48 protein-coding genes and 1 pseudogene (2 of these 49 only partly in view) are annotated in these 56635 nt (G+C 63.9%); 27 read left to right on the forward strand and 22 right to left on the reverse strand.

Translation table 11 applies throughout. The features are described from left to right. On the forward strand, nucleotides 1–66 hold the 3' portion of the coding sequence (locus WMW70_RS03775; RefSeq protein WP_445942094.1) for a GIDE domain-containing protein. 831 nt of this gene lie to the left of the window's left edge; 66 of the gene's 897 nt are visible here — the last part of the coding sequence; the start codon falls outside the window, past its left edge; it ends in the stop codon at nucleotides 64–66. Nucleotides 67–129: 63 nt separating this feature from the next. Here WMW70_RS03775 and WMW70_RS03780 read toward each other — a convergent pair whose 3' ends face one another. The 3 genes from WMW70_RS03780 to WMW70_RS03790 all read right to left on the reverse strand — a co-directional run bounded on the left by WMW70_RS03780 (nucleotide 130) and on the right by WMW70_RS03790 (nucleotide 3858). Next, nucleotides 130–2193, reverse strand: coding sequence for a putative bifunctional diguanylate cyclase/phosphodiesterase (locus tag WMW70_RS03780; protein WP_341436155.1), 2064 nt, complete (start codon nucleotides 2191–2193; stop codon nucleotides 130–132). A 295-nt stretch (nucleotides 2194–2488) separates the two neighbouring features. Beyond that, complete coding sequence (gene sodB / locus WMW70_RS03785; RefSeq protein ID WP_341436156.1) at nucleotides 2489–3070, reverse strand: superoxide dismutase [Fe]; 582 nt, start codon at nucleotides 3068–3070, stop codon at nucleotides 2489–2491. Between the two features lie 176 nt (nucleotides 3071–3246). Continuing rightward, nucleotides 3247–3858: a LysE/ArgO family amino acid transporter gene (locus WMW70_RS03790; protein WP_341436157.1), complete on the reverse strand. Its 612-nt coding sequence runs from the start codon at nucleotides 3856–3858 to the stop codon at nucleotides 3247–3249. A gap of 91 nt (nucleotides 3859–3949) precedes the next feature. Between WMW70_RS03790 and WMW70_RS03795 the strand changes: the two genes are divergently transcribed. Next, nucleotides 3950–4843: a LysR family transcriptional regulator ArgP gene (locus WMW70_RS03795; RefSeq protein ID WP_341436158.1), complete on the forward strand. Its 894-nt coding sequence runs from the start codon at nucleotides 3950–3952 to the stop codon at nucleotides 4841–4843. On the opposite strand, the gene WMW70_RS03800 is transcribed toward WMW70_RS03795, so the two are convergent. Continuing rightward, complete coding sequence (locus WMW70_RS03800) at nucleotides 4836–5891, reverse strand: saccharopine dehydrogenase family protein (protein ID WP_341436159.1); 1056 nt, start codon at nucleotides 5889–5891, stop codon at nucleotides 4836–4838. The genes WMW70_RS03795 and WMW70_RS03800 overlap by 8 nt on opposite strands. A gap of 163 nt (nucleotides 5892–6054) precedes the next feature. Here WMW70_RS03800 and WMW70_RS03805 point away from each other — a divergent pair, with 163 nt between their 5' ends. After that, nucleotides 6055–7047 carry an NAD-dependent epimerase/dehydratase family protein gene (locus WMW70_RS03805; protein WP_341436160.1) on the forward strand — a complete coding sequence of 331 codons (993 nt, stop codon included), beginning with the start codon at nucleotides 6055–6057 and terminating at the stop codon, nucleotides 7045–7047. Nucleotides 7048–7056: 9 nt separating this feature from the next. Here WMW70_RS03805 and WMW70_RS03810 read toward each other — a convergent pair whose 3' ends face one another. Beyond that, nucleotides 7057–7362, reverse strand: coding sequence for a hypothetical protein (locus WMW70_RS03810; protein ID WP_341436161.1), 306 nt, complete (start codon nucleotides 7360–7362; stop codon nucleotides 7057–7059). 249 nt (nucleotides 7363–7611) lie between these two features. Between WMW70_RS03810 and WMW70_RS03815 the strand changes: the two genes are divergently transcribed. Beyond that, nucleotides 7612–8454, forward strand: coding sequence for an ATPase (locus WMW70_RS03815; RefSeq protein ID WP_341436162.1), 843 nt, complete (start codon nucleotides 7612–7614; stop codon nucleotides 8452–8454). Nucleotides 8455–8621: 167 nt separating this feature from the next. Here WMW70_RS03815 and WMW70_RS03820 read toward each other — a convergent pair whose 3' ends face one another. Together WMW70_RS03820 and WMW70_RS03825 are read right to left on the reverse strand one after the other, a co-directional pair. Continuing rightward, nucleotides 8622–9671 (reverse strand): alkene reductase, encoded by a 1050-nt coding sequence (locus WMW70_RS03820; protein WP_341436163.1) that lies wholly within the window; start codon nucleotides 9669–9671, stop codon nucleotides 8622–8624. A 38-nt stretch (nucleotides 9672–9709) separates the two neighbouring features. Beyond that, the gene (locus WMW70_RS03825) at nucleotides 9710–10012 is read right to left on the reverse strand and encodes an ArsR/SmtB family transcription factor (protein WP_341436164.1); all 303 of its coding nucleotides are present in this window, start codon (nucleotides 10010–10012) and stop codon (nucleotides 9710–9712) included. 125 nt (nucleotides 10013–10137) lie between these two features. Between WMW70_RS03825 and WMW70_RS03830 the strand changes: the two genes are divergently transcribed. Beyond that, on the forward strand, nucleotides 10138–10722 hold the full coding sequence (locus tag WMW70_RS03830; protein ID WP_341436165.1) for an acyl carrier protein phosphodiesterase: 585 nt from the start codon (nucleotides 10138–10140) through the stop codon (nucleotides 10720–10722). Here the strand turns inward: WMW70_RS03830 and WMW70_RS03835 are convergent. Together WMW70_RS03835 and olsB are read right to left on the reverse strand one after the other, a co-directional pair. Then, complete coding sequence (locus WMW70_RS03835; protein WP_341436166.1) at nucleotides 10719–11513, reverse strand: lysophospholipid acyltransferase family protein; 795 nt, start codon at nucleotides 11511–11513, stop codon at nucleotides 10719–10721. The genes WMW70_RS03830 and WMW70_RS03835 overlap by 4 nt on opposite strands. A gap of 167 nt (nucleotides 11514–11680) precedes the next feature. Continuing rightward, a complete protein-coding gene (gene olsB / locus WMW70_RS03840) occupies nucleotides 11681–12439 on the reverse strand; it encodes an L-ornithine N(alpha)-acyltransferase (RefSeq protein WP_341436167.1) in 759 nt (252 codons plus the stop codon). A 138-nt stretch (nucleotides 12440–12577) separates the two neighbouring features. On the opposite strand from olsB, the gene WMW70_RS03845 reads away from it, so the two are divergent. The 10 genes from WMW70_RS03845 (at nucleotide 12578) to WMW70_RS03890 (ending at nucleotide 26226) form a co-directional block, all read left to right on the forward strand. Continuing rightward, complete coding sequence (locus WMW70_RS03845; protein ID WP_341436168.1) at nucleotides 12578–13465, forward strand: acyl-CoA dehydrogenase; 888 nt, start codon at nucleotides 12578–12580, stop codon at nucleotides 13463–13465. Between the two features lie 101 nt (nucleotides 13466–13566). After that, the gene (locus WMW70_RS03850) at nucleotides 13567–14352 is read left to right on the forward strand and encodes an MBL fold metallo-hydrolase (protein ID WP_341436169.1); all 786 of its coding nucleotides are present in this window, start codon (nucleotides 13567–13569) and stop codon (nucleotides 14350–14352) included. A gap of 141 nt (nucleotides 14353–14493) precedes the next feature. Next, on the forward strand, nucleotides 14494–15552 hold the full coding sequence (locus WMW70_RS03855) for a serine hydrolase domain-containing protein (RefSeq protein WP_341436549.1): 1059 nt from the start codon (nucleotides 14494–14496) through the stop codon (nucleotides 15550–15552). Beyond that, nucleotides 15549–15881: an amidase gene (locus WMW70_RS03860; RefSeq protein WP_341436170.1), complete on the forward strand. Its 333-nt coding sequence runs from the start codon at nucleotides 15549–15551 to the stop codon at nucleotides 15879–15881. Before WMW70_RS03855 ends, WMW70_RS03860 begins: the two co-directional genes overlap by 4 nt. A gap of 114 nt (nucleotides 15882–15995) precedes the next feature. Continuing rightward, nucleotides 15996–17156, forward strand: coding sequence for a phospholipase D-like domain-containing protein (locus tag WMW70_RS03865; RefSeq protein ID WP_341436171.1), 1161 nt, complete (start codon nucleotides 15996–15998; stop codon nucleotides 17154–17156). 75 nt (nucleotides 17157–17231) lie between these two features. Further along, entirely contained in the window at nucleotides 17232–17843 is a 612-nt protein-coding gene (locus tag WMW70_RS03870) for a DUF2846 domain-containing protein (protein ID WP_341436172.1), read from the forward strand. 152 nt (nucleotides 17844–17995) lie between these two features. Then, entirely contained in the window at nucleotides 17996–19678 is a 1683-nt protein-coding gene (locus WMW70_RS03875; protein ID WP_341436173.1) for a fatty acid--CoA ligase, read from the forward strand. A gap of 360 nt (nucleotides 19679–20038) precedes the next feature. Next, nucleotides 20039–21829 (forward strand): DUF1302 domain-containing protein, encoded by a 1791-nt coding sequence (locus WMW70_RS03880; protein WP_341436174.1) that lies wholly within the window; start codon nucleotides 20039–20041, stop codon nucleotides 21827–21829. A gap of 31 nt (nucleotides 21830–21860) precedes the next feature. Next, nucleotides 21861–23228 carry a DUF1329 domain-containing protein gene (locus WMW70_RS03885; RefSeq protein WP_341436175.1) on the forward strand — a complete coding sequence of 456 codons (1368 nt, stop codon included), beginning with the start codon at nucleotides 21861–21863 and terminating at the stop codon, nucleotides 23226–23228. Nucleotides 23229–23490: 262 nt separating this feature from the next. After that, the gene (locus WMW70_RS03890) at nucleotides 23491–26226 is read left to right on the forward strand and encodes a LuxR C-terminal-related transcriptional regulator (RefSeq protein WP_341436176.1); all 2736 of its coding nucleotides are present in this window, start codon (nucleotides 23491–23493) and stop codon (nucleotides 26224–26226) included. On the opposite strand, the gene WMW70_RS03895 is transcribed toward WMW70_RS03890, so the two are convergent. Beyond that, nucleotides 26215–27087 carry a hypothetical protein gene (locus tag WMW70_RS03895; RefSeq protein WP_341436550.1) on the reverse strand — a complete coding sequence of 291 codons (873 nt, stop codon included), beginning with the start codon at nucleotides 27085–27087 and terminating at the stop codon, nucleotides 26215–26217. The genes WMW70_RS03890 and WMW70_RS03895 overlap by 12 nt on opposite strands. Before the next feature lie 87 nt (nucleotides 27088–27174). Between WMW70_RS03895 and WMW70_RS03900 the strand changes: the two genes are divergently transcribed. Next, a complete protein-coding gene (locus tag WMW70_RS03900) occupies nucleotides 27175–27855 on the forward strand; it encodes a TetR/AcrR family transcriptional regulator (protein ID WP_341436177.1) in 681 nt (226 codons plus the stop codon). Between the two features lie 77 nt (nucleotides 27856–27932). Next, nucleotides 27933–28874 (forward strand): alpha/beta fold hydrolase, encoded by a 942-nt coding sequence (locus WMW70_RS03905; protein WP_341436178.1) that lies wholly within the window; start codon nucleotides 27933–27935, stop codon nucleotides 28872–28874. 124 nt (nucleotides 28875–28998) lie between these two features. Here WMW70_RS03905 and WMW70_RS03910 read toward each other — a convergent pair whose 3' ends face one another. After that, nucleotides 28999–29838, reverse strand: coding sequence for a metal-dependent hydrolase (locus tag WMW70_RS03910; RefSeq protein WP_341436179.1), 840 nt, complete (start codon nucleotides 29836–29838; stop codon nucleotides 28999–29001). Between the two features lie 359 nt (nucleotides 29839–30197). On the opposite strand from WMW70_RS03910, the gene WMW70_RS03915 reads away from it, so the two are divergent. The 5 genes from WMW70_RS03915 to WMW70_RS03935 all read left to right on the forward strand — a co-directional run bounded on the left by WMW70_RS03915 (nucleotide 30198) and on the right by WMW70_RS03935 (nucleotide 39290). Beyond that, the gene (locus WMW70_RS03915; protein ID WP_341436180.1) at nucleotides 30198–31217 is read left to right on the forward strand and encodes an AraC family transcriptional regulator; all 1020 of its coding nucleotides are present in this window, start codon (nucleotides 30198–30200) and stop codon (nucleotides 31215–31217) included. Between the two features lie 2 nt (nucleotides 31218–31219). Continuing rightward, nucleotides 31220–31867 (forward strand): MBL fold metallo-hydrolase, encoded by a 648-nt coding sequence (locus WMW70_RS03920; RefSeq protein ID WP_341436182.1) that lies wholly within the window; start codon nucleotides 31220–31222, stop codon nucleotides 31865–31867. A 177-nt stretch (nucleotides 31868–32044) separates the two neighbouring features. Then, nucleotides 32045–32701 (forward strand): OmpA family protein, encoded by a 657-nt coding sequence (locus WMW70_RS03925; RefSeq protein ID WP_445942095.1) that lies wholly within the window; start codon nucleotides 32045–32047, stop codon nucleotides 32699–32701. 270 nt (nucleotides 32702–32971) lie between these two features. Next, nucleotides 32972–37090, forward strand: coding sequence for a PAS domain S-box protein (locus WMW70_RS03930; RefSeq protein WP_341436183.1), 4119 nt, complete (start codon nucleotides 32972–32974; stop codon nucleotides 37088–37090). 49 nt (nucleotides 37091–37139) lie between these two features. After that, complete coding sequence (locus WMW70_RS03935; protein ID WP_341436184.1) at nucleotides 37140–39290, forward strand: putative bifunctional diguanylate cyclase/phosphodiesterase; 2151 nt, start codon at nucleotides 37140–37142, stop codon at nucleotides 39288–39290. Nucleotides 39291–39407: 117 nt separating this feature from the next. Here the strand turns inward: WMW70_RS03935 and WMW70_RS03940 are convergent, their stop codons facing one another. The 4 genes and pseudogenes from WMW70_RS03940 to WMW70_RS03955 all read right to left on the reverse strand — a co-directional run bounded on the left by WMW70_RS03940 (nucleotide 39408) and on the right by WMW70_RS03955 (nucleotide 44244). After that, nucleotides 39408–40313, reverse strand: a complete 906-nt coding sequence (locus tag WMW70_RS03940) for an acyltransferase (RefSeq protein ID WP_341436185.1) — start codon at nucleotides 40311–40313, stop codon at nucleotides 39408–39410. A 229-nt stretch (nucleotides 40314–40542) separates the two neighbouring features. Next, nucleotides 40543–42636 (reverse strand): phosphate acetyltransferase, encoded by a 2094-nt coding sequence (pta, locus tag WMW70_RS03945; protein ID WP_341436186.1) that lies wholly within the window; start codon nucleotides 42634–42636, stop codon nucleotides 40543–40545. 59 nt (nucleotides 42637–42695) lie between these two features. Next, on the reverse strand, nucleotides 42696–43883 hold the full coding sequence (locus WMW70_RS03950) for an acetate kinase (RefSeq protein ID WP_341436187.1): 1188 nt from the start codon (nucleotides 43881–43883) through the stop codon (nucleotides 42696–42698). Beyond that, nucleotides 43884–44244, reverse strand: a pseudogene (locus WMW70_RS03955) (DUF3565 domain-containing protein). On the opposite strand from WMW70_RS03955, the gene WMW70_RS03960 reads away from it, so the two are divergent. The 3 genes from WMW70_RS03960 to WMW70_RS03970 all read left to right on the forward strand — a co-directional run bounded on the left by WMW70_RS03960 (nucleotide 44213) and on the right by WMW70_RS03970 (nucleotide 46289). Then, nucleotides 44213–44698, forward strand: coding sequence for an FKBP-type peptidyl-prolyl cis-trans isomerase (locus WMW70_RS03960; RefSeq protein WP_341436188.1), 486 nt, complete (start codon nucleotides 44213–44215; stop codon nucleotides 44696–44698). The pseudogene WMW70_RS03955 and the gene WMW70_RS03960 overlap by 32 nt on opposite strands. Nucleotides 44699–44971: 273 nt before the next feature. Beyond that, on the forward strand, nucleotides 44972–45454 hold the full coding sequence (locus WMW70_RS03965) for a glutathione peroxidase (protein ID WP_341436189.1): 483 nt from the start codon (nucleotides 44972–44974) through the stop codon (nucleotides 45452–45454). A 97-nt stretch (nucleotides 45455–45551) separates the two neighbouring features. Next, nucleotides 45552–46289 carry a nitroreductase family protein gene (locus WMW70_RS03970; RefSeq protein WP_341436190.1) on the forward strand — a complete coding sequence of 246 codons (738 nt, stop codon included), beginning with the start codon at nucleotides 45552–45554 and terminating at the stop codon, nucleotides 46287–46289. Between the two features lie 118 nt (nucleotides 46290–46407). Here WMW70_RS03970 and WMW70_RS03975 read toward each other — a convergent pair whose 3' ends face one another. Genes WMW70_RS03975 through WMW70_RS04000 form a run of 6 tightly spaced genes read right to left on the reverse strand, consistent with a single transcriptional unit; the run spans nucleotide 46408 to nucleotide 53310 of the window. After that, nucleotides 46408–47739 carry a DUF58 domain-containing protein gene (locus tag WMW70_RS03975; RefSeq protein ID WP_341436552.1) on the reverse strand — a complete coding sequence of 444 codons (1332 nt, stop codon included), beginning with the start codon at nucleotides 47737–47739 and terminating at the stop codon, nucleotides 46408–46410. An 11-nt stretch (nucleotides 47740–47750) separates the two neighbouring features. After that, entirely contained in the window at nucleotides 47751–48833 is a 1083-nt protein-coding gene (locus tag WMW70_RS03980; RefSeq protein WP_341436191.1) for an AAA family ATPase, read from the reverse strand. Next, on the reverse strand, nucleotides 48830–50053 hold the full coding sequence (locus WMW70_RS03985; protein WP_341436192.1) for a DUF4350 domain-containing protein: 1224 nt from the start codon (nucleotides 50051–50053) through the stop codon (nucleotides 48830–48832). Before WMW70_RS03985 ends, WMW70_RS03980 begins: the two co-directional genes overlap by 4 nt. Beyond that, nucleotides 50050–51621, reverse strand: a complete 1572-nt coding sequence (locus WMW70_RS03990) for a DUF4129 domain-containing protein (protein ID WP_341436193.1) — start codon at nucleotides 51619–51621, stop codon at nucleotides 50050–50052. Before WMW70_RS03990 ends, WMW70_RS03985 begins: the two co-directional genes overlap by 4 nt. Further along, nucleotides 51608–52588, reverse strand: coding sequence for a stage II sporulation protein M (locus WMW70_RS03995; protein WP_341436194.1), 981 nt, complete (start codon nucleotides 52586–52588; stop codon nucleotides 51608–51610). The genes WMW70_RS03990 and WMW70_RS03995 overlap by 14 nt, the downstream gene beginning before the upstream one ends. Beyond that, entirely contained in the window at nucleotides 52585–53310 is a 726-nt protein-coding gene (locus WMW70_RS04000) for an RDD family protein (protein ID WP_341436195.1), read from the reverse strand. The genes WMW70_RS03995 and WMW70_RS04000 overlap by 4 nt, the downstream gene beginning before the upstream one ends. A 258-nt stretch (nucleotides 53311–53568) precedes the next feature. Between WMW70_RS04000 and sbcB the strand changes: the two genes are divergently transcribed. After that, entirely contained in the window at nucleotides 53569–54999 is a 1431-nt protein-coding gene (gene sbcB, locus WMW70_RS04005; RefSeq protein WP_341436197.1) for an exodeoxyribonuclease I, read from the forward strand. Between the two features lie 90 nt (nucleotides 55000–55089). Here sbcB and mvaT read toward each other — a convergent pair whose 3' ends face one another. Next, complete coding sequence (mvaT, locus tag WMW70_RS04010; RefSeq protein ID WP_341436198.1) at nucleotides 55090–55464, reverse strand: histone-like nucleoid-structuring protein MvaT; 375 nt, start codon at nucleotides 55462–55464, stop codon at nucleotides 55090–55092. 338 nt (nucleotides 55465–55802) lie between these two features. On the opposite strand from mvaT, the gene purU reads away from it, so the two are divergent. After that, on the forward strand, nucleotides 55803–56635 hold the 5' portion of the coding sequence (purU, locus tag WMW70_RS04015) for a formyltetrahydrofolate deformylase (protein WP_341436199.1). It continues 19 nt past the right edge of the window; 833 of the gene's 852 nt are visible here — the first part of the coding sequence; the start codon lies at nucleotides 55803–55805; the stop codon falls past the right edge of the window.

Below are 56635 nucleotides of genomic sequence, written 5' to 3' on the forward strand. Positions count from 1 at the left end.
GGGGCCGTGTTGTGCATCCTGGGGGCGCTGGCCATGGCCTGGTTGCTGGGGGTGCAGCAGGTTTAACGCCGTTGCCTGCTGAGCTTGCCCAGCAGGGGGCGCTGTGCGCACCCTACCTGTTTGATGCTTCTACAGCGTGGCGGGGTTGGCCGCGATGCTGAGGCGGCGGGCCTGCTTGAGGTAGCCGGTCAGCTCGCGGGCCGGCAAGGGCTTGCTGTAGAGGTAGCCCTGACCTTCGTTGCAGCCCTGAGCAATGATGTAGGCCTCCTGCTCGAGGGTCTCCACCCCTTCGGCGATCACCTGCATGCCCAGGCTCTTACCCAGCTGGATGATGGCGCGCACGATGGTGGCGTCGTCTTCGTCGTCCAGCAGGTCCTGGACGAAGCTCTTGTCGATCTTGATCTTGTCCAGCGGCAGGCTCTTGAGGTAGCTCAGCGAGGAGTAGCCGGTGCCGAAGTCGTCGATGGCGATCAGTGCCCCGGAGCGGCGCAGGCTGAGTAGATGCTGGGCGGCGGTGTTGATGTCTTCCATCAGGCCGGTTTCGGTGACTTCCAGTTCCAGGCTGCGCGGCGGCAGGCGGTAGATCTGCATCAGGTTGTTGACCACCCGCGGCAGCTCCGAGTGGTGCAGTTGCACGGTGGACAGGTTGACCGCCATGCGCAGTTCGCTGAAACCCTGATCGTGCCATTCGCGCAGCTGGCGGCAGGTCTGGTCGAGAATCCATTCGCCGATGGCAATAATGGTGCCGTTCTGCTCGGCCAGAGGGATAAACAGGTCGGGTGGGACCATGCCGTGCTGAGGGTGCTGCCAGCGCAACAGCGCTTCGACGCCGACCACGCTGTGGTCGCGGTAATCCACCTGGGGCTGGTAGACCAGATGCAGCTGGTCGAGTGCCAGGGCCTCACGCAGGTCCTTTTCCAGTTCACGGCGGCGGCGCATCTCGCTGTCGACGCTGGCGATATAGAACTGGTAGCGGTTGCGCGAACGGCTTTTGGCCAGGGTCATGGTCTGTTCGGCTTTCTGCAGCAGCTTCTCGGTGCTGTCGCCGTCTTCCGGGAACAGGGTGATGCCGATGGTGGCGCGCAGGCGTACTTCCTGGTTGTCCAGCATAAAGGGCGTATCGAGGTCGTCGAGCACGCTCTGGGCCAGTTCGGCGGCCTCGTAGGGTTGTTCGATGTCAGCCTGGACCAGGGCGAACTGGTCGCCGCCCAGTCGGGCCAGGGCCCCGAGGCGGCCGCTGTGACCGCGCAGGCGGTCGGACAGGGCCAGCAGCAACTGGTCGCCGGTCTGGTAGCTGAACTGCTCGTTGATGCCCTTGAAGTCGTCCAGGCCGACGCACAGCACCGCGACCCGGCGTTGCAGGCGGCCGGCGTCTTCGAGAATCTGGTCGAGCTGTTGCTGCAGCTGCTGGCGGTTCGGCAGACCGGTGAGGAAGTCGTACTGAGCCATGCGCAGCAGGCTGTTTTCCGCTTCGCGGCGCAGATGGGTGTTGCGCTCGATGGAGGAAAGCAGCTGGTTGGCGGTGTTGATCCACAAGCCCAGTTCGTTCTTCTCGTTGCCCTTGAGCATCGGCAGTTTGTGTTCGCTGGGCCGGTCGGGGTTGATGCTGGTCAGGTGCTCGATGATTTTCGACAGCGGCTTGGTCAGCAGCCAGTGATAGACCAGATAGAGCACCAGGCCCATGGCCAGGGCGCGCAGCACGCCGGAGATAAAGATGATCACCGAGTTGGTGACAAAGCTCTCGCCGTAGGGGGCGGTGTCGAGGGTGATGCTGAGGTCGCCGTAGTACTCGCTGTAGGGACCGCGGCCGACCAGCTGGGTGGTGAAGTTCTGTTCCTTGCCAAGGATCGGGTCGGTCAGCCAGCGGGTCGGTATGTCGACCTGGTCGCGGGATTTTTCCGCCAGCATGGGTTCGTTCGGGTGGCCGATGGCGGCAACGCGCACCGACTCGTGCTGGAACAGCCCTTCGATGACCTGCATACCCATCTCACGGTCCAGGCTGTACACCGCCTGTGTCGAGGGGTCGCGGAACATGCCGAGAATGCGCTGGGCATCGTTGGCCACGGCCTGGCGTGTCTTGTAGGCGTCGAAGATGATCTGCGCGCAGCTCAGAACTACCCCAACGATCAGCGCCGAGAGCAGTACCACGCGCAGCAGTTTCAGGGACAAGCTGTTCTTGAGTTCCAGCTTCAAGTGGTGGTTCCTTGTTCGAGGCCTTAGGCGTCAGACGCTACTGAGTATTGGCAAAGTCGCGCTTGCAGTCAAAGGGCCATTAGCAAAGTTTGTTGCGCACTCTGCAGCCGCAGCTGGAGCCGTGTTGTGCCGAAGCGACAAGGACTCGGAATCGTATCGGCAGCCCTGTCGTGGGACTTGAGTCGTGAGGTTTATTTGCCCAGGGGCGAGCGAGGTAGCGGAGGGGGCAGAAACGCACAGCCTGATACGTGAAAACCCGGCCAGATGGCCGGGTTTTCAGGCTGCAACGTGGTGCTTAGGCGGCGTAGTTTTTCGCTACGAAGTCCCAGTTGACCAGGTTCCAGAAAGCCTCAACATACTTTGGACGCATGTTGCGGTAGTCGATGTAGTAGGCGTGTTCCCATACGTCGCAGGTCAGCAGCGGGGTGTCGCCGCTGGTCAGCGGGCAGCCGGCACCGATGGTGCTGGCCAGAGCCAGGGAACCGTCGGCCTTTTTCACCAGCCAGCCCCAGCCGGAACCGAAGGTGCCGATGGAAACCTTGCTGAACTCTTCCTTGAACTTGTCGAAGGAACCGAAGGCGGCGTTGATCGCGTCAGCCAGGGCACCGGTCGGCTGGCCACCGGCGTTGGGGGCCAGGCAGTTCCAGTAGAAGGTGTGATTCCAGACCTGGGCAGCGTTGTTGAAGATGCCGCCCGAGGAGGTCTTGACGATCTCTTCCAGGGTTTTGCCTTCGAACTCGGTGCCTGGGACCAGGTTGTTCAGGTTCACGACGTAGGTGTTGTGGTGCTTGTCGTGGTGGTATTCCAAGGTTTCCTTGGAAATATGCGGCTGCAGGGCGTCATGAGCGTAGGGCAGCGGCGGCAATTCGAAAGCCATGGTTTATCTCCTAATCAGGTCAGGTGCGGTGTGCGCGAAGCCGATCACGGGCGGCTATCCAAGCGGCGTGAGTTATCTCTTTGCGCCGCAAGCCCCGGATCATAGCACCGGCACTGCACCTTAAACACGCGGCAACTGTGTGGAAAACCTCCTCGGCATGTTGCAGCAGGGCCGTTTTAGAGCATGCCGGGGTTGTTCAGCAGCTGCCAGGCAATGCTGAACATCATCAAGGCCACGCCCAGATCGATAAAGCGCCAGGTGCTTGGTCGCGCCAACCAGGGCGCGAGCCAGGCCGCGCCGAGTGCCAGGCAGAAGAACCACATCAATGAAGCACTGGCCGCCCCCAGAGCATAGGCACCGGGCACCGGCTGCTGCGCACCGAGCGAGCCGATCAGCAGCACGGTGTCCAGGTAGACGTGGGGGTTGAGCAGGGTGACGGCCAGGGCCGCCAGCAGCACCGCGCGGCGCGAGCGGGGGCCGGTCTGGGTCAGCTCGTTCAGTGCCTGCGGGCGACTGGCGCGCAGCAGCGCCTGGGTGCCATACCAGAGCAGAAAGGCCGCGCCACCCCAGCGCGCCACGCCCAGCAGAATCGGGCTCTGCGCCAGGACGGCAGCCAGGCCGAACACCCCGGCGGTGACCAGTAGGGCATCGCAGACCACACAGAGCAGCGCCACCGGCAGGTGATGTTCGCGGCGCAGGCTTTGCGCCAGGACGAAGGCATTCTGCGCGCCGAGGGCGATGATCAGCCCGGCGGCGATCAGTAATCCATTGCTGTAGCTTTGCCACATAGGTGTTCTCCTGTCTCGATGCTGGTCAGTCTGCTGTGGCTGGGTATATAAGAGAAACCAATAGTGCTGATTGCTCATTAGGAAAACTGATTTGCTCGATTACAAACTACTCGCCGCCCTGGCTGCCGTTGTGGAACAGGCCGGGTTCGAGCGCGCAGCGCAGGTGCTGGGTTTGTCCCAGTCGGCGGTGTCGCAGCGGATCAAGCTGCTCGAGGCGCGGGTTGGCCAGCCGGTGCTGGTGCGCGCGATGCCGCCTGCGCCGACGGAAATCGGCCGGCGTCTACTTAACCATGTACAGCAGGTGCGGCTGCTGGAGCGGGACATTCAGGCGCAGGTGCCGGCGCTGGATGAGGGTGGGCTGCCCGAGCGGCTGCGTATCGCGCTGAACGCCGACAGCCTGGCCACCTGGTGGGCCGGGGCCGTGGGTGCGTTCTGCACCGAGCAGCGCTTGCTGCTGGATCTGGTGGTGGAAGATCAGGAGGTCGGCCTTAAACGCATGCGCGCCGGAGAGGTGGCGGCCTGCGTGTGCGCCAGCGAGCGTCCGGTGGCCGGTGCGCGCGCCTTGCTGTTGGGGGCGATGCGTTATCGCGCCATGGCCAGCCCGGCGTTTATCGCCCGGCATTTCCCAGGTGGAGTCACGGCGCAGGCGTTGGCCCATGCGCCGGCTATCGTGTTCGGTCCGGATGACCTGCTGCAGCACCGTTATCTCTCCGGCCTGGGCGTCGAAGGTGGTTTTGCCCACCACCTGTGCCCGTCATCCGAGGGCTTTATCCGCTTGGCGCAGGCCGGGTTTGGCTGGGGACTTATTCCTGAGCTGCAGGTGCTAGGGGAGTCGGCTCGTGGCGAGCTGGTCGAATTGATCAGCGACCGGCCGATCGATGTGCCGCTTTACTGGCACCATTGGCGCAATGGCGGCGAGTTGCTTAATCAGCTGACGCACCACCTCACCCAGGCCGCAATCCATAGCCTGGTGGCGCTCAGCTAATCACCACCTTGCCCGAGCCCGGCAGCCGTTCCACGCAACGCTCTCCGAGCAGCTGGGTGGGGGTGAAATAACCGCCCGGGCCGCTGTGATCGAGCAAGTGCCGCACGGCCAGCAAGGTGCCGTGCACGGTGACGTCATAGCCGTTGGCGGTTTCCAGTCGTGCGGTTTTCACCACGCCTGCAGCATTGCGCGCCTCGCCCCACAACCAGGTGCGTTGGCGCGTGCGGCTGGCTTCATCGGGGCCGCTGACACGTTTTTCGATCAGCCGCTTTAGCCAGTTCTGTACCGCATCCAGGCCCAGCAGGGCGCGCAGCGGGTCGATCAGGCGCATGACAATCGCAGCCGCCGGCGGCGTCGGCAGGTACACCTCGATATTGTCGATGCCGGTGGAGTGATAGGCGGTGGAGACATCGCCCCAGGGGATGGTTACCGCGGGTTTCTCTCCACGGCCGAAGTTTATGGTGCGGCGCTTGTAGCCCAAGGGTACGTCGGTGATAACGCCCGCGCGGCGCACCTTGCCGCCGAACTTCAAGCCTTCCACCGAGGTTTTTGCGGTGCCGGGCGAAAGCCCGCTACCGCTGTCGAAGCCCAGCGCCAGGTGCGTGGCATCGGGCAGGGCCTGATGCAGGCAGGCGGCCAGGCAGTCGCTGGGGATCACATCGAAACCTACGCCGGGGCACACTACCAGGCCCAGTTCGCGGGCCTGGGCATCGCGGCGGTGAGCCGCCTCGAACACGCTGATTTCGCCGGTGATGTCCACATAATGGGTGTTGCTGGCCAGGCAGGCGTCTAGCATCGGCGCGCTGGTGGCGGAGAACGGCCCGGCGCAGTGGGCCACCACGGCGATATCGACCAGGGCCTCGCGGGCGCGCTGCTGTTCGTGAATATCGAAGATGCGGCACTCCAGGCCGAGCAGGCTGCCCAGGGCATGCACCGCCGCCGGGTTGCGCCCAGCCAGAATTGGCGTGAGGCCCTGGCGCTTGGCTTCGCTGGCCAGCAGGTGGCCGGTGTAACCGTTGGCTCCGTAAATCATCCAGTTGCTGGCCATCCCGTACTCCTTGGTAGGTTGTTTGCGCTGACAGCTTAGCCGCTACGACCGTTGCCGTTGGTTTGACGCGGGTGCCTGGGGTCGCTGTTCTGGCCGGCAGGGCCACGAGCGGCCGCAGCGGACGCTGCTAGAGTGGGCAAGGGCATGAGCACAGGGGGCGGCAATGAAGATTCTGGTAACCGGGGCCAGCGGCTTTATCGGCGGGCGTTTTGCCGATTTTGCCCTGACGCAGGGCCTGGAGGTGCGGGTCAATGGACGGCGCGCCGAAGCTATGCAGGCGCTGCGTGCGCGTGGCGGCGATTTTATCCAGGGCGACCTGGCCGATCCGGCGCTGGCGCGGCAGCTGTGCCGCGATGTCGAGGCGGTGGTGCATTGCGCGGGTGCGGTGGGGGTGTGGGGCAGCTACGCGCATTTCCATCAGGCCAATGTGACCGTCACCGAGAATCTGATCGACGCCTGTGTCGAACAGGGCGTGCGCCGTCTGGTGCACCTGTCTTCGCCTTCGGTGTATTTCGATGGCCAGGCCCATGTCGGGCTTAAGGAAGAACAGCTGCCCCGGCGGTTCTCCGACCACTATGGCCAGACCAAGTACCTGGCCGAGCAGCGCGTGTTCGCCGCTCAGGCCCGTGGCCTGGAGGTGTTGGCCCTGCGCCCGCGCTTCGTCACTGGCGCTGGCGATACCAGCATCTTTCCGCGCCTGATTAATATGCAGCGCAAGGGCCGACTGGCGATCATCGGCAATGGTCGCAACCGGGTCGATTTCACCAGCGTGGACAACCTCAATGCCGCCTTGCTGAGCGCACTGCAAGCGAGCGGGCCGGCGCTGGGGCAGGTTTACAACATCAGCAATGGTGAGCCGGTGCTGCTATGGGAGGCGGTCAATTACGTCTTACAGCGCCTCGACCTGCCGCCGGTTCGCCGTCATCTGCCTTACCCCATGGCCTATGGCGCTGCCGCGCTCAATGAGGGGCTGTGCCGGCTGCTGCCCGGGCGTCCGGAGCCCAGCCTGTTTCGCCTCGGGGTGGCGGTGATGGCCAAGGATTTCTCTCTGGATATCAGCCGCGCGCGGCATTATCTGGACTACCAACCCAGGGTCGACCTGTGGACCGCGCTGGATGAGTTCTGCCACTGGTGGCAGGGACGTCAGCCCGGCTGAGGCCTGGCCTCAGGCGTAGACGCGCTGGCCGCGGTAGATGCGTACCGAACCGCTGTTGGCCACATGGGTAGCCTCCAGCAGCAGCGGGTGACCGGCCTGCATGCGTGGCTGCGGGGCACTGGTGTAGGGGCTGTCGCTGAGCTCTGCCAGACGCTGGCCGAGTTGCCGGGTCTGCTCGTCGCTGGAGCCGAGGCAGGCGCTGAGCATGGCGTTGATCGCGTCCGGCTGGCTCAGGCGAATATCCACGGCCTGTTCTTCGCGCAACCTGCGGCGTAAAGCCTGCATGCAATCCAAAACTGCTTTGTTCAGTTCCATATGCCTTCCCCTGGTGGTTGTGCCTGCTCCGGGTTCGTCTTGTCGCGAAACCGCGGGTAAATGTCGCAATGGGGTAAATGCAAAGCCTGTACCAGTTCACAAAAATGCGATTTTTCGAGGTCTACAGGCCGGAGCCGCGAGCTATTGCGCCCTTCGTCGGTGCGTATTGCACCTGTGTTGCGCAACGCTGAAGCGGGGCCTGCGAATCGTTATACTGCGCGCCATTAGCACTTTCCTGAAGGTTGACCCATGCGTAACGATGCCCACGACGAACTCGATCATGTGCCCAGCCTGAGGGCCGGCGTGCGCGATCACGACGATTTCGCCGCCGATCACCATGAGCCGGCCGTAGCGCCTGCGGCCTATGGCCGGACGGCACAGGTCAAAAGCGCCAGCACCGGGCCACTCTGGGCCCTGGTCGGTGCCCTGATGATCGCCCTCGGCGGTTTGGGCTGGTGGAGCTTCCAGCAGATCAAGCTGATGGAGCAGCAGCTGGTTGCTACTCAGGAAAGCTTCGCCCGTATCAGCGAGGAAGCGGCCGGGCGTATTCAGGATATTTCCGGCAAGGTGGTGGCCACCGAATCCAGCGTCACCAGCGGCAGCGAAGCGCTCAAGCTGCAGGTCAAGCAACTGGAAAGCAAACTGGCCGAACTGAGCAAGCAGCAGCAGGCCGTGGCTGGCCAGCAGAGCGGCCAGGGCAAGCAGATCGAGCGGTTGGCGGCCGAGCTGAAAAGCCAGCAGGGTGTCACCGGTAAATTCGAGAGCAGCCTGAAAACCCTGGGCAGTGAGCAGGCCACACTGAAAGGCCAGCAGGCGAAATTGCAGACGGCGCTGGCCGATACCGGCAAGTTCGACGCTCAGTTCAAGAGCCTGAGCGGCGAGATCGAGGCCTTGAAGAAGATCGGCAACCCCAACCAGGCCATCTCCCGTCTGGAGCAGGACATTCTGGTGCTCAAGAGTGACCTGGAAACCCGCCCGGCGGCCAGCAGCAATACCGCCGAGTTCGATGCCTTCCGCGCGCAGATGACCCGCAATATCAGTGCCCTGCAGGCGCAGGTGCAGAATCTGCAGCAGCAGATCGACGCGCGCTGAGTTAGCCGCAGGAAAGAAGAAACCCGCCAGTTGGCGGGTTTCTTTGTTTGAGGCGGTAACCCCCCGCATAGACGCTGATAAACGCCGTGGGAGGCGCTTCAGCGGCGATTTTTTGCTGACGCCATCGCGGCTAAAGCCCCTCCTACAAGGGGCATGCCGTGTCAGCCTTACAGCGCCGGGTAGTCGAGATAGCCGACCGGACCTTTGCCGTAGAAGGTTTCCGGGTGTGGCGCGTTCAGTTCAGCGTCCTGCGCCAGGCGCGCGGGCAGGTCCGGGTTGGCGATAAAGGGAATGCCGAAGGCCACGGCATCGGCTTTGCCTTCTGCCAGCCAGGCATTGGCCTGCTCCTTGGTGAAGCGCTCGTTGGCGATAAATACGCCGCCGAAGGCTTCTTTCAAGCTTGGCGACAGGCTGTCGTCGGCTTCCTGCTCGCGGGCGCAGATAAAGGCAATGCCGCGCTTGCCCAGCTCGCGAGCAACATAGGTGAAGGTCTCGGCGCGGTTGGCGTCGCCCATGTCGTGGGCGTCGGCACGTGGTGCCAGGTGTACGCCAACGCGGCCAGCGCCCCAGACCTCGATTGCCGCATCGGTGACTTCCAGCAGCAGGCGTGCGCGGTTTTCCAGGCTGCCGCCGTAGCGGTCAGTGCGCTGGTTGGTGCTGCTCTGCAGGAACTGGTCGAGCAGGTAGCCATTGGCCCCGTGGATTTCCACGCCGTCAAAACCGGCGGCCTTGGCGTTTTCCGCGCCCTGGCGATAGGCCTCGACGATATCGGCGGCTTCCTCGGTGGCCAGGGCGCGCGGGGTGACGAAGTCCTTGACCGGCCGCACCAGGCTGACATGGCCAGCCGGCTTGATGGCGCTAGGGGCCACCGGCAGTTCGCCGTTCAGGTACAGCGGGTCGGAGATACGCCCGACGTGCCACAGCTGCAGGACGATCTTGCCGCCGGCCGCGTGCACCGCCTTGGTGATATTGCTCCAGCCGCGCACCTGCGCATCCGACCAGATGCCGGGGGTGTCCGGGTAGCCGACGCCCATCGGGGTCACGGCAGTGGCTTCACTGATGATCAGCCCGGCGCTGGCGCGTTGTACGTAGTACTCGGCCATCAGCGCGTTGGGCACGCGACCTTCATCGGCGCGGCAGCGGGTCAGCGGGGCCATGATGATGCGGTTGTTGAGTTGCAGGTCGCCGATCTGAATAGGGTCGAAAAGCGTGGTCATGGGGGAGCTTCCTGTATGGTGAGGCTGAATAAAAAAGGCTAGAGCGCCTGGCTGATATGGTTGAGAAACGCCTGGATGGTCTCTTCATTGCGCTTGAAGAAGTGCCACTGGCCGACTTTCTTGCTGCTGATCAGGCCCGCGCGCTGCAGAGTCGCCAGGTGCGCGGAGACCGTCGATTGCGACAGTCCGGTGCGCTGGTCGATCTTGCCGGCGCACACGCCGTTTTCCAGCGAGTGCTCCTGGTCGGCGAAATAGGCCTGGGGGTCTTTCAGCCAGTGCAGAATGTCGCGCCGCACCGGGTGGGCCAGGGCCTTGATCACTTCATCGATGTCGAGTGGCATGGGGCGTTCTCTGTGTGCTGCAACGTCATATCGCGATGGGGCGAACCTTATATCGGTTGTTGGCGATATACAGATCGTTCCTGGCGATAGTCTTCATCACGCCTGCTGATGTGTAAGCTGTGGCCATGAACTACCTCGCGCATCTACACCTTGGCGGCGACGCCCCGGCGCAACTGCTGGGCAGCCTGTATGGCGATTTCGTCAAAGGGCCGCTGGCTGGGCGGTGGCCGGCGGATATCGAGGCGGCGATCCGCCTGCACCGACGTATCGATGTATTCACCGACAGCCACCCGCTGCAATTGCAGGCGCGGGCGCGCTTTGCCGTTGAGCGGCGGCGCTACAGCGGGATCTTGCTGGATGTGTTTTTCGACCATTGCCTGGCGCTGCACTGGGCCGACTATGCCGCCGAGCCCCTGCCGCGCTTTACCGGGCGTGTCTATCAGGTGCTGGCCGCCGAGCCGCGCTTGCCCGAGCGCCTGGCGCTGATCGCACCGCGCATGGCGGCGCAGGACTGGCTAGGCAGTTACCGGGAATTTGCCGTGCTGGAGCAGGTGGTCGCGGGGATCGATCGGCGCTTGTCGCGGCCCGGCTTGCTGATAGGCGGCCTGGCTGAGCTGGAGCGGCTGTATCAGTCGCTGCTGGAGGATTTTCGCCAGTTCTATCCTGAGTTGCAGGCTTATGTTGCCCGCGAGCGTGGGCTTGCCGGTTAGGCCGCCTGGCTCTCTGTTTCCGTCCTTGCTGTTTCAGTTGCGGCTGCTGCACCAAACAGCGCCTGGCTGATCGCCTGCTGCGCCGTGCGGGCCAGGGCGTTGCGGTTCAGCTCGCTGCTGGCAATCGGCGTCAGCAACTGGATCTGCACCTCGCTCAGCTCGCTGCTCAGCAGGCGCAGCAGATGCGAGAGCATGTCGTCGTCACCGATAAAGGGGGCCACGTTGCAGGGCTTGCCGTCGCGCAGGTAACGGATGGCCACCGGCTGCACAGATACGCCGCTGTCGATCGCGCTACTCAGCAAGCGGCCGTGAAAGGTGCGCAGACCGAGGCCGTCGGTGGTGGTGCCTTCGGGGAAGATCAGCAAGTGACGCCCGCGCTGCAGATGCCGGCCCAGTTGCTGGTTAAGCAGGTTGCTGTCGCCCGAACCGCGACGGATAAACAGGGTGCCGGCCTTGTGTGCCAGCCAGCCGGCCACCGGCCAGGTGCGCACCTCGGCCTTGGACAGAAAGGACAGCGGGGTGAGCATGCCGAGCAGCGGAATATCGGTCCAGGACACATGATTGCTGACCCACAGCATCGGCTGACGCGGCAGCTCGCCCCTGACCTGCAAGCGGAACGGCAATGCCGCCGCCAGGCGCGCGAGGAACCAGCGGGTCAGGCGCTGACGGGTCGGCATCAGATCATGGCGGACAAGGCGTTCGAGCAGGGTGATACCCGCCGCCAACAGGGTGCCGAGGCTGATTACCGCCAGCAGACGAGCCAGGCGCAGGTATAAACGCAATTTCTTCATCGACCACTTCCGCATGCAAAGACCCAAACGCCGGCACTGTCTACAGGCTGCCGGCAACTTGTGCAACGTATGGATCACGTAGGTTGGGTTGAGGTGCGCGGTGCCGAAGTCCAACGGACAATATTCGACGTCACGATCTCGTTGGGCTTCGTCAAACTCAGCCCAAACTACACGGCGGCCTTGAAATGCCGTGCATAGCGCGGGCAGAGCTCATCGCGCTTGAGCAGGATAAACACGTCGGCGACCTGGAAATCCTGGTCCCAGCAAGGCTCGCCACAGATCTTCGCGCCCAGGCGCATATAGGCCTTGAGTAGCGGCGGCATTTCGGCGATCACGTTGCTTGGCACATCCAGCGCCGGCAGCGGGGTTTTCGGTTCGGCGCGCAGGTGCTCGGTGCACAGGTAGCGTTCACGCAGGCGCTGCATGATCGCCTGGGCCTGGATGCCGCCGTCCTGCATGGAGATGCTGGCGCAGCCCATCAGGTAGCGGTAACCGCCTTCGTTGAGCACTTCGGCCAACTCGCCCCAGAGCACGGCGATGGTCGCGCCGTTGCGGTAGGCGGCGTCGACGCAGGTGCGGCCGATTTCCAGCACCGGCCCTTCGAGGTGCGGCAGGCCGTGCAGGCTGAATTCTTCTTCGCTGTAGAAGCGGCCCAGGCTGGCGGCCGCGCGGTGGTCGAGCAGACGGGTAGTGGCCACCAGCTCACCGCTGTTGAGGTCACGCACGCCGATGTGCTGGCAGTGAATGTCGTAGTCATCCATGTCCAGGCCCAGTTCGGCACCCTTGAGCTTGGCATCGAATTCGGCGCTGAATACGCGAAAGCGCAGCGCCTGGGCTTCGCGCAGGGCGGCAGCGCCCTGTAAGCGCTCGGCCTGCAGGCGACGAGCGGAGGTAGTGCGGTCGCGGGTGATTGCCATCTGGGTCATGCCTTCATCTCCATTAGCCGGCTTTTTGCCTTGCAGCCGGTCGATCTTGTTGGGCAAGCTCAGGCTAGGTAGCAGCGGTGTCACCTCCGTGAATCTTTGGTGATGCTTGTGTGACACCCCCCCAACAAGGAGCAATGCATGCCCTGGCAACAGCTGTTGAGTCCGCAAGCACGTCTGCCTGTGGCGGATCTGGAGGCCTGGTACGCCAGCCTGCTGGAACGCATCGGCCATCCGGCACCTTTGCAACTGGCCCTGCTTGGCGGACGGCTGGCGGCGACCCCGGGACTGGCGTTTCTCGCCGGTTACCAGGGCGGGTTGCGCGCACTCTGGCCGGCCGCGCCCTGGACCCTGGGGGCGCTGTGCGTGACCGAGAACCGCAGCACCCGGCCGGCCGATATGGGCACGCGGATACACGCGCTGACCCTCGATGGTCGCAAGGATTTTGTCACCGCCGCCGAGGCTGCCGACTGGCTGCTGGTCGCCGCCCGCGAGGAAGGTTCGGGGGCACCGGTACAGCTGGCCCTGGGCGTGGTGCGCAATGGCGCGCCCGGTGTGCAGATCGAGACGCTGCCGGCGTTGCCGCTGATGCCGGATATCAGCCATGGCCGCCTGCATCTGCAAGGCGCGCACTGCGAGCGTTTGCCCGGCGATGGCTGGGACGACTATGTAAAACCCTTCCGCACCCTGGAAGACACCCACGTGCTGGCGGCGCTGACGGCCTGGCTGTTTGGTGTGGGGCAGGAGTCGGCCTGGCCACAGGCCCTGCAGTTGCGCCTGGTCTGTCTGTTGGCCGGCTGCGCGGAGGTGGCGCGGCAATGCCCAAGTTCTGCCGACGGTCACCTGATGCTGGCCGGGCTGTTTGCCCAGTTCGACAGCCTGCGCAGTGATCTGGACAGCGCCTTTAGCGCCGGCGATGGGCACTGGGCGCAGCTCTGGCAACGCGACCAAGGCCTGCTGACGATTGCCGGAAGTGCGCGCAAGAAACGTCTGCAGAAGGCCCAGGCGCTGCTCGGTATAACCCTGTAAGGCGGCCACGGATCGTGCGCATGCCTTGCTGGTTTGACCCAGATCAGTAAGCTCAGGCCCCTGCGCTGGTAGGCTCGCGGGCTTTTCAAGGGGAACTTGCCATGCGACGCGAACCCATCATTCTGTTCGACAACGGCCACCACCAATGCATGATGTTCGATGACCTGGTCAGCGGCGAAGGGGTGCAGTCCAACCAGTTCCTGATCACCGACCACGAGCAATACCTGCTGCTCGATCCAGGCGGCGACCTGACCTATACGCCGTTGTCGCTGGAACTGTCCAAGCACATTCCGGTGCAGGACCTGACCTATATTTTCGCCTCGCACCAGGACCCGGACATCATCGCCTCCCTGGACAAGTGGCTGCTGCACACCCGCGCCAAGGTCATCTGCTCCAAGCTGTGGGCGCGCTTTCTGCCGCACCTGACGGCCAACTACCTGGCGCTGAGTCGTGGCATCAACACCTTCGACCGGATCATTGCCCTGCCGGACGGTGGTCAGTCCTTTGCCCTCGGCAAGTGCACGCTGAAAGCCGTGCCGGCGCACTTTCTCCACTCGGTGGGCAACTTCCAGCTGTATGACCCGGTGAGCAAGATCCTGTTTTCCGGCGATATGGGGGCCTCCCTGGTGGATGACGCCAGCCCGGTGAACGACTTCATCAACCATGTGCCGAATATGCTCGGTTTTCACCGTCGCTATATGGGCGGTAACAAGGTCTGCCGACTTTGGGCGGCCATGGTTCGCGAGATGGATGTGGCGATGATAGTGCCGCAGCACGGCCGGCCCTTTGTCGGCGCGGAGATGATCAATGCCTTCCTCTACTGGATCGAGAACCTCGAGTGCGGCATGGACCTGATGGGGCCGGAGCATTACCGCCTGCCGAAGTAGGCCAGACGCTGCTGGTGCTTTTTAGCGTCATCGATGGCGTGCTAGGGTGCCATCGATGACGATTCAGCAGGCGGCTCTATGTCCTTTTTCCATGGCTGTGCGCGCTGGGCCCTGGCTTGCAGCTTCGCTTTTCCCGGCAGCATGGCCTGGGCGCAAAGCTGGCCTGACGCGCAATGGCCGAGCGAGCCAGCACCGCGCAGCGCGGCTCTCAGTGCCCTGGAAAGCTATGCCTTCCCAGCCCGTGATGACACCACCCGCAGTGGCGTGCGCAGCGATGCCCTGCTGGTGATCCGCGACGGGGTGCTGGTGTATGAGCGTTACGCCGCACCGACCACAGCCGCCACGCCGCACCTGACCTGGTCCATGGCCAAGAGCCTGCTGGCCAGCACCCTGGGCGTGGCCTATGGACGGGGGCTGTTTCGCCTGGATGCGCCGGTGGCCGACTACTACCCGCCATTTGCCGCGCACCCGCAGGTCAAAGTCGGCCATTTGCTCAACTGGGCCTCGGGCCTGGCCTGGCAGGAAGACTACGAGTACGCGCCGCTGAAGTCCTCGGTGGTGGCCATGCTCTACACCCGTGGGCGCGGCGATATGGCCGCCTTTACCGCCGCCCATGCCGCGGACGCCGAGCCTGGCGCGCGTTTTCGCTACTCCAGCGGCGATAGCAATGTGCTGGCGGCGGCGCTGCGCGGTATGGTCGGCGCTGAGGCCTATGCCGACTATCCCTGGAGCGCGCTGTTCGAGCCCCTGGGCATCCAGTCGGCGGTGTGGGAGCGCGACGCCGCCGGCACCTTTGTCGGTTCCTCTTACCTCTATATGAACGCCCGCGACCTGGCCCGCGTCGGCCTGCTGATGCAGCGCGACGGCCGTTGGCGGGAGCAGCAGTTGCTGCCCAAGGCCTGGGTCGAATTCAACCGCACGCCCTTTGCCAACTACCGGCCCGAGGCGAGCAAGCCCGACGATGCCGTGCCGGGCGGCCACTGGTGGCTCAACGCCGCCGTGGCCGGAGCGCGCAAGCCCTGGCCGGATGCGCCGGGCGAGACCTTCGCCGCCCTCGGGCACTGGGGGCAGGGCCTGTATATATTGCCGCGGGAAAAACTGGTGATCGTGCGCTACGCCGATGACCGCGATGCGAGCTTCCAGCACAACCAGTTGCTCAAACTGGTGCAGGCGGCCTTTGCCCGTGAGGTGCAGCCATGATCCGTCGCCGTCCACTGCGCATTTTGCTGGTGCTGGGCATGCTCCTGCTCGTGGCCTGGGCCTGGCAGAACCGTGTGCACCTGCAGGCCTTCCCCGGCATCATCGCGGCCTACTCGGCCAAGGAATACTGCTCATGCCGCTATGTCAGCCAGCAGCCGGCCGACTACTGCCTGGGCTATGTCGAGCAGTATGTGCCGCTCAGTGAGCTGTTCGATGACGCGGCGCATAAACGGGTTACCGCCCGCGGCCTGGGCAGCCGCCAGAGCGCCCAGTGGTTGGGCGCGCGTCAGGGGTGCCAGTTGCTGCCGCTGGCCGAGCCGCTGCCCTGAGCGCATCGCCCTCGCTGTCAGGGTTTGCAAGGTGCGGCCAGATGGCTATGGTGGCAGCAGAATTCGCTGCCGGAGGCGTAATGCCCAGCCCTGCTTGCTTGTGCGTCTGTGTCCATGCCCCATAACGTCTTTCCCTGGCGGCAGGGTAATCGCTTTGCGTTGCTGCTCGATGGTGAACGGTTCTTTCCGCGCATGCTGGAGCTGATCGCGGGGGCGCAGCGGCAGGTGGCGCTGGAGTTGTATCTGGTCGAAAGTGGTGCCTGCGCCGCGGCGCTGCTCGACGCACTGTGTGCCGCGGCGCAGCGTGGGGTGGCCGTGCGCTGTCTGTTCGATGCCTTTGGGGCGCAGGGGTTGCACCAGGTCGAGCGCCGTCGTTTGCTCGAGGCCGGGGTGCAGCTGCACTGGTACAACCCGGTGCGCTGGAAGCAGGGGTTGCGCAACTTCCACCGCGATCACCGCAAGCTGTTGCTGGTCGATGGGCAATTCGTCTTTGTCGGTGGTACCGGGGCCACCGACGAGTTCTGGACGCCGGGTGAGCAGGCCAGCCGCTGGCACGAGGCGATGGTGGAAATCAGCGGCCCGCTGGTGGCCGACTGGCTGCAGCTGTTCGAGCGCCAGTGGCTGGCCTGCCAGGCCCGCCGAGTCGCCTGGCGACCGCGTGTGCCCCTGGGCGTCAAGCCGCTGGTGCCCATGCCGCCGGCGGGGCAGGGGCTGGGGCGGGTCGCCTTTGCCGACGCCCTTCAGCACCGCGATATTCTGCTGTCGCTGGTGCGTGCGCTGCATGGGGCCAAGCAGCGTATCTGGCTGGCGACGCCCTATTTTCTGCCGACCTGGAAAGTCCGTCGAGCCTTGCGCAAGGCCGCCTCGCGGGGCGTCGAGGTGCGCCTGCTGCTCAGCGGCCGGCATACCGACCATCCGCCGGTTCGGTTTGCCGGCCAGCGCTATTATCCGGGCCTGCTCAAGGCCGGCGTGCAGATCTTCGAGTACCAGCCGCGCTTTCTGCACCTGAAGATGGTGCTGGTGGACGACTGGGTCAGCCTCGGCTCCTGCAACTTCGATCACTGGAACCTGCGCTTTAACCTCGACGCCAATCTCGAAGCCATCGAGCCCGGCCTGACGGCCAGCGTGGCGGCGAGTTTTCAGGCGGATTTCGCCGATAGCCAGCAGGTCACCCTGGAGGATTGGCGCGCGCGGCCCTTATGGCGACGCGTGCAGCAACGCCTGTGGGGCTGGTTGGACAGGCTGGCGGTGAACCTGCTCGACCGCTGGCGCTGACCCGCACTTTTGTCGGGTGTGGTCGGTTGATCTCGCGGCTATGCTCGGTCAACAAATCTAATAAGGGTGCTGGCGATGCGCGGTCTTAGTCTTTTTGCCTTGCTGTTAACGGTTGCGCTGAGTGGCTGCTCGACGCCCGGTGCGTTCTTTGGCAAAACCCAGGGCGAGTCCTTTCGTGAGCACCGACTGAGCGACGACAAGCACGCCCTGGTTTACCTTTACCGCCCGCAAAGCGATTGGGCCGATCAGGAGCTGGAGGCCCCGGCGCTGTTTATCAACAACCAGCTGATCGGCAGCCTGCCGAGCAATGGCCACCTGGTGCTGGAGTTCGACGTTGCCAGTTACAAGCTGGAGATGCGCCGGCCGCTGTTCGGCAGCTACTGGACCCTGCTGGCCGATGGTCCGCTGGACTTTACCCTGATCGCCAGTTTTGCCCTGGACGCCGAGGCGGGCGGTACCTACTACCTGCGTTACGACGAACTCAATCCGCCGGCGGTGAGCCAGCAGGCCCCAGGTCAGGGTAATGGTCCGCTGCAGCTGGTGTACGCCGCGGCGGCCGCCGCGGAGATCGCGACGACCCGCGAAGTGCAGCCCTTCGAGCGGATTGCCGCCAGCGGCGAAACCGAGCGCATGCAGCGCAGCTTCTGGCGCAAGGTTGGCAAGTCGCTGGACCTTATTGGTATCTAGCGTCCGTCATTACTGCGCACGGCACTGTCGAGCTTATGCCGTGACCGATGGCACCCGAAAAGTCACGCCAAAAATCATTCTTTGGGCTGATTTGGTCGGGTCGTCAGGGCTCTAGATTGGCGGCACTGAAAAAAACCATAAAAGGTACCGCCATGCTGCAGACCCGCGTGATTGCGCCCGCTGAGAATGCTCACCAAGCCCCCTTGCTGATCAAGCGCCTGCTGCTGTCCGGCAGTCGCTACGAGAAGACCCGCGAGATCGTCTACCGCGATCAGCTGCGTTACAGCTACGCCACCCTCAACGAGCGCATCGCCCGCCTGGCCAATGTCCTGAGCGAGGCCGGGGTCAAGGCTGGCGATACCGTCGCGGTGATGGATTGGGACAGCCACCGTTACCTGGAGTGCATGTTCGCCATCCCGATGCTCGGCGCGGTGCTGCACACCATCAACATCCGTCTCTCGGCCGACCAGATTCTCTACACCATGAACCATGCCGAAGATAAGTTCGTGCTGGTCAACAGCGAGTTCGTGCCGCTGTACAAGGGTATCGAAGGGCAGCTGACCACGGTGGAGAAGACCATCCTGCTCACCGATGCGGCCGACAAAACCGCCGAGCTGCCCAATCTGGTCGGCGAGTACGAGAGTCTGCTGGCCGCCGCCAGCCCAAGCTACGACTTCCAGGATTTCGATGAGAACTCGGTAGCCACCACCTTCTACACCACCGGCACCACCGGCAACCCCAAGGGTGTGTATTTCAGCCATCGCCAGCTGGTGCTGCACACCCTGGCCGAAGCCAGCGTGCTCGGCAGCCTGGACAGCATTCGCCTGCTCGGCACCAACGATGTGTACATGCCGATCACCCCGATGTTCCACGTGCATGCCTGGGGTATCCCCTATGTGGCCACCATGCTCGGGGTCAAGCAGGTCTACCCGGGGCGCTACGAGCCGGACATGCTCTGTCGGCTGATCAAGGAAGAGAAAGTCACCTTCTCCCACTGCGTGCCGACCATTCTGCAGATGGTAATGGGTGCGCCCAGCGCTCAGGGCCATGACTTTGGCGGCCTCAAGCTGATCATCGGCGGCAGTGCGCTGAATCGCACGTTATACGAGGCGGCCAAGGCTCGCGGTATCCAGCTGACCGCGGCCTATGGCATGTCGGAAACCTGCCCGCTGATTTCCTGCGCCCATATCAATGACGAGATGCTGGCCGGTAGCGAAGACGAGCGCACCACTTACCGGATCAAGGCCGGGGTGCCGGTGCCGCTGGTGGAAGCGGCGATCATGGCCCCCGACGGCAGTCTGTTGCCGGCCGATGGCGAAAGCCAGGGCGAGCTGGTGCTGCGTGCGCCCTGGCTGACCCAGGGCTATTTCCGCGAACCGGAGAAGGGTGCGGAGCTGTGGCAACACGGCTGGCTGCATACCGGCGATGTCGCCACCATCGACGATTTCAGCTTTATCGATATCCGCGACCGCATCAAGGATGTGATCAAGACTGGCGGCGAGTGGATTTCCTCCCTGGAGCTGGAGGACCTGATCAGTCGTCACCCGGCCGTGCGCGAAGTCGCGGTGGTGGGTGTGGTCGATCCGCAGTGGGGCGAGCGGCCCTTTGCCTTGCTGGTGCTGCGCGACGGTCAGAGCCTGGATGCCAAGGGCCTGAAGGATCACCTCAAGCCTTTTGTCGAGCAGGGCAGTATCAACAAGTGGGCGATACCGACTCAGATCGCTCTTGTTACCGAAATTCCCAAAACCAGCGTCGGCAAGCTGGACAAGAAACGCATTCGCCTGGATATCGTCCAGTGGCAGGCCGCCGGCAGTGCTTTTTTATCCACTCTTTAAGATGGGCGTGTCGGGCGGGGCAATTGCCCTGTCCGGCCAGCGGTGGAATCTGAAACGGGCGTTTTAACTGGGCTGCCGAGTAACCGGCGTCTGTAACTTGTCGCTTGATCTGGCACTTTGGCGGGGCGCTGTTCGGCGAGAACCGAAGCGTATTTTAGTGACCCTGCAGTCAAACAAGCGTTTGGCTTGCTAATTGCTGTACTCAGGCCATTCTTGCTGCTGCAGAGAGCGGCCAACCGGCCGAAACCTGCGAGCCAGAGTGCCTTGGGGCTGCAAATCACACTTTCGAGGGATCAAGCAGTACCACCCGCTGGCTATAGTTCGCACCATCCATAACAAAAAACACATGGAGTAGCGTCGATGACAAAGACAAAGCAAACCTGGCGCCTGGCAAAATTGCCACTGGCCGTCAGCCTAGCATCCACCCTCGCCGCACCAGCGTTCGGCGTTACTTTCAATATCGGCGAAATCGAAGGCCAACTCGACTCGTCCATGTCGGTTGGTGCCAGCTGGTCGGTGCGTAGCGCTGACCCGGATCTGATCGGCACCCGTAATGGTGGCCAAGCCTCCTCGCAAACCGGTGACGATGGCCGTCAGAATTTCAAGCGCGGCGAGACCTTCTCGAAGATCTTCAAGGGTATCCATGACCTCGAACTGAAGTATGGCGATACCGGCGTCTTCGTCCGTGGCAAGTACTGGTACGACTTCGAGCTGAAGGACGAAAGCCGTCAGCTGTATGACATCAGCGACAGCAACCGCAAGGAAGGCGCGCAGTCTTCCGGTGCACAAATTCTCGATGCCTTTATCTATCACAACTATTCGATTGGCGATCTGCCGGGCTCGGTCCGCGCTGGCCGTCAGGTTGTCAGCTGGGGTGAAAGCACCTTTATTCTGAACTCGATCAACTCGATCAACCCTGTCGATGTGGCTTCCTTCCGCCGTCCGGGTGCCGAGATTAAGGAAGGTCTGATCCCGGTCAACATGTTCTATGTGGCCCAGAGCCTGACCGACAACCTCTCCGCCGAGGTGTTCTACCAGCTCGAGTGGGACCAGACCATCGTCGATAACTGCGGTACCTTCTTCGCCCTCGACGTGCTGGCCGACGGCTGTAACGACCGCCTGGCCGTTTCCGGTAGCGACGCAGGTGGCCCTGGCAGCCCCGGCTATCGTTATGTAGGTCGTTCCGGCGACCGCGATGCTCGCGACAGCGGCCAGTACGGTATCGCCCTGCGCTGGTTCTCGCAGGAACTGGACACCGAGTTTGGCTTCTACACCATGAACTACCACAGCCGTACGCCGAGCCTGTCCTATACCGCCGGTCAAAGCGTATTCCTGCTGCCTGACTCGGTAGAAGATCCGAGCACGGGCGAAATGTTCGCCAAGTACTACCTGGAATATCCGGAAGATATTCGCCTGCACGGCGTCAGCTTCTCCACTACCGTGGGCTCCGCCTCGGTTGCCGGTGAACTGAGCTATCGGCCGAATATGCCGATGCAGATCAATACCACTGACCTGACCCTCGCGGCTGTTGCCCAGGGTGGTCTGGCGCAGATTTTGGGTGTTCCGACCAACCTGCCGGTCTATACCAGCGGCCATGCGGCCTTTGGCCCGGGCGAAGAGCTGAAGGGTTATGTGCGCAAGCCGCTGACCCAGGCGCAGGTTACCGTTACCCAGTTCGTCGATCAGGTCATGGGGGCTTCGCGTCTGACCCTGGTGGGCGAGGTCGGTTATTCCCATGTCAGCAATCTGGGCAAGAACGAACTGCGCTTCGGTCGTGCACCTGAATTCGGTGCCGGTGAGTTCCCGGTCAACAGTCTGTGTACTGCTATTGCCAACCCGGCCAATCCGGACGAGTGCAACAGCAATGGCTTCTACACCACCACGTCCTGGGGCTACCGCGCTCGCGCAATCCTCGACTACAACGATGTGTTTGCCGGCGTAAACCTCAAGCCGAACGTGTCCTGGTCGCATGACGTCGATGGCTACGGTCCGACCTTCAACGAAGGCAACAAGGCCATAAGCCTGGGTCTGGATGCCGAATACCAGAACACCTATACCGCCAGCCTTTCCTACACCGATTTCTTCGGTGGCGAATACAACACCAACATCGATCGCGACTTCGTTGCGCTCAGCTTTGGCGTGAACTTCTAAGCAGACAGGAATTTTGAGGAAGAATATGCAGATGAAAACAACAAAAAACCTGCTGCAAACCGGTGTCTTGGCACTGTCGCTGATGGCCTGCAGCGTAATGGCTGCGGTGTCTTCGGACGAAGCCGCCAAGCTGGGCAAAAGCCTGACGCCGGTTGGTGCGGAAATGGGCGGCAACGCCGATGGTTCGATCCCGGCCTGGACCGGTGGCCTGCCAAAAACTGCCGGCACTGCCGATGCGGCTGGCTTCCTGTCGGACCCGTTCGCCAGCGAGCAACCGCTGTTCACCATCACTGCCGCCAACGCGGAACAGTACAAGGACAAGTTGACCCCGGGTCAGCTGGCGCTGTTCAAGCGTTATCCGGAAAGCTACAAGATGCCGGTGTTCCCGACTCATCGTTCGGCCAGCATGCCTGATTTCGTGCTGGAAGCGGCCATGCGCAACGCCTCCAACACCAAGATGGTCGAGGGCGGTAACGGTCTGGAAAACTTCGAACAGGCCATTCCGTTCCCGATTCCCAAGGACGGCCTGGAAGCGATCTGGAACCATATCACCCGCTATCGCGGCGGCAGCGTCAAGCGTCTGGTCACCCAGGCGACTCCGCAGCCCAATGGTTCCTACAGCATGGTTTACTTCCAGGATGAGTTCACCTTCCGCGGTGCGCTCAAGGATGCCGATACCAGCAAGCCAAGCAACGTGCTGTTCTACTTCAAGCAGCGGGTAACCGCCCCGTCGCGTCTGGCCGGTAACGTGCTGCTGGTGCACGAAACCCTCAACCAGGTGAAGGAGCCGCGTCTGGCGTGGCTGTACAACGCCGGTCAGCGTCGCGTACGTCGTGCGCCGCAGGTGTCCTATGATGGTCCGGGTACCGCCGCCGATGGTCTGCGTACTTCCGACAACTTCGACATGTACAACGGTGCACCTGACCGTTACGAGTGGAAGTTGAACGGCAAGAAGGAAATCTACATTCCTTACAACAGCTACCGTCTGGACTCGCCGAAGCTGAAGTATGACGAGATCATCAAGGCTGGCCATATCAACCAGGACCTGACCCGTTATGAGCTGCACCGCGTCTGGCATGTGACCGCGACCCTGAAATCGGGCGAGCGTCATATCTATGCCAAGCGTGACTTCTTCATCGACGAAGATACCTGGCAGGCCGCGCAGATCGACCACTACGACGGTCGCGGTACCCTGTGGCGCGTAGCCGAGGCCCATGCCCAGTACTACTACGACAAGCAAGTGCCGTGGTACAGCGTAGAGACCCTGTACGACCTGCTGTCCGGTCGTTACCTGGCTCTGGGTATGAAGAACGAAGAGAAGAGTGCTTACGAGTTCGACTACCCGGCAAAAGAAAGCGATTACACCCCGGCGGCCCTGCGCCAGGCGGGCGTACGCTGATCTGCGTCGCTGCTGCATAAGAAACCGGCCCTAGTGGCCGGTTTTTTTATGCCTCAATTTGCGTCAGGACATGGGGCGCGCCGGCATCGCAAAAAGAGGCTGCAGGCGTCAGGCGGCAAGGCTTGTGGGGACTTTTCACGTTGGCGGATGGGGACGTCAGCGCAGGCCGCCGCTGGCTGGCGGGGCTTCAAATGCCCGGCTTAAGAGGCTAGGCTGCCGAGCATTGGTAGCGCTGCTGCCTGACTGCTACAAGAACCGGCCGATGACTGATCTGTTCCGAATTTCTGGCTTTGTTGCTCCCGGCGCGATGGTAGGGGGGCATTTTTACCGCCCGCCCTTGCCCTCCCGTTACGTACCGCGTCCGCGTCTGTGTGAACGGCTGATGGCTGGTTTGCCCGGCCGCCTGTTGCTGATCAGTGCGCCGGCAGGCTTTGGCAAAAGCTCCTTGGCGATCGAGTTTTGCGAAGCGCTGCCCGAGCGCTGGCAGAGCTTGTGGCTGGGCCTGAACCCGCGTGACAGCGATCCCGGGCGTTTTCTCGAGCGGCTGCTGGCCGGCCTGCAGCAGTTCTTTCCGGGGCTCGGCCAGGATGCGCTCGGCCTGCTCAGGCTCAGGCAGCGGCATCAGCCGTTTGCCTTCGAGGAGTGGCTAGACGGGCTGCTCGACGATCTGGCCCTGCGCCTCGATCCGCAGCAGCCGCTGCTGCTGGTGCTGGATGACTACCATCTGGCCCAGGGGGCGGTACTGGACCGCTGCCTGCAGTTCTTCCTCAACCATCTGCCTGCAGGCCTGGTGTTGCTGGTAACCAGCCGCCAGCGTCCGGATTGGCACCTGGCACGTCTGCGCCTGTCGCGCCAGTTACTGGAGTTGCACGAGCAGGACCTGCGCCTGACTGACGAGGAAAGTATCGAGTTGCTGGCCCGCCAGGGTGCGCAACTGTCGGCCGACTCCCTGGTCAGCCTGCTGCTGCGCAGCGAAGGCTGGGTGGCCGGGTTGCGCCTTTGGTCGCTGGCCAGCAGCGAGGTCCAGGAGGTCGAGGGGCGGACGTCGCTGGCCCATGGGGCCGAAGGCCTGATCCGCGACTATTTGCTGGAGGAGGTGATCGAGGGGCTGCCGGGCGAGGTGCAGACTTTTCTGTACGAAACCGCCAGCCAGGAGCGCTTCTGCGCCGAACTCTGCGATGCTCTGCGCGATGCCCATGACAGTGCGGCCATGCTGCGTCATCTGCAGGCGCATCAGGTGTTTCTGGTACCCCTGGACGAGCACGGCAAGTGGTTTCGCTATCACCATCTGTTCTCCGACCTGCTGCGCAGCCGCCCGGCCGGCGACCTGCTCCTGTCGGCCTCTGGTCTGCACCTGCGCGCCTGTCGCTGGTTCAGTGCCCAGGGTTTGCTGGATGAGGCCATCGAGCAGGCCCTGCGCGCCGGGCAGCCGGATGTGGCGGCCAATCTGGTGCAGAGCCTGTCCGAGGAGCAGCTGCTGGCCGAGCAGAATGTAGCGACGCTGTTGCGCTGGAAAATGGACCTGCCGGACAGCCTGCTGGCCAGTACTCCTCGGCTGGTGGTGCTGTACGGCTGGGCCCTGGCCCTGGCCTGTCAGCTGGATGCCGCCGACGAACTGGTCAACCAGCTGGAGCGCTTCCTCCCGGCCCCCAGCGCGGCCGAGCAGCAAGGACTGCTGGCGCAATGGATGGCCTTGAGCGGGGTGATAGCCCGGGGCCGCGGCGAGAGCGAGCGGGCCCGGCAGTTCTGCGCCGAGGCCCTGACCTGCCTGCCGCTGGAGCGTTATGGGCAGCGCCTGATGTGCCTGTCCAGCCTGGCCAATCTGGCGATAGTGCAGGGCGATATGTGGCGGGCTCGCGGCCTCAACCGCGAGGCCCTGGAGTTGGCACAGCGAGTCGGCAACCCGCTGTTCGAGGCGCTGACCCATTACGACCGGGCACGGGTGCTGCAGGCTCGCGGTGAGGTGTTGCGGGCGCTGGAGGAAGTACGCCAGGGCTTGCAGTGTTTGCACGGGTTGCCGGCGCAGCGTCAGTACGCGGTGCGTGGACGTCTGACCCTGTATGAGGGTTACCTGCTCAGCCTGCGTCTGCAGCCGCAGCAGGCGCGCCAACGTCTGCTGGCCGGAATCGCCGAGGCCCGCGGCTGCCGTGATGTCAGCCTGCTGATCGGGCATTGTGCCTTGGCAAGGCTGGAGGGGCGTTGCGGCAATCTTGCCGAAGGCTTTGCCCAGCTAGCCGAGGCCGAGCGGCTGATGCATATCTGGGATATCCCGGCGGTCTACTACCTGGCGATGATCACCCTGTGCAAGTGCGAGCTGTGGTTGCTCCAGGGGCAGAGCGAACTGGCCGGGTTCTGGCTCAACCGGCTGGCCCAGACCTATAGCGGCGAGAACGCGGCGGCGGCCCCAGAACTGCATCCGCAGCTGCCGCTGTATATCGACCTGCACCTGGCCACGCTCGAACGGTTGCGCGGCTTGCCGGGCGAAGCCGAGCGGCGTCTACGCGCCCTTAGCCAGCGTGCCCAGGGGGCGGGCGGGCAATTGCTGGCGAGCATCGCTCAGGTGCAGCTGTGCGTGCTGTTACTCGACACGGGGCGCGAGCGCGAGGCTCAACAGCAACTGCGCAGTGCCTTGCAGGTGGCTTCTGGCGGTGGCTTGCTGGCCTTTCAGGAACTGCTGCTGCAACAGCCGGGCTGGCTGCGCCAGCAGCTGCTGGCGCAGGCTCGCTGCCCCCTCGTCGATGCCTTGCTGGCCGCTCTGCCGGAACCCCAGGGTAACCCGGGAGCCACCGAGCAGGCCGTGGTCGAGGCCCTGAGTACGCGAGAACTGGCGGTGCTGCAGTTGATCGCCCAGGGCTGTTCCAACCAGCAGATCAGCGAGCGGCTGTTTATCTCCCTACACACGGTGAAAACCCACGCGCGCCATATCAACAGCAAGCTGGGCGTCGAACGGCGCACCCAGGCGGTGGCGCGGGCCAAGGGCCTGGGCTTATTGCGCTGAGTCGGCTGGCGCGGGCACCGACAGATCAAGCGCCGGTGGCGCGGTCGGTGCCGGCTTGGCGTTGGCCAGTTTGCCCTGTACGTCCTGCTGAATGCTCAGCAGCACCGGCAGCAGTTCCTGCATGTTGCGCCGCACTTCGGCATAGGCATGTTGCTGCGCCAGCTGCTCGCAGCGCAGCAACAACTGCTCGCGTACCTCGCCATTCAAATGGATAAACAGTTCCGGTAGCTGCTTGCTCAGTTCGGCGCTGTAGAGCACCAGTTCTTCGCGGCCAAACTGCTTGGTCAGGCCCAGGTAATCCAGGGCGCTGGAGGTCAGCATGGCGGCGGCGGCCTTGGTTTCATGCAGGCCCTGCAGGCGCACGGGGTTGCTTTGCTCGCTCTGCGCCAGGGTCATCCAGAACTCGGTGGTGAGGGTGAACAGCACCGCCTGCTGGCGCAGCGAGTAGCTCATCAGGCCCAGGGCTTCGGCGGCGTAGGGTTGTTGCGCGGCGCGGAAATCGAAGTACAGGCGCATCAACTCTTTGAGGCGGAACAGCGCGTCGCGGGCTTCGTTCTGGCGCAGTTCCAGCGGTGCGTAGATATTCAGTTGCGGGCGGAAGTTCTCCTCGCTGACCATCCGCGCATAGATCGGCCCGGTGAATTCGCCGCTGCGTCTGGGCAGGGCATTGGCCTGGGTCTTGTCGACCTTTTCCAGCGCCTCGAGCAGCAGCTGATAGTCGGCGCTGTTCCAGGGTTTGTGGATATCGGGAATCTTCTGGCCGAGGTAGAACAGCTCGGCGGCCTGCACGGGCAGGGCGGTCAGCAGAACCAGCAAAAGGATGGCCAGCGGTGCTGCGAGGGGGCGTGTTAGCGTGTTCAGCACATCGATAATCCTGCGGATATGGCGTGGCCCAGAGTAACCAGCTTGGCCCTGTGCGTCACCCGCGCCTTGGTTGGGGAAACTGTCATGCAGCAGGAGTTGGCCGAGCTGGGCGCGGTGCAGGCGGTCTTCGAGGACCTCGGCGGTTACGGCGCGCTGGCCCAGCAGCAGGAACAGGGCGGCGAGGGCCCGCTGGTTGGGCATTTGCAGCGTACCCATATCCAGCTGGCGGCCATTGCCGTGTTTGCCCGCAAGGGCCTGGCCGAGACCACGGTCAATGACCTGCTGGCGGCGGCCAATGTCTCACGGCGCACCTTCTACAAATACTTCGAGAACAAGATGCAGGTGCTTGAAGGCATCTACCAGACAGCGGTCGCCCTGCTGCTGTCGCGTTTCAGGGAAATGCAGAGCATCGCCGGCAGCCCGCAGGCCTGGCTGCAGGCCATGGTCGAGCGTTATTTCGACTATCACCTGGCGGTCGGGCCGATCATCCGCCTGATGCAGGAAGAAGCCCTGCGTGCCGACTCGCCCCTGGCGGCGCAACGGCTGAACGCCCATGTCGAGATGGCTCGCCTGCTTGCCGAGCGCTTGCACGGCGACGGCCCTCAGGCCGATCCGCTGACCTATCGCGCGTTGATCTGGGCCTTGGAAGCAGCCTCGTTGGATCTGCTCGGTCGCGCTGCCAGCCGTGACGAGATCGAGCGGGCTAAACAGGTGCTCGGCCAGCTGCTGATCGCCACGCTGTGCCCGGGCTCAACCTCAACCTAGGTTAGGCGTCAGCCGGGTTCGGCCATGCTCTGATAGGCCGCTGACTATTCCTATAACAACACTGTCGAGGTGCCTGCATGTCCGCTTCCAGCCTTTCGCTGACGCCACCATTGGCGGCTGGTTTCGCCCGCCTGGGGTTCGGGGCCTTGCCCCTGGCCAGTCTCAAGTCGCGCTACGGCAATGCCGCCAGCGGTTCACGTTATGTCGAGCTGGATGGCTTCCATCTGCACTACCGCGACGAGGGCAGCCGGGACAAACCGGTGCTGGTGCTGATCCATGGCGTGGTGGCTTCCCTGCATACCTGGGATGACTGGGTGCCGGCCTTCGCCGCGCACTATCGGATTATCCGCTTCGATGTACCGGGTTTCGGCCTGACCGGCCCGGCGCGGGACGGCCAGTACTCGGCCGAGCGGATGATCAAGGTGTTCGGCCTGCTGCTTGATCATCTCGGGGTGGACAAGGCCTCGATCGCCGGCAACTCCCTGGGCGGCTATATCGCCTGGAACTTCGCCCTGGCCCAGCCGCAGCGGGTTCACAAGCTGGTGCTGATCGATCCGGCCGGCTATCACATGCACACGGTGCCCTGGATGATCGCCTCCGCGGCGTTACCGGGGGCCACGCTGGCCATGCCGCTGTGGATGCCGCGTGCCCTGATCGCCCAGGGCATCAAGGAGGTCTACGGCGAGCCGGGGCGGATCAAGCCCGGGGTGGTCGAGCGCTACAACGACCTGAGTCGTCGCCCCGGCAACCGGCGGGCGATGATGGAAATCTTCCGCATCCTGCTCAAGGTCAACAAGCAGGAACTGCAGGGCACCCCGGCGCGGGTAGCGCAGATTCAGGCCCCGACCCTGCTGCTGTGGGGCGAGCGCGACCGCTGGATTTCCCCCAGGCATGTGCCGCTGTGGCAGCGCGATCTGCCGGGTATCCAGGTCAAGACTTATCCAGGGGTTGGCCATATCCCCATGGAAGAAATCCCCCAGCAGAGCGCGGCGGACGCCCTGCGTTTTCTTCAGGGTTAAGCATTGTAGGGTGCGCCGGGCGCACCAACCCAGGCCGCCGGGTGCACCCTACCATTCAAGCCGCGCCCCCTGAGTGCGCATGGCATAGTTACAAAAAAGGGAGCCCTTCGGCTCCCTTGGTCGTTTAGGCCACCTGGCTGTCCGGCTGCGCATCGAACTCGCGGCGGGTCTGGTAGAGCAGGTCCAGGTTGTTGTGCTGCCAGGGGTGGAAGTCGGCCCTGAAGAAGTCCCGGTAAGTGCTGAGTAGGGGGCGGAACACACCGTTTTTGCCCCACATCCACTGCAGTCCGTCGCGCCAGACCCGCCAGTTCCACAGCAGGCCGTCCTGCTTGAGCATGTGGGTCATGCCGCGACTGGTGTCGAGGATAAAGAAGAAGGTGCCCATCAGCATCGCCCGACGCAGCAGCTTGCGGCTGCCGCAGACCTGGTTGTAGACATCAAAGGCCACCGCCTTGTGCTCGGTTTCCTCCAGGGCGTGCCAGCGCCACAGGCGGATCATGGTCGGGTGCGCGCCGGCCATATGGCGCGGGTCCTTGAGCAGGCCGTCGGCCATGATCGCGGTGATATGTTCCAGCGCGGCAGTGGCCGCCAGCTGGCGCTGGGGCGAGAATTTCTTCTGGGTGTAGCGGATGCGCGCCTGGGCGCGTTTCTCGATGCGGCTGATGTCATAACCCAGGTCACGCAGGCGATTGCTGTATTCCAGGTGCTCGCGGCTGTGATGACCTTCCTGGCCGATAAAGCCACGGATCTGTTCCTTCAGTACCGGGTCTTCGATCTGCTCGCGGAAATGCCGCACCGAGTCGATAAAGAACCGTTCACCATCGGGGAACAGCACCGACATGGCATCGAACAGGTGGCTCTTGAAGGCATCGCCGCTGTGCCAGTGGCGCGGCAGTGGATTGGGAAAATCGAAATCCATATGCCGCGGACGAATCTGCAAACCTTCCGGGGTAGTGCTGACCATGCTGACTCCCTGAGTCGGTGACTGAAGCATGCAAGCACTATGGGTCGATCCGCAGGCCGGGCAAAGGTTAACAACAGCCAATATGTCGGTCATTTATGGCCAAAAACGCCGAGGTCATGATTTGCTCAATGCCAGTGCCGATAGCGAATTGCGGTGTTGGGCCGCGTGGATTTACCGGGTATTAGGTTATGGCGAGCCAATAAGGCAGTCGTGGAAGGTGGCCGTACTTTGGTCGGGCAGGCGAACAGCTGCGGTCAAATTGGCACTATGGTGCCTTTATGGGCTTGTCGATTTTTGTCGAACGAGGGTATCTTCAATAAAAAAATGAGCCATATATGGCCAATGCCCCCAGAAAGCCCATGAAGCCATCCCTGAATTTCTCGGCCGAACTGGTACCTGTCGCCTACGCCGCCGCCTTGCTCGATCTGGTCGAAGAATTGGGCGTCGCCCGTGACCAACTGTTTGCCGCGGCCCGGGTGCGACCCGAGGTGCTGGGCAATCCCCAGGGGCGTCTTTCCTTCAGCGACTTCACCCAGTTGAGCGGCTGCGCTCTACGTCTGTGCGACGAGCCGGCCCTAGGGTTGCTGCTCGGCCAGCGACTGAACGTCTCGACCCACGGCATTCTCGGTTATGCCGTGCTGTCCAGCGCCAACCTGGGCAAGGCCATGCAATTCGCCCTCAGGTATTACCGGGTGTTGGGTTTGACCTACGAGCTGGAAATTGTCGAGGAGGGCGAGCGGGTCGAGTTGCGCGCTTGCGAGACCATGCCCCTTGGCCCGCTCAGCCGTTTCGCCGCCGAAGGACTACTCGCCAGCCTGTACACCATCACGCGTTTTCTCGTGGGTGAGGGCCTGCAGCAGGTGGCAGTGGGCTTTGCCCATGCCGCGCCGCACTATGCCGAGCGCTACGAGCGCCTGTTTGGCGTGCCGGTGGCGTTTGACCAGCCTTACCACCGCCTGAGTATGCCCATTGCCTATCTGGACCGGCCCATGGCCCTGGCCAACCCGGCCACGGTGCAGATGTGCGAGCAGCAGTGCGAAGCGCTGCTGGCCAGCCTGGACGTGCAGGACGGCCTGCTGACCCGGGTACGCCGCCTGCTGCTGACGCGTCCCGGCGATTTCCCCGACCTGGCCAGCGCCGCCGAGGCCCTGCATACCAGCGGCCGCAGCCTGCGCCGGCACCTGTCGAGTATGGGCATCAGTTATCAGCAGGTGCTGGACGAGGTGCGCAGGAGCCTGGCCCTGCAGTACCTCACCACCACCCACCTACCACTGTACGAAATCGCCTACCTGCTAGGTTTTAGCGACCCGAGCAACTTTCGCCGCGCCTTCAAGAAGTGGACGGGTAAACTGCCCAGCGATTACCGCAGTGAGGATTGACCATGAGTTCTGCCGCCGCCCCCGCCCTGATCCGCGAAACCTTCCCCGTCGGGCCTTTGCAGTGCAACTGCACGATAATCGGTGACCCCGTGACCAAGAAGGCCATTGTGGTCGACCCGGGTGGCAATCCCGAGTTGATCATGGCTCGCCTGGAGGCCCATGGCCTCAAGGTGGTGAGCATCATCCACACCCACGCCCATCTGGATCACTTCCTCGCCTCCGGGCAGATGAAGGAGAAGACCGGCGCGACCCTGCATCTGCACAAGGACGATCAGTTCCTCTGGGACAACCTGGAGATGCAGTGCCGCATGTTCGGCGTGCCCTACACTCCGGTGCCGGCTCCGGATCAATGGTTGGCCGATGATGAGGAGCTGGCCTGCGGCTGCGGTGTGGCGCTGCATACACCTGGGCATACGCCGGGTTCCATGAGTTTCTGGTTCCCTCAGGACAAGCTGCTGATCGCCGGCGACACCCTGTTTCGTCGCGGCATTGGCCGTACCGATCTGTGGGGTGGGGACTACAAGACCATCGAGCGCTCGATCAAGCAGCGGCTGTACAGCCTGGATGAGGATGCCACCGTGGTCACCGGCCACGGCGACGACACCCGGCTGGGCGATGAGATGCGCGATAATCCCTTTGTCCGCGCGTAATCGAGAGATGGTTTCTGGCTGTTTTGCCGCTAATGGCTGCGCCAGACCAAAGACAAGACCGGCCGGCTGTCATAACCCTGTACCATCATCGGCATCGGAATGAACTTAATGCCCTGACCTAGCGTCTAAGACGCAGGCAGAGACTGCTCTAACAATACGAAAGAAAAGGATGTATCGATGATGAACTTGCGAAATATGGCATTTGCAGCGGTGGGCCTGAGCCTTTTGGCAGGCTGTACCACCAACCCATATACCGGTGAGCGGGAGGCCGGCAAGGCCGGCATCTATGGTGGTGTTGGAGCAGTGACCGGCGCGGTAATCGGGGCGGCCACCTCAAGCAAGAAGGACCGTGCCAAGGGTGCATTGATCGGCGCGGCCGTGGGCGGCGCTGCCGGTGGCGGTTATGGCTACTATGTCGACACCCAGGAAGCCAAGCTGCGCCAGACCCTGCAGGGCACTGGCGTTCAGGTGCAACGCAACGGCGATGAACTGAAGCTGATCATGCCAGGCAATATCACCTTCGCCAGCAATTCGTCGGACATCTCCAGCGGTTTCTACCCGACCCTGAACTCCCTGCTCCTGGTGTTCAAGGAGTTCGACAAGAACGGCATCGACATCGTTGGCCACACCGACAGCACCGGCTCCCTTGAGCTGAACCAGAACCTGTCGAATCGTCGTGCCCAGAGCGTAGCGTCCTACCTCAGCGCCAACGGCGTGGCGGCCTCGCGGATCTCCGCTTACGGTGCCGGTCCGAGCCAGCCGATTGCCAGCAATGCGAGCGAAGCCGGCCGCGCGCAGAACCGTCGGGTTGAGATCAACCTGCGTCCGCTGTAAGCGCAACAGCTGCGGAAGATGCCGCGCACCCTGAGGGGCGCGGCATTTTTTTGCCTGGTCGAAGCCAATCCAGCGCTTCGATCGGGCTGCTCGGCTTCCCGTCAGTGGTCGCCGCCGCTGTGACCATACGAAACCGTTTAACGACTTTCGAATCTGCGTGTGCCGACCTGCGCTAATCCGATTTGTGACTAGAATCCTTTGCATGTATCTGTAAGACCCGTGGTTTGCAGGTGCGACCGGCCGCCGGGCGGGAATGACACTGGAGGTCATATGGACGTCAGGCATAGCGCCAGCTCACGCAAGCCCTGGTTGCCGTTCGGGGTCACCCTGGCGTTGTTGATTGGCCTGGGAGCGTTGATTCTCTGGCAGTGGCAGGCACTCGAACAGCGCAAACTGCTTGAGCGGCAGCAGCGCTTCGAGCTGGAGGCCGAGGATATAGGCCAGCGGGTGAAAAGCCGCATGCTGGCCTACGAGATGGTCCTGCGCGGCGTGTCGGGGCTGATGACGGGCAGCGACAACGTTTCCCCCGGGGAGTGGGAGCGGGCGCTGGAGCAATTGCAGCTGCAGGAGCGCTACCCCGGCATCCAGGCGCTGGCCTGGTCGCGTTATGTGCGTCAGGAGCAGCTCGATGGGCTGCTGGCCGAGGTGCATGGGCAGGGCCGTGAGGATTATCGGGCCTTTCCCCCGGGGCCGCGGGAACACTACCTGCTGATCGATTACATCAGCCCGCTGGATTGGCGCAATCGCCGCGTCCTGGGTTTTGACATGCTCAGCGAACCGGTGCGCCTGGCCGCGATCGAGCAGGCGATTGTCAGGGGTGAAGCCACCCTCAGCGCCCCGGTCACCCTGCGCCAGGAAACCCAGGACAATGTGCAGGGTGGGGTGCTGCTCTATCTGCCGGTCTACCGGGTGGGGATGCCCCTGGCCACGCTCGAGGAGCGTCGCGCCGCCCTGCTGGGCATGGTCCACGGGGCCTTTCGCAGCCAGGATCTGATGGAAGGCATCCTGGGGGCGCTGAGCCGCCGTTTCGATGTCTCGATCAAGGATCTGCAGGCCCCGGAAACTCTGCTGCTAAGCGACCCGGACCAGGTGCCCGGCTGGCAGCCGACTTTTCGCCAGACCCTGGAGCTGCCGCTGTATGGCCGCAACTGGGTGCTGGAGGTGAGCAGCACGGCGGTTTATGAAGCGGCATTACTCAACCCCGGCAGCCACTTCAGCCTCTGGGCCGGCCTGGTGGCCACGGTGCTCCTGGCCTTGCTGGTCGGCGGCTACCTGCACCTGCGCGAGCGCGAGCTGCATGCCAGTCAGCAGGCCACTGCGCAGCTGGGGGAGCGCGAGGAACGTTTTCGTCTGCTGGTCGAGCGGCTGCCGGTGGCAACCCTGCTGTGCAGCGCCGATGGGCGTATCGAGATGGCCAACCACAGTGCTGCCGAACTGCTCGGCTGCACTGCGCAGCAGTTGCTGGGGGAGCGGGTAAGGCGCTTTCTGCCGGCGATCGAGCAGCTCAGCCGGCTGGTCAACGACCAGGGCACGGCCGAGTTGAGCGACGAATACCAGGCCCATCGCGACAGCGGCGGCGAGGTGCCGGTGACCTTGAGTCTGAGCATGCTGGGGGACTCGGCGGGGGTCAATTACCTGCTCAACCTGGTCGATCTGCGCGCCCGCAAGGGGGCTGAAGAGCGGTTTCGCCTGGTGGTCGAGGCTTCGCCCAATGCCATTGTGCTGGTCGACAGCAGCGGCAGGATCGCCATGGTCAACCGGCAGACCGAACAGATGTTCGGCTACGAGCGTCAGGAGCTGGTCGGTCAACCGGTGGAGAAACTCCTGCCCGAGGCGCAGCGCGGCGGTCATGTCGGCCTGCGCAGCGGCTACCAGGAGCGCCCCGAGCCGCGACGCATGGGCAATAACCGCGAGCTGTTCGGCCAGCACCGTGATGGTCGCCTGATCCCTCTTGAGGTGGGCCTGTCGCCGATGCGCAGCGGCCAGGAAAGCTGGGTGCAGGCGGTGATCATCGACATCAGCGAACGCAAGGCCGCCGAGCAGCGTTTCCGCCTGGTGGTCGAGGCCTCGCCCAACGCCATCGTGCTGGTCGACAGCGATGGCAAGATCGCCATGGTCAACCAGCAGACCGAGCAGATGTTCGGTTACGAGCGCGAGGCACTGGTCGGCCAGGCGGTGGAAAAACTCCTGCCCGAGGCCAAGCGCGGCAGCCATGTAGGCCTGCGCAGCGGCTACCAGGAAAACCCCGAACCCCGGCGCATGGGCAACAACCGCGAGCTGTTCGGCCAGCACCGTGACGGCCGCCTGATTCCGCTGGAGGTGGGGCTCTCGCCGATTCACGGCGGCGAGCAAGCCTGGGTGCAGGCGGTGATCATCGATATCAGCGAGCGCAAGGCGGCCGAGCAGCGCCTGCGCGATCAGGCCGAACAGCTGATCCTGGCCAACCGCTACAAATCCGAATTCCTCGCCAACATGTCCCATGAGCTGCGCACGCCGCTCAACAGCATCCTGATACTCAGCGATCAACTGCGTCTGAACAGTGCCGGCAACCTGACCGAGAAGCAGACCCGTCACGCCGATATCGTCCATCGCGCCGGCAGCGACCTGCTGCAGTTGATCAATGATGTGCTCGACCTGGCCAAGGTCGAATCCGGGCGCATGCAGCTCAAGCTCGAAGCGCTGAACATGCAGGATATTCTGGTTGAGCTGGATGCCAGCATGCGCCCGATGGCCGAACTCAAGGGCCTGCATCTGCACACCCGGCAGGAGCCCGGGGTACCGCGGCTAATCCGCAGTGACCGGGTGCGCCTGCAGCAGATCCTGCGCAACCTGCTGTCCAATGCCCTGAAATTCACCGAGCGGGGCGAAGTCAGCCTGGTGGTCGCCTGCACCCCCGGCGAGGCCGGCGATGGCGTCGAATGGCTGAGTTTCAGCGTGCGCGACAGCGGTATCGGCATCGCCGCCGAGCAGCACGAGCAGATATTCCAGGCCTTCCAGCAGATCGACGGCTCCACCAGCCGGCGTTTTGGTGGCACCGGGCTGGGGCTGGCCATCACCCGCCAGCTGGTCCTGGCCATGGATGGCGAGATCAGCCTGCAAAGCGCGCCGGGGCAGGGTTCCTGCTTTACCGTGCGGCTGCCGGTGCAGATGCTGCCCGTGAGCGAGGCGCTGCCCGCAGCCGCAGGGCCCCAGCGCGGCGGGCAGGGGCCGGCGGTGCTGATCGTCGAGGACGATGACAATTTTGCTGCGGTACTCGCCGAACAGGCCCAGGCCCATGGCTTTACCAGCGTGCACTGCCGCACCGGGATGCAGGCGCTCAACCTGCTGCACCGCGAGCAGTTCAGCGCGGTGATCCTCGACATCCTGCTGCCGGATGTCAGCGGCTGGCAGCTGTTCCGCCGCTTGCGCGGGCAGGCCAGGCATCGCCACACCCCGGTGCACATCATCTCCTGTGTGCCGCAGCCGGCCGACTGGAACGACGATGGCACGCGCTACCTGGTCAAGCCGATCCAGCGTGAAGATCTGGAGCAGGTCTTCGTCGACCTGCAGCACCTCGATCAGAGCCCGGCGCAGCGCCTGCTGCTGGTGGAGGATGTGCAGGTCGAGCGGGAGCATTACCGCGAGCACTTGCAGCGCCTGGGTTTCGCCGTGCACGCCTGCGCCAGGGCTGACGAAGCGTTGCAGGCCTATAGCGCTGGCGCGTTCAGCGCCCTGGTCGTCGACCTCGATATGCCCGACCAGGATGGTTTCGAGCTGCTGCAGAGTCTCGACCGCCAGCGCCCGCTGAACGGCACGCGGGTGGTGATCAATACCGGGGTGGATGTCACCCATCAGGCCCTGCAGCGCTTACGCCGCTACAGTGCGGTGGTGGTGCACAAGCACGGCGAGGACATGCAGGCCCTGAGTCAGGCGGTGCAAGGCTTTCTCGGCGGTGTGCGCGCGCCGCAAAGTCCCGCGCCGCAGTTGAGCGAGCAGGCGTTGCAGGGGCGGCGCGTCCTGCTGGTGGATGACGATGTGCGCAATGTCTACGCGTTAACGGCCCTGCTGGACGAGGTGGGGTTGCGGGTTATCGCCGCACGGGATGGTCTGGAGGCCATCGCCAGCTACCAGCGCGAACCCTGCGACCTGATTCTGATGGACATGGCCATGCCCAATATGGACGGCTATACCGCGACCCGTCTGCTCAAGAGCGAGCATGGCTGTGGCATCCCGATCATCGCCCTGACCGCCCATGCGATGAAGGGCGATCGAGAAAAATGCATCGCCGCCGGGTCTGACGACTACCTGGCCAAGCCTGTCAGCCGCGATGCGCTGCTGGGCATGCTGGGGCGCTGGCTGGCGAGCCGCGACGGTTTGCCGGTGTCATCTGCGCCAGATGATCTAACCTGAAGTACAGCGGTAGTCCGTAAGGCGGCCGCCAGGGACGAGGGTGAAAGGAATGGTACAGCTGCTGGAGCGGATGGAGCAGGCGACACAGATTCTGCTGGTGGTGGACGATCGCCCGGAGAATCTCGAGGCAATGCAGGCCCTACTTGAGCATGGCGACTGGCAGCTGCGTTGCGTCGATGGCGGCGAAGCGGCCCTGCAATGCCTGCTGGAGGAAGATGTCGGGCTGGTGCTGCTGGATGTGCAGATGCCGCATATGGACGGCTTCGAGGTGGCCCGGTTGATGCGCGGCAACCCGCGCACCCGGCATACCCCGATCATTTTCGTCTCCGCCATCGCCCAGACCCAGGATGCGGTGCTGCGCGGTTACGCCACCGGCGCGGTGGACTTTATCCTCAAGCCCTTTGACCCTGGCGTCTTGCGCCACAAGATCCACGCCTTGCTCGAACACGAGCGCAGCCGCAGCGAACTGTTGCACCTCAGCCAGCAACTGGACTCGGCGCGGGCCTTCAACGCCTCGGTGCTGGACAATGCCGCCGAGGGCATCATGGTGGTCGGCGAGGATGGTCGCATCAGCTTTGCCAACCCGGCCATGGCGCAGATGCTCCAGGGCGCGGTCAGCGACCTGGTGGGCAGCGACATGCTGTCCTACCTGGTCAGCCCCGAGGTGACCTGCGAGTGGCGCATGTCGGAATTTTATCGGCACTGGCGTCGCCACGAGGCCTACCGCTTGCATGAGGCCAGCCTGCGCACCCTGAACGGCAGCCTGGTGCCCGTGGCGCTGTCCTGTTCGCCCTTGCCGCGCCTGCAGCACGCCATGGTGGTTATGGCCCTGGATATGTCGGTGGTGCGCCACCTGCATCAGCAGCTGGAGTCGCAGGCCATCACCGATGCCCTGACCGGCTTGCTCAACCGCCGCGGCTTCTACCAGGCTCTGGAGGCCGCGCTGTCGCGGATTCAGCGCAGCGGCCAGCGCATGGCGGTGCTCTATCTCGATCTGGATGGCTTCAAGCGGATCAACGATTCCCTGGGGCATGCCGCCGGCGATGAACTGCTCAAGCGCGTCGGCGAGCAACTCAAGGCCAGCCTGCGCCCCTACGACCGGCTGGCGCGCATGGGCGGCGATGAGTTCACCGCCCTGCTCGACAGCCTGGAGCACCCCGAGGATGCGGCGCGGATTGCCGAGAAACTGATCGAACAGGTGTCGATTCGCTACACCCTGGACGGCGTGGACGTGACCCTGGGGGCCAGTGTCGGCATTGCCTGCTTCCCTGAATGCGGGCAGACCGTGGAGGGTTTGCTGCGCGCCGCGGACATGGCCATGTACGAGGCCAAGCGCACCGGTCGCCAGCAATACCGCTTTTTCTCACCCGAGATGAACGGCCGCGCGCGCTCGCGCCTGATGCTCGAGGAAAGCCTGCGCAGTGCCATCGAGAACAACGACTTCGTGCTGGTCTACCAGCCGCAGATCTACCTCGCCAGCGGTCGCCTGCGCGGGTTCGAGGCGCTGTTGCGCTGGCAGCACCGGGCCGCCGGGACGATCGCCCCCGGGGTGTTTATCCCCTTGCTGGAGGAAACCCGACTGATCAACCGGCTGGGCGACTGGATCTTCCGCGCCGGGGCCGAGCAGTGCCAGCGGCTGAACGCCCAGTTCGGCGCAGGTTCGGTGCTGAGCCTGAACGTCAGCCCCGTGCAGTTCGGCAGAGCGCAGCTGGTCGAGGAATTGCGCCTGGTGCTCGAGGAGTTCGGCCTGCAACCCGCGCAGCTGGAGGTCGAGGTCACCGAGAGCGCGCTGATGCAGGACCTTAATACCAGCCAGGAGCAGTTGCGTCAGCTGCGCGCGCTGGGGGTGAAAATCGCCATCGACGACTTCGGCACCGGTTACTCGTCGCTGGCCTACCTGCGCCATTTCGAGCTGGATACCCTGAAGATCGACCGGCTGTTTATCGCCAATATGCTCGACTCGCCGCGCGATGCTGCGGTGGTCAGCACCATTATCGACCTGGGCCGCCACCTCGGCCTGGAAGTGATCGCCGAAGGGGTGGAAACCGAGGCCCAGCGTGATTGGCTGGTGCAGCACAACTGCGCCATCATGCAGGGCTTTCTGGTCGCCCCAGGCCTGAGTGCCGAGCAGGCCCGGAATTTCCCCGCGCAACTGGACTGGCACAACCTGCCGTCGTACCCGAGCGAACCCGAGGAGTAGGCTGGCAGGCGGCTCGGTTACGTGGCGAGGTTGTGCCTGCAGCCCGGATGCAATCCGGGGCGCTGGCATGCCGGATTGCGCCCAGGCTTATCCGGGCTAAAACCACTGCAGTAGCCTCTATTTCGGGCCAAAACGCTGCCTGAGTGCTTCCAGTTCCGCGTCCTTGTCCAGCCACAGCTGGTTGACCCACTGCTGGAAGTGCAGGCGATAGGCCTCGTCCTGATCGTAGTTGCCGCCGATAAACTCCGCGGGAATCGGCAGTTGCTGCAGGCGCACCACCACCTTGTCGATGCGCCCACAGAGCAGATCCCAGAAGCCCGGGTTGCCTTGCGGGTAGTGGATGGTGACGTTGACGATGCTGTGCAGCTGCTCGCCCATGGCATCAAGGACGAAGGCGATGCCGCCGGCCTTGGGCTTGAGCAGGTGCTTGAACGGTGACTGTTGCTCGGCGTGCTTGGCGGGCGACAGGCGGGTGCCTTCGAGGAAGTTGAACACCGAGACCGGGTTGGTTTTGTAGCGTGCGCAGGCCTTGCGCGTGGTGGCCAGGTCCTGGCCGCGCTTTTCCGGGTGCTTGGCCAGGTATTCCTTGCTGAAGCGCTTCATAAAGGGGAATTCCAGGGCCCACCAGCACAGGCCGATTACTGGCACCCAGATCAGCTCCTGCTTGAGGAAGAATTTGAGCAACGGCATGCGCCGGTTGAGCTGGTACTGCAGCACCAGAATGTCCACCCAGCTCTGGTGGTTGCTGGTCACCAGGTAGGAGTGCTGCTTGTCGAAGCTCTCAAGTCCGGCCACGTCCCACTCGATCCGGCCCACCAGGTTCATCCAGAACTTGTTGCTGGAGATCCAGAACTCGGCAATCGCGTGCATCAGGAAGCGGCACAGGCGCTGCACTGCCGGGATGGGTAGCAGCAGTTTGAGCAGGGCCATGATAAACAGCGGCCAGCAGCAGATCAGGGTGTTGATGGCCAGCAGCAGGCTTGCGAGCAGGCCGCGCAGGGGGGCAGGGAGAGCGTGCAACATGGGGGCAGGTGCCTCCGAAAATGGGCGCGGGCTGCGTATCAGGGGTTTGCGCAGCCCGGGTATGCCCGGCTTATCTATGCCCGTGGTTTTCCACCACGGATCGGTCGGCGCACAGGTTAACGTCTGTGCACCGAACTGCAAGCCTTTCGAAAGACTGACGATCGCCGCCGATCGCTGCCTGTTCCCGTCATTCGCCGCCCCTGGCGGGGAACATCCCCGCGCCAGAGCGTTACTGCGGCAGGTTGGCGGCCTGGATCGCAGTCAGGGCGATGGTGTAGACGATATCGTCGACCAGGGCACCACGGGACAGGTCGTTGACCGGTTTGCGCAGCCCTTGCAGCATGGGCCCGACGCTGACGCAGTCGGCGCTGCGTTGTACCGCCTTGTAGGTGGTGTTGCCGGTGTTCAGATCGGGGAAGACAAATACCGTGGCGCGTCCGGCCACCGGACTGCCCGGGGCCTTTTGCCGGCCGACGCTTTCGATGGCGGCGGCGTCGTACTGTAGCGGGCCGTCGAGCAGCAGTTCGGGGGCCTGTTGCCTGGCTAGGCGGGTAGCCTCGCGAACTTTCTCCACTTCTTCGCCGGTGCCCGAGTCTCCGGTGGAGTAGCTGAGCATCGCCACCCGCGGCGGGATGCCGAAGGCGCTCGCCGAGGCGGCGCTCTGCAGGGCGATTTCCGCCAGCTCCACAGCGGTTGGGTCGGGGTTGACCGCGCAATCGCCGTACACCACCACCTGGTCCGGCAGCAGCATAAAGAACACCGAGGACACCAGCTTGTAGCCCGGAGCGGTCTTGATCAGCTGCAGGGCAGGGCGGATGGTGTTGGCGGTGGTGTGGATGGCACCCGAAACCAGGCCGTCGACCTCGTCCAGGGCCAGCATCATGGTGCCCAGGACCACGGTGTCTTCCAGCTGGGCGGCGGCCATCGGTGCATTCAGCCCCTTGCCCTTGCGCAGCTCGACCATGGGCCCGACATAGCGCTCGCGGATCAGGTCCGGGTCGAGAATCTCCAGCCCTTCCGGCAGCTCGATACCTTGCGCCCGTGCCACTGCGTACACCTCATCCGGCTTGGCCAGCAGCACGCAACGGGCGATGCCGCGGGCCTGGCAGATGGCCGCGGCCTGGACGGTGCGTGGCTCGCTGCCTTCCGGCAGGACAATGCGCCGGTTCGCCGCCTTGGCCCGTTGCACCAGCTGGTAGCGAAACGCCGGCGGCGACATGCGCAACTCGCGCGGGGTGCCGCAGCGGGTGAACAGCCATTCGTGATCGATATGGCTGGCGACGAAGTCGGCGACTTTTTCCGCACGCTCCTTGTCGTCCACCGGAATTTCCTTGTTCAGGAGGTTGAGGCTGGTGGCGGTGTCGTAGGAGCCGGTGCTCACGGTCATCACCGGCAAACCGCTCTGCAGTGCGCCGCGGCACAGCTCCATGATCCGCGGATCGGGGGCGAAGTCGCTGCACAGCAGCAGGCCGGCCAGGGGCATGCCGTTCATGGCCGCCAGGCTGGCGGCGAGAATGATGTCGTCGCGATCGCCTGGCGTCACCACCAGGGTGCCGGGCTTGAGCAATTGCACGGTGTTGGCCACGGCGCGGGCGCAGAGCACGATCTTGAGCATACGGCGCTGTTCGTAGTCGCCGGCATTGAGTATCCGCGCGCCGAGCAGATCGGCGATGTCGCGGGTGCGCGGGGCGTTCAGTTCGTCCTGCCAGGGAATGCAGCCGAGCAGGCGGAAGTCATCGCTCTTGAGCAGCGGCGAAAGTTCCTTCAGGCGGTTGGCGTAGGCCTCCAGGCCGTCCTCGCTGCGCACCTTGTTGAGGATCAGGCCGAGCACCTTGGGGTCCTTTGGCCCACCGAACAGCTGAGCCTGGATCTCTACCCGGTCGCTCAGCTCACCGAGACTTTCCTGTTCCGGGGCCGAGACCAGGATCACCTCGGCATCCAGGCTCTTGGCCAGATGGAAGTTGACCCGCGCCGCGTAGCTGGCCTGGCGCGTGGGCACCATGCCCTCGACTATCACCACGTCCTTGCCGGCGGCGGCCTGGTGGTAAAGGCTGATGATTTCTTCGAGCAGCTCATCCAGCTGGCCATCGCCGAGCATGCGCTCGACATGGGCCAGAGCCAGGGGCTTGGGCGAGTGCAGGCCGTGGGTGCGGGTGATCAGCTCGCTGGAGCGCTCCGGGCCGAGGTCGCCCTGATGGGGCTGGGCAATGGGCTTGAAGAAGCCGACCTTGAGGCCGGAGCGCTCCAGGGCACCGACCAGGCCCAGGCTGATCGAGGTAAGGCCGACACCGAAACCGGTGGGGGCGACAAAGAAGGTGTGCATGCTGTCTCCATATGTAGGTTGGCGCTGAGCGCAGCGAATCCCAACGGGATGCTAATCGCTCAGGCTTCAAGCAGTTCCAGGGTATCGAGGGCAATCTGGTGTTCTTCGTTGGTCGGCACCACCAGCACCCGTGGATGGCCCGGGGCGTGGATCGCCCCGGACGCGCCGCGCACGGGGCTGACGTTGGCCTGCTCGTCGAGGGCCAGGCCCAGCAGTTGGAGGTGGGCGACGGTCTTGCTGCGGATCAGCGGCGAGTTTTCGCCGATGCCGCCGGTAAAGATCAGCCCGTCGAGCTGCGGCAGGGCACAGCTCATGGCCGCCAGGGACTTGGCCAGGCGGTAGCAGAACACCTCGATGGCCAGGGTCGCGCCGGCATGGCCCTGCTCGCGGGCCTGCTCCAGGCTGCGCATGTCGTTGGACAGGCCGGACAGGCCAAGCAGGCCGCTGTCCTTGTTCAGCAGGGTGTCGATCTGCTCCAGGCTCCAGCCCAGGGTGCGGGCCAGATGGCTGTGCAGGTTGGGGTCGACATCGCCGCTGCGGGTGCCCATGACCAGGCCCTCCAGCGGGGTCAGGCCCATGCTGGTGTCGCGGCTCTGACCATCGACTATGGCGCAGGTCGAGCAGCCGTTGCCCAGATGGGCCACCAGCCAGCTGCTGTTGCCGATGGGCAGGCCGGCCAGTTCGGCGGCGCGCTGGCTGACATAACGGTGGCTGGTGCCATGGAAACCGTAGCGGCGCACGCCGTGCTCGCGGTACAGGTACTCCGGCAGGGCGTAGCGATAGGCGTGTTCGGGCAGGGTCTGGTGGAAGGCGGTATCGAACACCGCCACCTGGGTCAGGTTGGGAAACAGTTTGATCGCCGCTTCGATGCCCAGCAGGTTGGCCGGATTATGCAGCGGGGCCAGCGGCGCGGTGGCGCGAATGGCGCTCAGGCTCAGGGCATCCAGGCGGCAGGCAGCGGTGAAATGTTCGCCGCCATGCACCACCCGGTGGCCGATACCGTGCAACTGGCCGCCAGCGGCGCTCTGCACCAGTGGCAGGACCTGGGCCAGGGCGACGCGGTGATCGGCATTGGGCAGGATCAGGCTATCTTTCTCCCCGCCACGCTGCCAATGCAGCTGCGCATCCGGGCTGCCGAGGCGCTCGGCGAGGCCGCTGAGGACGAAGTCACTGTGGGCTTCGTTGATCAGGGCAAACTTGATTGATGAACTGCCGCAGTTGATCACCAGAATATTGCGGGCCGGCATTTACGGTTCCTTGTTCGAGGGGCTGTGCGTTTGCTCGGTGCCGGTTTCGGCACCCTGATGGTCGGCGGCGCACCAGCCGCAGTTAAAGCGTTCGCCGCGCCGCGCCAGGCGCTGTTCGGCGTTCAGAACCCAGGCGCGATTCTGCCAGGGCGGCTGGTGGCGCAGGTGCTGAGTATGGCCACAGGACAAGACTGCCAGCCAATCGCCGTGCTCGTCCTGACGGAAATCAAGCAGGCGCACTGGGCCGTCCGTCTGCGTGCGGTTCGCTTTCGCGCTTGCCCTTGGGTAAACTTGGCCGCTCTTTATTTCCAAGCAAAAGGTCCTGCCCCATGCTGATCGCCGCCAATAAGGCCGTCTCCATCGACTATACCCTGACTAACGATGCCGGTGAGGTGATCGATAGTTCCGCAGGCGGCGCGCCGCTGGTTTATCTGCACGGTGCCGGCAACATCATCGGCGGCCTGGAAAAAGCCCTGCTGGGCAAGCAGGTTGGCGACGAGCTGGACGTTTCCGTCGAGCCGGAAGACGCCTATGGCGAGTACAGCGCCGAGCTGGTGGCCACCCTCAACCGTTCGATGTTCGAAGGCGTCGACGAGCTGGAAATCGGCATGCAGTTCCACGCCTCCGGTCCGGACGGCGGCATGCAGATCGTCACCATCCGCGAGCTGGAAGGCGACGACGTGATTGTCGACGGCAACCACCCCCTGGCTGGCCAGCGCCTGAACTTCAAGGTCAAGGTCATCAGCGTGCGCGATGCCAGCGAAGAAGAAGTTGCCCATGGGCATATCCATGGCGAAGGTGGTCATCACCACTAAGCAGCAATCCTGGCCTGCTGCGCGTCGGCCAGGCAGCGTTAAAGTTGGGCTCGGCCTGCTCATTTACAGCAGTAAACTCCGCGTCCTCGCCAACTTTGCCTTGCCTGACTCTAGCTCGCGAGGCCATAAATTAGAGTTGCCTGTTCGATGAAACGACTTGCGGTCGTTTCATCCCAACGAGCGACTGCTAAGCTGCAACAGAAGAAAGGCGCCTTCAGATAGGCGCCTTTTTTGTCCGCTACGCGCGATTTCAGTGTTATCGAGGAGTTAGCCATGAGTGCCTTTCACGACCTCAATCTGCGTACGCTGGATGGTCAGGAGCTGCCGCTGGCCCCCTTCAAGGGGCAGGTGGTGCTGGTAGTCAATGTCGCCTCCAAGTGCGGTCTGACGCCGCAATATGCCGGCCTGGAAAAGCTCTATCAGCAGTACAAGGCCCAGGGTTTCAGTGTGCTGGGCCTGCCGTGCAACCAGTTTGCCGGGCAGGAGCCGGACAGCGAGGAAGCGATTCGCGAGTTCTGCAGCCTCAACTATGGCGTGAGCTTCCCGCTGGGCAGCAAGCTGGAGGTCAACGGCCCCGAGCGTCATCCGCTGTACCGCCTGCTGGCGGGCGAGGGGGCCGAGTTTCCTGGCGATATCACCTGGAATTTCGAGAAATTCCTGGTCGGCCACGACGGCCGCGTGCTGGCGCGTTTCTCCCCGCGCACCACGCCTGACGATCCGGCGCTGATTCTGGCGATCGAAAAAGCCCTGGGCTGACAGGCCATTTGCGCCAAGGCTGCGCACTAGCGGTACTTGCCGCTTGTTCGCCGCCAGGTCTGCCGGCTTAATCGGGTGACCTGCCGAGGATGCCCCGATGAGCCTGTTTCCCGCTGACCCTGCAATTGCGCCCACCACTCCTGCCGCCCTGCGTGCGCTGATCGAGAGCCGTCGTGCGGTGCGCCGTTTTAGCGTCGAGGCGGTACCCGATCAGGTGGTGCGTGATTGTCTGGAACTGGCGGTGCTTGCGCCCAACTCCTGCAATCTGCAGCCCTGGAGTTTTCAGGTGATCCGCGAGCCGGCCCTGCTGGCGAAACTGCACCCCGTGTGCATGAGCCAGAACGCCGCCAAGGCTCCGCTGCTGATTGCCGTGCTGGCCCGCCCCGATACCTGGAAACAGGCCTGTCAGAACATCATCGACTATTGGCCTGAGCCCGAGGTGCCGGCGCGTATCCGCCATTTCTACCGCAAGACCGCACCCTTTCAGTACAACCAGGGCCCCTTCGGTTTGCTCGGCCTGTGCAAGCGCCTGTTGCTGCGGGTGGCCGCGTTACGCAAGCCGTTGATGCGCACGCCCAACAGCCGTGCGCAGATGCGTATCTGGGCGGTCAAATCCACGGCATTGGCGGCGCAGAACCTGATGCTGGCGTTCCAGAGCCATGGCTATGCCACCTGCCCCATGGAAGGCTTCGATGAAGTGCGCTTGCGCAAGACCCTGAAGATTCCGCGTCAGGCCCTGCCGATCATGCTGCTGGCGGTGGGCAAACAGGGTGACAAGGGCGTGTATAACCCGCGCCTGCGCTTTCCCCTGGAGCAGCAGGTGACCTGGCTATAGCGGGGCTGAAGAGGCGCTGCGTGCAGATGCAGCGCTTTAGCCTGCCGTCGTGCGCAGCAACAACTCGTGGCCAGCGTCGGTGCGCACGGCGCACCCTACCCGGAGGCGAGGCTGGTTCTTACAGTACCCCGGCTTTTTTCCAGGCCAGGTAGCTGCTCACCAGCTGCGGGCCCAGTTCACTGGGGCGGGCATCCAGTACGGGCACCTTGTGGGCGCTCAGGCGTTCATGCAGGCCGGCGCGGGCGTTGAGGTAATCCAGGGTGCCGCAGTAGTCCAGGGCCGCGGAAAAATCCTCCACCGGCCGCTGTCGCAGACTGTCGAGCACTTCTTCGCGCAGGCTGGCGACCAGTACCCGGTGCTGGCGGCTGAGGCGCTTGACCGCGCCGAGCAGCGCCTGATCGTCCTCATCGCGCAGGTTGGTTACCAGCACCACCAGGGCGCGGCGACGCTGACGGCTGAGCAGGTTGTCGACGGCGGCCGCGAAGTCCGCCGGCTGCTGGGTGCAGTGCAGGTCGTACAGGGCGTTGAGCAGCACATTGAGCTGGGCCTGACCCTTGACCGGGGCCAGGAAGCGGTTGTGCTCGCCGGCAAAGGTCGCCAGGCCCACCGCATCGCCTTGGCGCAGGGCCACGTAGCTGAGCAGCAGGCAGGCATTGAGGGCGTGGTCGAAGTGCGACAGCTCGCCGTCCTGGCTACGCATGCGTCGCCCGCAGTCGAGCAGGAAGATGATCTGCTGGTCGCGCTCGTCCTGGTATTCGCGGGCAATCGGCGTGCGCTTGCGCGCGGTGGCCTTCCAGTCGATCTGCCGCAGGGTGTCGCCGTCGCGAAATTCGCGCAGCTGGTGAAACTCCAGGCCCAGGCCGCGACGCGGTTGCTGGCGCACGCCGAGCTGGCTGATCCAGTCGTCCACCGCCATCAGTTGCGCGCCATACAGGCGGGCGAAATCCGGGTAGACGCGGGTTTCGCCGCTGACCGGCAGGTAACGCCGGGCACGCCACAGGCCCATGGGGCTCGGCAGGCTGACTTCACACTGGGGGAAGTGGAAATGCCCGCGTTGCAGCGGCCGCACCCGGTAGCTGGTGCGGGTCATTTCCCCCGGATGCAGATCGATCCTGAGCGGCAGGTGCTCGAAGGCCATCTCCCCGGGCAGGTGGTCGAACAGCTGCACCTGCAGGGCGTTGCCATAGTCGTGATGCAGGCACAGTTGTACTTCGCTCCAGCGGCCCAGGGGCAGGTTGCCGGGCAGCTGGCGTTCGAGGCGCGGCGAGGGCAACCGGCGCAGGCGCAGGGCGTCGACCAGGGCCAGGCCGAGCAACGCCAGCAGCAGGCCCCAGCTCAGCGTGGCGAAGCTGGCCGGCAGTGTCACGGCCAGGGCGCTGCACACCCCGAGGACGATGCCCAGGACGAGCAGGCCGGCCAGCAGGGCCAGCAGCAGCGGCGATGGCTTTATCCCGGCCGGATTCATAGGCGCGGTGCCGGTACCTGGTCGAGCAGTTGTTGCAGTACCTGATCCACCGCCAGGCCTTCGATATCCAGCTCCGGCGACAGCCGTACACGGTGGCGCAGCACGGCCAGGGCGCAGCCCTTGATATCGTCGGGGAGTAAGAAGTCGCCGCCGCGCAGCAGGGCGCGGGCACGGCCGCAACGCACCAGGGCGATCGAGGCGCGTGGCCCGGCCCCGATGCTCAGGCCCGGCCAGCTGCGGGTGGCGCGGGCGATGCGCACGGCGTAGTCGAGTACCTGCTCGTCGATCGGCAGGTCGCTGGCGATCTTCTGCAGGGCCTGCACGTCGCGGGCCTGCAGCAGGGTGCGCAGCGGGGTGACTTCGAGCATGTCGGCTTTGCTCGAACGGGCCACCTGGCGCACCATGTTCAGCTCTTCGCCCTGCTCGGGATAGTCCATGCGCAGCTTGAGCATAAAGCGGTCCAGCTCGGCTTCCGGCAGCGGGTAGGTACCTTCCTGCTCGATCGGGTTCTGCGTGGCCAGCACCATAAAGGGCAGCGGCACGCCGAGGGCGCGGCCTTCCAGGGTGACCTGACGCTCCTGCATGACTTCCAGCAGGGCGGCCTGGGTCTTGGCCGGGGCGCGGTTGATTTCGTCGGCCAGCAGCAGGTTGGTGAACACCGGGCCCTTGCGCAGCTTGAACTGCTCGCTCTGCATGTCGTACACGGCGTGGCCGGTGACATCGCTGGGCATCAGGTCCGGGGTGAACTGGATGCGCGCAAACTCGCCGCCGAAGCAGCGCGCCAGGGCGCGTACCAGCAGGGTCTTGCCGAGGCCGGGCACACCTTCGATCAGCACATGGCCGCCGGCGATCAGGGCGCTGAGCACATCGTCGATCACCGCCGTCTGGCCGATCAGGGCCTTCTGCAGTTCGGCGCGCAGCGCCTGGGCCAGCTGGCTGGCGCGCTGGCGCTGCAGGTTCGGATTGGCCGCGGCTGCCGGCGCAGCGGGGACCGCTGCTTCAGGCGCGGCTGGCTCGGCGGCTACGGCAGCGGGGTCGAGTTCGCTGACCGGCTGTTCGGGTGTGTATTCGCTCGTCATAGGGCATTCCTGAGGGTTTGCAGGTTGGCGACCTGGCGGGTGAAGTCGGCGGCGCTCAGCCGTTGCGTGGGCAACGGCCGCATGGCGTGGCTGATAAAGCTGGACGGCTTGCGGCTCAGACGGCTGAGGGCCTGCCATTGTTCGGCGACGCCGAGGCGTTCGAAGCCGGGATGACGATGCCGTGCACGGCGCAGGATGTCCTGTTGCAGGCCTTGCAGCAGGCTGCGCTGGCCGCCGTGACGGAGGAGGAAGTCGGCGCTGCCGCGCAGGTGTTCCTGCAGTTGTCGACGGTTGCGGCTGGCAGGCTGTTGCAGCGGCCCCTGGCGCATGCCCAGGTGCCACAGGGCGAACGCCAGGAGTAGTGCCAGGGCCGTCAGCGCCAGGGGGAAATGGCGCAGCAGCAGGCTGAACAGGTCGTCCCGTTCGGCGCGGTAGAGCAGGGTCACCTGGCTGTCCTGGCTCATGTACCAGAGCAGCCAGGCGTTGTCGTATTCGCCGATCGCCTGGTTCTGCCAGATCCAGCTGTCGCTGACCACGCTGATCAGGCCGTCGCCGTGGTAGAGCTGCAGCAGGTGGGTGGCGGCATCGCTGTTGGCCCAGGCATGTGCGCGGTTCTCGGCATCGTAGAGGTGGAAGTCGGTGTCGAAGCCGAAGTAGGCCGGAGCCTCTTCGTTTTCCAGATAGAGCTGGGTCAGCTCCGGGTAGGGGTTGTCGTCTTCGGCCGGCTTGTCTGCCTCTGCTGGGGCTTGTTCGACAGGATTGGCGTCATTGGCCTCTGTGTCGGCCTCGTCTTTGTCGAGTTCTTCGCTCTCGTATTGCTGGATACCCAGGCTGTCGAGCAGCAGGTCGCCGCTTTTGCCGTCTTCCTCGTCCCACAGCCGCTCGGCGACAAACAGCAGATGCCCGCCCTTGGCCGTCCAGGCCAGCAGGCGTTCGGCCTGTTTCGGCGTCATGCGGGTGCGATCGGCGAGCAGCAGTAGGGTCTGCCCGACGCTCGGCAGGTCGTGCAATACCTCCAGGCCATCGGCGCGTTGCACCTGCAGGCCCTGTAGACGCAGGAAGTGTTCGGCGGCCAGGTAGGGGGTGGCCTGGGCTTCTGGATCGGGGCCGTGGCTGATGGTTTCCTCGTAGGGTTCGAGGCGGCCCAGCAGGTAGCTGCCGAGCCAGCCAAGGGCCAGCAGCAGGGCGATGCCGAGCAGCAACTGGGTGCGCCGGGTCATGCCTGCACCCCTTGTTCGAACAGCTTGCGCCAGGCAGTGCACAGGCTCTGTTTGAGCGCCGCCGGGGGCAGGCGATGGCCGTAGGCGAGGTTCTGCCAGTGCTGGGTCAGCGCCTGGCTGAAGCGGCTTAGCTGCGCCTGCTCGAGACCCTGTACCAGACGCAGCACTTCTGCTTCGGTGTGCGAGCTTTTCAGCGGCAGCCGCTGCTCATGCAACATGCGGCTGAGCAGGGCGCGGTAGAGCAGGCCCAGGGCGGCGCGGGGCTGTTCGTCCCAGAGCCGTTCAACCTCGCCAGCGATATCCGCTGGCAGGCTCTGGGGGGTTACTTCCAGGCCGAACAACTGCTCGGGTGGCGCAGGTTGGTGGAGGCGGGGCAGGTTGAGGCGGCCGGCAAAGGTGCGCAGCCATTCGCGATAACGCCACAGCAGCCAGGCGATCAGGCTGAACAGGGCGGCCCACAGCAGCACTTCGAAGAACAGTGCCACGGCCTCGACGCTTTTCCACATTTCGCTGAGTTTGAAGAACCTTTCCAGCCACTCGCGCAGGGCTTCGGCATCCGCTTCGTCGGGCTCCTCGGCGGCGTCGCCCAAACGCCAGCGGGTCACGCTCTCGTGGTGTTCGAAGGGTGGCTGGTCGAGCAGTTGGGCGATGCTCTGCTGCGCCGCCTGGCTGTTCAGGGGTTGCTTGAGTAGGCGCGGTGCCTGCGGGCCCATGGGGTCTTCAACCGGCAGCGGGCAGCTGCTGGCGGCCGCCATGGCGCTATTGGGCAGTTGCAGCAGCAACAGGCCGGCAGCCAGCAGCAGGGCCGAGGCGATGCCGCTCAGGCGCTGGCGCAGGCGGCGGAACACCAGTTCGATGTCCCAGGCTTCCAGCGCGGTGCGACGGTTCAGGTAGAGGGTGAAACCGCAGGCGACGTAGACGGGCTCCCAGATGATCAGGATCAGCACATAGAGCAGGTTGGACAGGTGCTCCAGCCAGAGCCAGTCGCCGCTGCCGGCATCGATCAGGCTTTGCCAGCTCCAGTCGAGTTCGACCTGTGCCGGCAGGAGCATATAGAACAGGCCGATCAGGCCGAACCACAGCGCCATTTCCAGGTGGATGCCGACCAGGGTCAGCCAGCTGGCACCGCCGGCGTCGCGTTGGCCGAGGACGATCAGGCGCTGGTTGCGCTCCTTGCCGGCCAGACCTTCGAGCTGCATCACCGGCAGGTCGAAGCTGCGTGTCAGGCTCAGGCGTCGCCAGGTCAGGCTGGCCAGCAGTTGTGGCCTGAGCAACCCGGGCAGGGCTCGGAGCGCCTGCTTCAGGCTGGGAGTGGCCCCGAACAGGGCGTGGGAGAGGATATACAGCGGCAGGCGTTCAAAGGCCGGTTTCAGCCACCAGAACAGCAGCACTGCCCAGCTGGGGTACTGCCACAGCAGCGCGCACAACAGGGCGAAAATCGGCAGGGTGACCAGCGCCCAGCTGGCCATCAGCAGGCCGGCATGCTGCTTGGCCAGCAGGATTCCGAGGTCCATGGCTTCCCAGGCGCTGCGCGGGCGAATGGCCACGCTGGCATCAGTCAGGCGCATGGGCACCTCGGCCGGCCAGCAGCAGATAGCTCAGCACCAGCAACCAGAGGCCGGCCCCCACCCAGTATTTAATCACTGGGCTGGCCAGGCTCATGGACGACCAGTAGGCCTCGATAAAGGCGGCCAGCAGCAGGAACAGGATCACTCCGCCGATCAACCGCACACTGTGCCCGGCCGCCAGGCGCAGAGCCTCGCCGCGGGGCAGGCGGCCGGGTGCCAGCAGCGCCCAGCCCAGTTTCAGGCCGGCGGCACCGGCCAGGGCGATGGCGGTCAGTTCGAAGGCACCGTGGCCGATCACGAAGGACCAGAAGGTTTCGCCGTAGCCGATCTGCGTCAGGTGGCCGGCCACCGCGCCAATCATCAGGCCGTTGAACAGCAGGAAGAACAGGCTGCCCAGACCCAGCAGCAGACCGCTGGCAAAGGTCTGAAAGGCGATGCCGATATTGTTCATGATGTAGTAGCCGAACATCATCCAGTCGTCGCCGGAGTCGCGCTCGCCGAAGCGGCCGATACGCCGGGCGTCGGGGTCGTACATCTGCTCCATCTCGGCCACCTGCTCGGTGCCGATCAGGCTGTAGACCAGCTCGGGTACCAGGTAGACCAGCAGGCCCATGGCCAGCAGGCTGCCGAAGAACAGCAGGCTGGCGGCCACCACGAAACGCCATTCGGCGCGCACCAGGCGCGGGAAACCGGCCAGGATAAAGCCGAGCAGCTGCCCACCCAGCGGGCTGCGGTGGCGATAGAACTGCTGGTGGCCGCGCATGGCCAGTTGCTGCAGATGCTCGATCAGGTGGCTGCTGTAGCCGCGGCTCTGGGCCAGGGCCAGGTGCTGGCACAGGCGGCGGTAGTCGGCGGCGAAACTCTGGCACTGCTGGTTGTCGGCCTTGCCGCGTTCGAGGGCGTCGAGTTGCCCGCTGAAGGCCTGCCAGGCGCTTTGGTGCTGGCTTTCGAAAAGACTCTGCTTCATGTCGGCCCCAGCAGGCCGCGGGCGATGCCATTGATCCGTTGCTCGGCCTGTTCGGGCGGCACCTGCAGCGGTTCGGCCAGTATCCCCGCCAATTCCAGGCGGCGCGCGCTGGAGAGGGCTTCGGCGCGTTCGGCGAAGCCGAGCAGGGCGCGTTGTTCGCTCAGGTCCATGCTGAAGGGCGCACGCAGGGGCTCGGCCGCCGGCAGTTTGGGCACGCTCGGGGCGTTGTCGCGGTACACCACCAGGGTGCCGGCGGCGATATCGCCCAGGCGCTTGAAGGCCGGATGATTGAGGCAGCTGAGAATGCCCAGGGTATAGGCAAACGGCAGCATGTCGACGAAGCGCAGCAGGTTGCGGATCAGCGACGCCGACCAGCCGACGGGCGTGCCGTCGTCATGGATCACCCGCAGCCCCATCAGCTGCTTACCTGGCGAGCGGCCCTGGTTGAGCACCTCGAACAGCACCATGTACCACCAGGTCACCAGAAACAGCAGGATGGTACCCAGGCCCATGCCGAATTGGCCGAGCAGGGCCAGTACGGCAAACAGCACGGCCAGCAGCGCACCGCGAATCAGCAGGTCGATGGCGAAGGCCAGGGCACGCGCTACCAGGCCGGCTGGGCGTAGGATCAGGTCGATGCCTTCCGGGGTTTCCACTTGATAGCGGGTATCCAGCAACGGGCGTTGGGCGGCGGCTGGATAAGTGATTGAACTGAGCGGCATCGGCAGACTGCGTCGAGGAAAGCCCGATGCTAGCCAGCAGCGGACAGGGAAGCAACCGGGTCAGTCAGCCGACCCGGTGCGAGAGGGCTTTATTGTGGTGCGGGTAGCATTGTTCAAGAGTGAGGCTGTAAGGGGGCTACTCTAGCCGCGGCTTGGCCCGTCTACAAGCGCCCGGCCCCGACACGGCGTGCCGGCCTTGGAGGGCCTTGGCTCGATGGGCCTGTTAGACTGCCCTTGCCTCCCACTCAGGACAAAACCGTGAGCTCCAGTCTTTTTTGGTACGACTACGAAACCACTGGCATCGACCCGCGTCGCGACCGCCCGCTGCAGGTGGCCGGGATTCGCACCGACGAAAACCTCAACGAAATCGGCGAGCCGCTGAATATCTACTGCCAGCCCAGCGAGGACATCCTGCCCCATCCGGCGGCGTGCCTGGTCACCGGCATCACTCCGAGTCGGCTGGCCGAGCAGGGCTTGAGTGAGGCCGAATTCATGACCCGGATACATGCCGAGCTGGCGCAGCCAGGCACCTGTGGGGTGGGGTACAACAGCCTGCGTTTCGACGATGAGGTGACGCGCTACAGCCTGTATCGCAACTTTTTCGATCCCTATGCCCGCGAATGGCAAGGCGGTAACAGCCGCTGGGACCTGATCGACCTGGTGCGCAGTGCCTATGCACTGCGCCCCGAAGGCATTGTCTGGCCCGAAGAGGACGGCCGCGTGACGCTCAAGCTGGAGCGCCTGACCGCAGCCAACGGCATTGCCCATGGCCAGGCCCACGATGCCCTGTCCGATGTGCGCGCGACCATCGCCCTGGCTCGACTACTGCGCAGCAAGCAACCCAGACTGTATGACTACCTGTACCAGTTGCGCAGCAAACAGCGGGTGCTCGATCAGGTGCGCCTGTTGCAGCCCTTGGTGCATGTCTCCGGGCGCTTTGCCGGTGCCCGGCATTATCTGGCCCTGGTCTTGCCCCTGGCCTGGCACCCGCGCAATCGCAATGCGCTGATCGTGTGCGACCTGCATGGCGATATTTCGCCCCTGCTCGATGAATCAGCGGCCACCCTGAAGCAGCGTTTGTATACCCGCCGCGAGCAATTGGCCGAAGGCGAGTTGCCGGTACCGCTGAAGTTGCTGCATATCAACCGTTGTCCGGTATTGGCCCCTTTGTCGGTATTGCGTGATGCCGATATTCAGCGCCTGCAATTGGATATGCCCGGCTATCAGGCCCGCGCCGAGCAATTGCGCACGCAGGCGGCGCAGTGGCAGGACAAACTCGCCCAGGTGTATGGCGAGGAGCAATTCGCGCCGAACCCGGACCCGGAACAACAGTTGTATGAGGGCTTTATCGGCGATCGTGACCGGCGCTTATGTGAACAGGTGCGGCTGGCCGACCCACAGCGCCTCGGTCAGCAGGCCTGGCCATTTGACGATGGACGTTTGCCGGCGTTGCTGTTTCGCTACCGGGCGCGCAACTTTCCCGCGAGTTTGAGTGAGGCCGAGCGGCAGCAGTGGCAGGTATTCTGCCGGCAACGTTTAAGTCAGGCGGAATATGGCGCGCCCAATACCCTGGCGGATTTTACCCAGGCCCTGGACGCCGTATTCGATGGAGTACCGAGCGAGCAGCAGGCGGTGTTAAGCGAGTGGCGTAACTATGCCGAACAGTTGCGTCAGCGTTATGCCCTGTAGCGGGTAAAAGACGGTAGCCAATCGCTGTGCTCCAGCCAATAAAAAACGCCAGCAATGCTGGCGTTTTTTATTGGCTGCTTGGGCCGCTGCTTAGTCCAGCAGGGTTGCCCAGCCTTCTACCACGTCGCTGCCCCACTTGGCTTTCCACTCTTTCAGGGTCTTGTGGTTGCCGCCTTTGGTTTCGATCACTTCACCGCTGTTCGGGTTCTTGTACTGCTTGACCTTGCGCGCGCGCTTGGTGCCTGCGGGCTTGGCTGCGCGGGTCGCTTTGCTGCTCTTGGCATCCGGGTCGAGCATGGCAATGATGTCGCGCAGGGACTTCTGATATTCGCCCATCAGGGTGCGCAGTTTGCCTTCGAACTCGAGTTCTTTTTTCAGCTTGTCATCTTGCGACAGGTTTTTCAGGCGCTCTTGCAGTTCTTTGATGGCTTCTTCTGTGGCGCGGTATTCGTTGATCAGTGACATGTGGCTTACCTTAATATTCGAAAAAGTATGACTAAGTGAGTTGATAATAGTCAGGCACTTTTCACAAGTAAACCGCTTTGTCGAAATTTTCCAGAGTGGGTCTTTTCAATTAGCCCTAATTGATCGGCAATTAATCCCTTGCAGTTGTCCGGGATTTCCGCGGCGCTGGATATTCGCGGTTATCCGCAGCATTTAAATAGTGCAGGACGGATCGAGGGTGACGCGGCCGATAAATGTCGCGGTTCACTGGGACGATCGTGCTGCAGTGTGCAGGAGTACTGCAGTTTTCCGGCGCTGTAGCTAGAATGGCCGCCTTTATGCAATCGGCGGAGTGTTAGATGCGCACTTTTCGACTGGTCATCGCCTGCCCGGATCGGGTCGGTATCGTGGCCAAGGTCAGTAACTTTCTGGCCACCTATAACGGCTGGATTACCGAGGCCAGTCACCACTCGGATAATCAGAGTGGCTGGTTCTTTATGCGCCACGAGATTCGCGCCGATTCGCTGCCATTCGATCTGGACGGTTTTCGTCAGGCCTTTGCGCCTATTGGTCGCGAGTTTTCCATGGAGTGGCGGGTCACCGACTCGGCCCAGCAGAAACGTGTGGTCCTGATGGCCAGCCGCGAGTCCCATTGCCTGGCCGACTTGCTGCACCGCTGGCACAGCGACGAGCTGGATTGTGAAATCCCCTGTGTGATTTCCAATCATGACGATCTGCGCAGCATGGTCGAGTGGCACAACATTCCCTACTTCCATGTGCCGGTCGATGCCCAGAATAAGCAGGCGGCCTTCGATGAAGTGGAGCGCCTGGTCAAGGTGCATCGGGCCGATGTCATCGTGCTGGCCCGTTATATGCAAATTCTTCCCGCGCAGCTGTGCGCCGATTTTTCCCAGCGGGTGATCAATATCCATCACAGCTTTCTGCCGTCCTTCGTCGGGGCCAAGCCTTATCACCAGGCTTCGCTGCGTGGGGTCAAACTGATCGGGGCCACTTCGCACTATGTCACCGAAGAGTTGGATGCCGGGCCGATCATCGAGCAGGACGTGGTACGGGTCAGCCACCGCGACAGCATTGAAGAGATGGTGCGCCTGGGCAAGGATGTGGAAAAAATGGTGCTGTCCCGTGGATTACGCTATCACTTAGAAGACAGAGTACTGGTGCACGATAACAA

Source organism: Pseudomonas sp. XK-1, assembly GCF_038069885.1.
Taxonomy (GTDB): domain Bacteria; phylum Pseudomonadota; class Gammaproteobacteria; order Pseudomonadales; family Pseudomonadaceae; genus Aquipseudomonas.

Coding starts and splice junctions, on each gene's coding strand:
- sodB (WP_341436156.1), bottom strand. CDS start 3,070: ATGGCTTTCGAATTGCCGCCGCTGCCCTACGCTCATGACGCCCTGCAG.
- WMW70_RS03790 (WP_341436157.1), bottom strand. CDS start 3,858: ATGTGGCAAAGCTACAGCAATGGATTACTGATCGCCGCCGGGCTGATC.
- WMW70_RS03800 (WP_341436159.1), bottom strand. CDS start 5,891: ATGGCCAGCAACTGGATGATTTACGGAGCCAACGGTTACACCGGCCAC.
- WMW70_RS03805 (WP_341436160.1), top strand. CDS start 6,055: ATGAAGATTCTGGTAACCGGGGCCAGCGGCTTTATCGGCGGGCGTTTT.
- WMW70_RS03810 (WP_341436161.1), bottom strand. CDS start 7,362: ATGGAACTGAACAAAGCAGTTTTGGATTGCATGCAGGCTTTACGCCGC.
- WMW70_RS03815 (WP_341436162.1), top strand. CDS start 7,612: ATGCGTAACGATGCCCACGACGAACTCGATCATGTGCCCAGCCTGAGG.
- WMW70_RS03820 (WP_341436163.1), bottom strand. CDS start 9,671: ATGACCACGCTTTTCGACCCTATTCAGATCGGCGACCTGCAACTCAAC.
- WMW70_RS03825 (WP_341436164.1), bottom strand. CDS start 10,012: ATGCCACTCGACATCGATGAAGTGATCAAGGCCCTGGCCCACCCGGTG.
- WMW70_RS03830 (WP_341436165.1), top strand. CDS start 10,138: ATGAACTACCTCGCGCATCTACACCTTGGCGGCGACGCCCCGGCGCAA.
- WMW70_RS03835 (WP_341436166.1), bottom strand. CDS start 11,513: ATGAAGAAATTGCGTTTATACCTGCGCCTGGCTCGTCTGCTGGCGGTA.
- olsB (WP_341436167.1), bottom strand. CDS start 12,439: ATGACCCAGATGGCAATCACCCGCGACCGCACTACCTCCGCTCGTCGC.
- WMW70_RS03845 (WP_341436168.1), top strand. CDS start 12,578: ATGCCCTGGCAACAGCTGTTGAGTCCGCAAGCACGTCTGCCTGTGGCG.
- WMW70_RS03850 (WP_341436169.1), top strand. CDS start 13,567: ATGCGACGCGAACCCATCATTCTGTTCGACAACGGCCACCACCAATGC.
- WMW70_RS03855 (WP_341436549.1), top strand. CDS start 14,494: ATGGCCTGGGCGCAAAGCTGGCCTGACGCGCAATGGCCGAGCGAGCCA.
- WMW70_RS03860 (WP_341436170.1), top strand. CDS start 15,549: ATGATCCGTCGCCGTCCACTGCGCATTTTGCTGGTGCTGGGCATGCTC.
- WMW70_RS03865 (WP_341436171.1), top strand. CDS start 15,996: ATGCCCCATAACGTCTTTCCCTGGCGGCAGGGTAATCGCTTTGCGTTG.
- WMW70_RS03870 (WP_341436172.1), top strand. CDS start 17,232: ATGCGCGGTCTTAGTCTTTTTGCCTTGCTGTTAACGGTTGCGCTGAGT.
- WMW70_RS03875 (WP_341436173.1), top strand. CDS start 17,996: ATGCTGCAGACCCGCGTGATTGCGCCCGCTGAGAATGCTCACCAAGCC.
- WMW70_RS03880 (WP_341436174.1), top strand. CDS start 20,039: ATGACAAAGACAAAGCAAACCTGGCGCCTGGCAAAATTGCCACTGGCC.
- WMW70_RS03885 (WP_341436175.1), top strand. CDS start 21,861: ATGAAAACAACAAAAAACCTGCTGCAAACCGGTGTCTTGGCACTGTCG.
- WMW70_RS03890 (WP_341436176.1), top strand. CDS start 23,491: ATGACTGATCTGTTCCGAATTTCTGGCTTTGTTGCTCCCGGCGCGATG.
- WMW70_RS03900 (WP_341436177.1), top strand. CDS start 27,175: ATGCAGCAGGAGTTGGCCGAGCTGGGCGCGGTGCAGGCGGTCTTCGAG.
- WMW70_RS03905 (WP_341436178.1), top strand. CDS start 27,933: ATGTCCGCTTCCAGCCTTTCGCTGACGCCACCATTGGCGGCTGGTTTC.
- WMW70_RS03910 (WP_341436179.1), bottom strand. CDS start 29,838: ATGGTCAGCACTACCCCGGAAGGTTTGCAGATTCGTCCGCGGCATATG.
- WMW70_RS03915 (WP_341436180.1), top strand. CDS start 30,198: ATGAAGCCATCCCTGAATTTCTCGGCCGAACTGGTACCTGTCGCCTAC.
- WMW70_RS03920 (WP_341436182.1), top strand. CDS start 31,220: ATGAGTTCTGCCGCCGCCCCCGCCCTGATCCGCGAAACCTTCCCCGTC.
- WMW70_RS03925 (WP_445942095.1), top strand. CDS start 32,045: ATGATGAACTTGCGAAATATGGCATTTGCAGCGGTGGGCCTGAGCCTT.
- WMW70_RS03930 (WP_341436183.1), top strand. CDS start 32,972: ATGGACGTCAGGCATAGCGCCAGCTCACGCAAGCCCTGGTTGCCGTTC.
- WMW70_RS03935 (WP_341436184.1), top strand. CDS start 37,140: ATGGTACAGCTGCTGGAGCGGATGGAGCAGGCGACACAGATTCTGCTG.
- WMW70_RS03940 (WP_341436185.1), bottom strand. CDS start 40,313: ATGTTGCACGCTCTCCCTGCCCCCCTGCGCGGCCTGCTCGCAAGCCTG.
- pta (WP_341436186.1), bottom strand. CDS start 42,636: ATGCACACCTTCTTTGTCGCCCCCACCGGTTTCGGTGTCGGCCTTACC.
- WMW70_RS03950 (WP_341436187.1), bottom strand. CDS start 43,883: ATGCCGGCCCGCAATATTCTGGTGATCAACTGCGGCAGTTCATCAATC.
- WMW70_RS03960 (WP_341436188.1), top strand. CDS start 44,213: ATGCTGATCGCCGCCAATAAGGCCGTCTCCATCGACTATACCCTGACT.
- WMW70_RS03965 (WP_341436189.1), top strand. CDS start 44,972: ATGAGTGCCTTTCACGACCTCAATCTGCGTACGCTGGATGGTCAGGAG.
- WMW70_RS03970 (WP_341436190.1), top strand. CDS start 45,552: ATGAGCCTGTTTCCCGCTGACCCTGCAATTGCGCCCACCACTCCTGCC.
- WMW70_RS03980 (WP_341436191.1), bottom strand. CDS start 48,833: ATGACGAGCGAATACACACCCGAACAGCCGGTCAGCGAACTCGACCCC.
- WMW70_RS03985 (WP_341436192.1), bottom strand. CDS start 50,053: ATGACCCGGCGCACCCAGTTGCTGCTCGGCATCGCCCTGCTGCTGGCC.
- WMW70_RS03990 (WP_341436193.1), bottom strand. CDS start 51,621: ATGCGCCTGACTGATGCCAGCGTGGCCATTCGCCCGCGCAGCGCCTGG.
- WMW70_RS03995 (WP_341436194.1), bottom strand. CDS start 52,588: ATGAAGCAGAGTCTTTTCGAAAGCCAGCACCAAAGCGCCTGGCAGGCC.
- WMW70_RS04000 (WP_341436195.1), bottom strand. CDS start 53,310: ATGCCGCTCAGTTCAATCACTTATCCAGCCGCCGCCCAACGCCCGTTG.
- mvaT (WP_341436198.1), bottom strand. CDS start 55,464: ATGTCACTGATCAACGAATACCGCGCCACAGAAGAAGCCATCAAAGAA.